At 71.7% G+C, this 57,671-nt stretch carries 45 protein-coding genes, 1 pseudogene and 1 riboswitch (1 of these 47 running past the window's edge); of the genes and pseudogenes, 25 read left to right on the top strand and 21 right to left on the bottom strand.

What is annotated here, in order from left to right:
* Together TU30_RS09560 and TU30_RS09565 are read right to left on the bottom strand one after the other, a co-directional pair.
* Positions 1–473 (bottom strand): transposase family protein (locus tag TU30_RS09560; protein ID WP_042167233.1); only part of this gene is annotated, 473 nt, incomplete at its 3' end.
* Positions 474–623: 150 nt separating this feature from the next.
* Positions 624–929: an IS1182 family transposase gene (locus TU30_RS09565; protein WP_042167234.1), complete on the bottom strand. Its 306-nt coding sequence runs from the start codon at positions 927–929 to the stop codon at positions 624–626.
* Positions 930–1,190: 261 nt separating this feature from the next.
* Here TU30_RS09565 and TU30_RS38260 point away from each other — a divergent pair, with 261 nt between their 5' ends.
* The gene (locus TU30_RS38260) at positions 1,191–1,376 is read left to right on the top strand and encodes a hypothetical protein (protein ID WP_042167238.1); all 186 of its coding nucleotides are present in this window, start codon (positions 1,191–1,193) and stop codon (positions 1,374–1,376) included.
* 987 nt (positions 1,377–2,363) lie between these two features.
* Positions 2,364–3,227, top strand: a complete 864-nt coding sequence (locus TU30_RS09575) for a LysR family transcriptional regulator (protein WP_030339860.1) — start codon at positions 2,364–2,366, stop codon at positions 3,225–3,227.
* Between the two features lie 71 nt (positions 3,228–3,298).
* Here the strand turns inward: TU30_RS09575 and TU30_RS09580 are convergent, their stop codons facing one another.
* Positions 3,299–4,852, bottom strand: coding sequence for an MFS transporter (locus TU30_RS09580; RefSeq protein ID WP_042167243.1), 1,554 nt, complete (start codon positions 4,850–4,852; stop codon positions 3,299–3,301).
* Positions 4,853–4,952: 100 nt separating this feature from the next.
* On the opposite strand from TU30_RS09580, the gene TU30_RS09585 reads away from it, so the two are divergent.
* The 9 genes from TU30_RS09585 to TU30_RS09625 all read left to right on the top strand — a co-directional run bounded on the left by TU30_RS09585 (position 4,953) and on the right by TU30_RS09625 (position 22,777).
* On the top strand, positions 4,953–7,787 hold the full coding sequence (locus TU30_RS09585) for a BTAD domain-containing putative transcriptional regulator (protein WP_042167246.1): 2,835 nt from the start codon (positions 4,953–4,955) through the stop codon (positions 7,785–7,787).
* A gap of 264 nt (positions 7,788–8,051) precedes the next feature.
* On the top strand, positions 8,052–15,305 hold the full coding sequence (locus TU30_RS09590) for a non-ribosomal peptide synthetase (protein ID WP_234307823.1): 7,254 nt from the start codon (positions 8,052–8,054) through the stop codon (positions 15,303–15,305).
* A gap of 1 nt (position 15,306) precedes the next feature.
* Complete coding sequence (locus TU30_RS09595; protein WP_030114788.1) at positions 15,307–16,503, top strand: FAD-dependent monooxygenase; 1,197 nt, start codon at positions 15,307–15,309, stop codon at positions 16,501–16,503.
* Positions 16,500–17,423: an SDR family oxidoreductase gene (locus TU30_RS09600; protein ID WP_042167253.1), complete on the top strand. Its 924-nt coding sequence runs from the start codon at positions 16,500–16,502 to the stop codon at positions 17,421–17,423. Before TU30_RS09595 ends, TU30_RS09600 begins: the two co-directional genes overlap by 4 nt.
* A gap of 378 nt (positions 17,424–17,801) precedes the next feature.
* Positions 17,802–18,296 carry a flavin reductase family protein gene (locus tag TU30_RS09605; protein WP_078878201.1) on the top strand — a complete coding sequence of 165 codons (495 nt, stop codon included), beginning with the start codon at positions 17,802–17,804 and terminating at the stop codon, positions 18,294–18,296.
* A 13-nt stretch (positions 18,297–18,309) separates the two neighbouring features.
* A complete protein-coding gene (locus TU30_RS09610) occupies positions 18,310–19,518 on the top strand; it encodes an acyl-CoA dehydrogenase family protein (RefSeq protein WP_042167258.1) in 1,209 nt (402 codons plus the stop codon).
* A 44-nt stretch (positions 19,519–19,562) separates the two neighbouring features.
* Entirely contained in the window at positions 19,563–19,958 is a 396-nt protein-coding gene (locus TU30_RS09615) for a hypothetical protein (RefSeq protein ID WP_030114792.1), read from the top strand.
* Positions 19,959–19,970: 12 nt separating this feature from the next.
* The gene (locus TU30_RS09620) at positions 19,971–21,317 is read left to right on the top strand and encodes a hypothetical protein (protein WP_042167260.1); all 1,347 of its coding nucleotides are present in this window, start codon (positions 19,971–19,973) and stop codon (positions 21,315–21,317) included.
* Between the two features lie 32 nt (positions 21,318–21,349).
* A complete protein-coding gene (locus TU30_RS09625; RefSeq protein ID WP_042167262.1) occupies positions 21,350–22,777 on the top strand; it encodes an amidase in 1,428 nt (475 codons plus the stop codon).
* On the opposite strand, the gene TU30_RS09630 is transcribed toward TU30_RS09625, so the two are convergent.
* From TU30_RS09630 to TU30_RS09655, 6 genes are all read right to left on the bottom strand, one after another.
* The gene (locus TU30_RS09630) at positions 22,712–23,983 is read right to left on the bottom strand and encodes a LuxR family transcriptional regulator (RefSeq protein ID WP_042167265.1); all 1,272 of its coding nucleotides are present in this window, start codon (positions 23,981–23,983) and stop codon (positions 22,712–22,714) included. The two genes, TU30_RS09625 and TU30_RS09630, sit on opposite strands and share 66 nt — an antisense overlap.
* Positions 23,980–25,335 (bottom strand): cation:proton antiporter, encoded by a 1,356-nt coding sequence (locus tag TU30_RS09635; RefSeq protein ID WP_042167269.1) that lies wholly within the window; start codon positions 25,333–25,335, stop codon positions 23,980–23,982. Before TU30_RS09635 ends, TU30_RS09630 begins: the two co-directional genes overlap by 4 nt.
* 69 nt (positions 25,336–25,404) lie before the next feature.
* Positions 25,405–26,955, bottom strand: coding sequence for an amino acid adenylation domain-containing protein (locus TU30_RS09640; protein WP_052479768.1), 1,551 nt, complete (start codon positions 26,953–26,955; stop codon positions 25,405–25,407).
* Positions 26,956–26,974: 19 nt separating this feature from the next.
* Positions 26,975–27,700, bottom strand: coding sequence for a thioesterase II family protein (locus TU30_RS32840; protein WP_052479769.1), 726 nt, complete (start codon positions 27,698–27,700; stop codon positions 26,975–26,977).
* Positions 27,701–28,001: 301 nt separating this feature from the next.
* Complete coding sequence (locus TU30_RS09650) at positions 28,002–28,973, bottom strand: chlorinating enzyme (RefSeq protein ID WP_042167272.1); 972 nt, start codon at positions 28,971–28,973, stop codon at positions 28,002–28,004.
* A gap of 39 nt (positions 28,974–29,012) precedes the next feature.
* Positions 29,013–29,276 carry an acyl carrier protein gene (locus TU30_RS09655; protein ID WP_042167274.1) on the bottom strand — a complete coding sequence of 88 codons (264 nt, stop codon included), beginning with the start codon at positions 29,274–29,276 and terminating at the stop codon, positions 29,013–29,015.
* 554 nt (positions 29,277–29,830) lie between these two features.
* Here TU30_RS09655 and TU30_RS09665 point away from each other — a divergent pair.
* The 12 genes from TU30_RS09665 (at position 29,831) to TU30_RS09720 (ending at position 42,361) form a co-directional block, all read left to right on the top strand.
* Positions 29,831–30,304 carry a hypothetical protein gene (locus TU30_RS09665; protein ID WP_234307824.1) on the top strand — a complete coding sequence of 158 codons (474 nt, stop codon included), beginning with the start codon at positions 29,831–29,833 and terminating at the stop codon, positions 30,302–30,304.
* Between the two features lie 146 nt (positions 30,305–30,450).
* The gene (locus TU30_RS09670) at positions 30,451–31,617 is read left to right on the top strand and encodes a site-specific integrase (protein ID WP_042167279.1); all 1,167 of its coding nucleotides are present in this window, start codon (positions 30,451–30,453) and stop codon (positions 31,615–31,617) included.
* Positions 31,618–31,652: 35 nt separating this feature from the next.
* Complete coding sequence (locus tag TU30_RS09675; RefSeq protein WP_042167281.1) at positions 31,653–32,468, top strand: SOS response-associated peptidase; 816 nt, start codon at positions 31,653–31,655, stop codon at positions 32,466–32,468.
* Between the two features lie 10 nt (positions 32,469–32,478).
* Positions 32,479–33,186: an alpha/beta family hydrolase gene (locus TU30_RS09680; protein WP_042167284.1), complete on the top strand. Its 708-nt coding sequence runs from the start codon at positions 32,479–32,481 to the stop codon at positions 33,184–33,186.
* A gap of 263 nt (positions 33,187–33,449) precedes the next feature.
* Positions 33,450–34,136, top strand: coding sequence for a sigma-70 family RNA polymerase sigma factor (locus TU30_RS09685; protein WP_042167288.1), 687 nt, complete (start codon positions 33,450–33,452; stop codon positions 34,134–34,136).
* Positions 34,133–34,471: a mycothiol system anti-sigma-R factor gene (rsrA, locus tag TU30_RS09690; RefSeq protein ID WP_042167290.1), complete on the top strand. Its 339-nt coding sequence runs from the start codon at positions 34,133–34,135 to the stop codon at positions 34,469–34,471. The genes TU30_RS09685 and rsrA overlap by 4 nt, the downstream gene beginning before the upstream one ends.
* A gap of 210 nt (positions 34,472–34,681) precedes the next feature.
* Positions 34,682–36,103, top strand: coding sequence for an HD-GYP domain-containing protein (locus TU30_RS09695; protein WP_042167293.1), 1,422 nt, complete (start codon positions 34,682–34,684; stop codon positions 36,101–36,103).
* The gene (locus TU30_RS09700) at positions 36,100–37,434 is read left to right on the top strand and encodes an HD-GYP domain-containing protein (RefSeq protein ID WP_107068415.1); all 1,335 of its coding nucleotides are present in this window, start codon (positions 36,100–36,102) and stop codon (positions 37,432–37,434) included. The genes TU30_RS09695 and TU30_RS09700 overlap by 4 nt, the downstream gene beginning before the upstream one ends.
* 280 nt (positions 37,435–37,714) lie before the next feature.
* Positions 37,715–38,695 (top strand): tetratricopeptide repeat domain-containing protein, encoded by a 981-nt coding sequence (locus TU30_RS09705; RefSeq protein ID WP_042167296.1) that lies wholly within the window; start codon positions 37,715–37,717, stop codon positions 38,693–38,695.
* Positions 38,696–38,841: 146 nt separating this feature from the next.
* Positions 38,842–39,492, top strand: coding sequence for a peptide deformylase (gene def / locus TU30_RS09710; protein WP_042167299.1), 651 nt, complete (start codon positions 38,842–38,844; stop codon positions 39,490–39,492).
* Positions 39,493–39,848: 356 nt separating this feature from the next.
* Positions 39,849–40,934 (top strand): epi-isozizaene synthase, encoded by a 1,086-nt coding sequence (cyc1, locus tag TU30_RS09715; RefSeq protein ID WP_042167719.1) that lies wholly within the window; start codon positions 39,849–39,851, stop codon positions 40,932–40,934.
* On the top strand, positions 40,931–42,361 hold the full coding sequence (locus tag TU30_RS09720) for a cytochrome P450 (protein WP_078878203.1): 1,431 nt from the start codon (positions 40,931–40,933) through the stop codon (positions 42,359–42,361). The genes cyc1 and TU30_RS09720 overlap by 4 nt, the downstream gene beginning before the upstream one ends.
* 387 nt (positions 42,362–42,748) lie before the next feature.
* Here the strand turns inward: TU30_RS09720 and TU30_RS09725 are convergent, their stop codons facing one another.
* The 7 genes and pseudogenes from TU30_RS09725 to nagB all read right to left on the bottom strand — a co-directional run bounded on the left by TU30_RS09725 (position 42,749) and on the right by nagB (position 50,961).
* Positions 42,749–43,777: a ribonucleotide-diphosphate reductase subunit beta gene (locus TU30_RS09725; protein WP_042167303.1), complete on the bottom strand. Its 1,029-nt coding sequence runs from the start codon at positions 43,775–43,777 to the stop codon at positions 42,749–42,751.
* Entirely contained in the window at positions 43,777–46,182 is a 2,406-nt protein-coding gene (locus TU30_RS09730) for a ribonucleoside-diphosphate reductase subunit alpha (protein ID WP_042167306.1), read from the bottom strand. Before TU30_RS09730 ends, TU30_RS09725 begins: the two co-directional genes overlap by 1 nt.
* A gap of 124 nt (positions 46,183–46,306) precedes the next feature.
* A riboswitch (cobalamin riboswitch) is annotated at positions 46,307–46,477 on the bottom strand.
* Positions 46,478–46,527: 50 nt separating this feature from the next.
* Positions 46,528–47,077, bottom strand: a pseudogene (locus TU30_RS37070) (GNAT family N-acetyltransferase); the annotation flags it as partial.
* Positions 47,078–47,171: 94 nt separating this feature from the next.
* Positions 47,172–48,809: a monocarboxylate uptake permease MctP gene (mctP, locus tag TU30_RS09735; protein ID WP_042167308.1), complete on the bottom strand. Its 1,638-nt coding sequence runs from the start codon at positions 48,807–48,809 to the stop codon at positions 47,172–47,174.
* Complete coding sequence (locus tag TU30_RS09740; RefSeq protein ID WP_078878204.1) at positions 48,806–49,072, bottom strand: DUF3311 domain-containing protein; 267 nt, start codon at positions 49,070–49,072, stop codon at positions 48,806–48,808. Before TU30_RS09740 ends, mctP begins: the two co-directional genes overlap by 4 nt.
* Positions 49,073–49,203: 131 nt before the next feature.
* Complete coding sequence (locus TU30_RS09745) at positions 49,204–49,968, bottom strand: GntR family transcriptional regulator (RefSeq protein WP_042167313.1); 765 nt, start codon at positions 49,966–49,968, stop codon at positions 49,204–49,206.
* A gap of 207 nt (positions 49,969–50,175) precedes the next feature.
* Positions 50,176–50,961 (bottom strand): glucosamine-6-phosphate deaminase, encoded by a 786-nt coding sequence (gene nagB, locus TU30_RS09750; protein WP_042167317.1) that lies wholly within the window; start codon positions 50,959–50,961, stop codon positions 50,176–50,178.
* Positions 50,962–51,612: 651 nt separating this feature from the next.
* Between nagB and TU30_RS09755 the strand changes: the two genes are divergently transcribed.
* Positions 51,613–53,088: a PAS domain-containing sensor histidine kinase gene (locus tag TU30_RS09755; protein ID WP_042167724.1), complete on the top strand. Its 1,476-nt coding sequence runs from the start codon at positions 51,613–51,615 to the stop codon at positions 53,086–53,088.
* Between the two features lie 222 nt (positions 53,089–53,310).
* Here the strand turns inward: TU30_RS09755 and TU30_RS09760 are convergent, their stop codons facing one another.
* Both TU30_RS09760 and TU30_RS09765 read right to left on the bottom strand, forming a co-directional pair.
* Entirely contained in the window at positions 53,311–53,568 is a 258-nt protein-coding gene (locus tag TU30_RS09760; protein WP_030219886.1) for a WhiB family transcriptional regulator, read from the bottom strand.
* Between the two features lie 319 nt (positions 53,569–53,887).
* Positions 53,888–54,856 (bottom strand): diacylglycerol kinase family protein, encoded by a 969-nt coding sequence (locus TU30_RS09765; RefSeq protein WP_042167323.1) that lies wholly within the window; start codon positions 54,854–54,856, stop codon positions 53,888–53,890.
* 196 nt (positions 54,857–55,052) lie between these two features.
* Here TU30_RS09765 and TU30_RS09770 point away from each other — a divergent pair, with 196 nt between their 5' ends.
* The gene (locus tag TU30_RS09770) at positions 55,053–55,496 is read left to right on the top strand and encodes a hypothetical protein (RefSeq protein ID WP_042167326.1); all 444 of its coding nucleotides are present in this window, start codon (positions 55,053–55,055) and stop codon (positions 55,494–55,496) included.
* Positions 55,497–55,572: 76 nt separating this feature from the next.
* Here TU30_RS09770 and TU30_RS09775 read toward each other — a convergent pair whose 3' ends face one another.
* From TU30_RS09775 to TU30_RS09785, 3 genes are all read right to left on the bottom strand, one after another.
* Positions 55,573–56,724, bottom strand: a complete 1,152-nt coding sequence (locus TU30_RS09775) for an RNA polymerase sigma factor SigF (protein WP_078878205.1) — start codon at positions 56,722–56,724, stop codon at positions 55,573–55,575.
* 17 nt (positions 56,725–56,741) lie between these two features.
* Complete coding sequence (locus tag TU30_RS09780; protein ID WP_006136266.1) at positions 56,742–57,155, bottom strand: anti-sigma factor; 414 nt, start codon at positions 57,153–57,155, stop codon at positions 56,742–56,744.
* A 299-nt stretch (positions 57,156–57,454) separates the two neighbouring features.
* A protein-coding gene (locus TU30_RS09785; protein WP_042167730.1) for a 1-aminocyclopropane-1-carboxylate deaminase/D-cysteine desulfhydrase crosses the window boundary here: on the bottom strand, positions 57,455–57,671 show its 3' end. It continues 689 nt past the right edge of the window; the window shows 217 of its 906 coding nt (coding positions 690–906); the start codon falls outside the window, past its right edge; the stop codon is at positions 57,455–57,457.

A 57,671-nucleotide genomic window follows, 5' to 3' on the forward strand; every position in this document is an offset into this window, starting at 1 on the left:
CGGACCGGGGACACCCAGAGCGGCCAGCCGTCCGGGGCGGAGATGACCTGCACATTCCCGCCATGATGCTTGTGCTTCCCGGACCACCAGAGATCTGCCCCGTTGGGACCGGGGGCGGCGACGCGGTCGGTGCGGATGACAGTGCCGTCCAGGTTGAGGTGGGTGTACCCGGCGGCCGCCGCCCGCTCCAGTGCGGTGGCCAGGTCCGGGGCGTGGTCGGCGAGCACGGTCAGCCCCTCGTGGAGATAGCGGTAGGCGGTCGGCACCGAGATCCGGCTGTCCCGGGAGAGTTGGGCCAGCCGGGTTCCGTCGACGAACCACCGCAGGACGAGGATCCCCTGCTTGAAGACGCCCAGGGCGCGGGTGTTCTTGCGGGTGCCGAGCCGGTCGCGGTGCTCGCGCAGGAGCCGGGCCAGGGTCTCGGCGGTCTCCCTGCCGACATCGAGCACGGCGGTGTAGGTGATACTGGTCAACGTGTGAAGCCTCTGGCCGTACGGAACTTGATTTTCGCAGACCTGTTCTTACCAGGGGCTTCACCCATATCTGACGGCGGGGCACTCGACGCGGTCCGGCTCACCCCGCACGCGGTCACGCACCGCAACCGTCACGTTGCCGAGAAGACCTCAGTGCTCGACGAGCCTGTCGAAGAGCGTCCGTTCCAGGCCGTGCCCGACCAGCCGGGCACGGAACTTCGACAACGCGGAGAAGTCGAAGCCGGCATCGGACAGCTCCGTGCCCAGCGCGTACTTCCACGAAAGACGGTCCCGTGACGCGTCCGCGGCCTGCCGGTCGGTGAGGTTCTCGGTGAACTGCAGCACCGTCACCAGGGCAAGCAGCGCCGGGGACTGGGCGGGAGCCCCACGGCTGGGAAACGCATCGGTGAACAACGCGTCGTCGAAGACCTCGGCAAGGTGGTCACGCAGGCGCATGGGCAGGCTGCCACCGGGGAAGGCGGCGCGAGCCGTCCTGGCGGTCTGCTCAGGAACGGGCGGCAATCCCCCCGGCCGCATGGACACCGCACCGACCCCCTACGGCCGGGGCATACAGAACGACCGCACCAACGATCATGCCGGGCCGCCCCGCACCCCTGCAGGCAATTCAGCAACAGAGTCGGCACAGGCGCCAAAGCCAAGCTCACCTCAGCCGACCGAGTCCTGGTCACTGTCCTCCACCTGCGAAAACTCGCAACCATGGACCTTCTGGGCCGACTCTTCGACACCACCGCCATGACCATCAGCCGCGCAGCGAAGGACGTCCGCCCACTCCTGGAAGCCCAGGGCGTTCGCCTCCCTGCTTCGACCGCCCGCTTCCGCACGCCGACTGACATCGCGAGATTCCTCGACCTCGACAAAAGCAAGATCAAATCGACGTGTTGATTCCCGGCAGGCCCTTACTCGGATGGATGGGTGGACCACATATGGGGGGTCGCACCTTTGCCGCCGCTATACCTTCACCGGTCGGAACTCCCTCCGGTCGTCGGGTTTCGCGGCGCTGTCCGTCGGCTCCCGGTCGGGGTGGCGGTCGAGGAGTGTGAACGGTGTCCGGAAAATGATGCGCAGGCTTTCCGCCATTCGGGACGAGACGCATTCTGTTTCCGCCAGCCGTTGTGGTCCGTACCGGCCGGTCGGTCCTCGCTCCAGCGGCGGCACTCCGTGCCTCACCTGCGCCGAAACGTTTCGGCCCCATGTTTGGCGCAACTCGAACGCGATACACGTGACAGGTGCATATCGGTCCTTTGCCGAGGCGCTGTTGAACCCGTAAACGCCACCGGTCACACTGAGGATCGAAGCCGCCGCGGGCATGGCCGGTGCCTGATTCGTCGGCTTCAGGGTCCGCTGCGTGCTGATATTCGTCCTTCCACCTCATAGCCGTGCGGGGTGTTACCTGTTTGCCGTCCCTTGGAAAGCGATGACGTGACCCGAAAGTCATGGACGGACCCTGCCGGGAGCCGGTGTCGGCGATATCTCCCCGACCCGTAAGCGCATCCGCCACGGGCGGGGCCGCCTGCGGGGCGGATGGCGTGAAAGCCGGTGCTGCGGCGGAGAGAGGGCGACATGTCCGTAAAGGTCTCGTGGTGTGGGGTGCGATGTCGGCGGCGTGGGGGCCGGCGATGACACGTGCGCCGGCGGCGGACCGGTGGACGACGGGTGCCCGGAGACGCTTCTTCCGATGTCCGGGAACACGCGCGCCCTTCTGACCCGGTGCTCCTCACCGCCGTGTCGCCCGCCCCGATCTCCGGGGCGGGCGACACGGCCGACGACGGCACCGGCGCCTTCCAGCCGCTGGACCCTCGTTCTCGTCGAACGCGCACCGGCGCGTCTCCGCGCACTCCCCGTACCCCTCCCCGAAAGGAAAGCAGCGTCATGGCTGTGGGAATCCACCACTTGAGGACGTTCCTCACGGCGGTCGACGAAGGCAGCATCTCGAAGGCGGCGACCCGTCTGCACGAAGCGCAGTCCGCGGTCTCCCGCAGACTCGCGGAGTTGGAACGCCACGTGAAACAGACCCTGTTGGAACGCTCGGCGGAGGGGGTGCAGCCCACCGTGGCGGGAAAGACGTTCTGCGCCAAGGCGGATGCCGCCGTCACGGCCTTCGACGACGCCATGCACTCCGACCTGCACCGGGTGCGGGCCCTGCGCGTGGGGCACGCCTGGTCCGCGATCGGTGTGTACACCAGCGAGATCCTGCGTCAGTGGAAGGAGGCGAACCCGGAGGTGCTGGTACGTCTCAAGCGGGTCGACGACCCCGCCGGCGGGCTCACGACCGGCCAGTCGGACGTGGCGATCATGCGCACCCACACCGGACGGCGCAGTCTGCGCGAGGAACTGCTCGTCATGGAGCCCCGGGTCGTCGCCGTTCCCTCGGACAGCCCTCTGATCGGACTGGACGAGGTGCTGCTGCGCGACCTGGCCGACTACCCCCTGGTGATCAACTCCTTCTCGGGGACAACCAACCTCGACCTGTGGGAGGAGGGCGGGCAGCCCGCGGTGGCGGTGGAGGTGGACACGATCGACGACTGGCAGAGCTACATCGCCGCCGGTGTCGGCATCGGCGTGACCCCGGCCTCCACCGCCTGGATGCATCCGCACGCCGAGATCTGCTACCTCCCGCTGAGGGACGCGCCGGCGGTGCCGGTCTACCTGGTCTGGGCATCCAACAACCGTCATCCGGCGCTGAACTCCTTCATCCGGCTGGCACGGGACGTGGTGGCGGAAGGGGCCGAGTAGGCAGTCGGCTCAGCCGGCCGACCCCGGTACTGGCCCCCTTCGCCGACCTGGTGAGCGCGGTGACCGGCCGGTCAGACCCGGGACGTGACCGGCTCCGCCGGCGCGGCCTCCGGCTCGTCGCCGATGGCTCCGACGTGCCGCAGGACGACGGCGGACAGGACCGACAGAACCACCGTGCAGGCCGCGGCCACGATCATCGCGGTGTTCATGCCGGAGGTGGCGGCCTCCTTGGCGAGGTCGAGCCAGCCGTCCGGCATCCGCTCGGCCGAGGCGACGGCGCCGGCGAGGCTGTCGCCCGCGGAGTCCGCCACGTCCGACGGAGTGCCGGCCGGGATCCTGCCGTCGATCTCGCTGCGGTAGACCGCGGTCGCCAGGCTGCCCAGGATCGCCACACCGAGCGCGAGACCCAGTTCCTGCACGGTCTCCGACATCGCCGAGGCCGAACCCGCCTTCTCCGCCGGAGCCGCCCCGACCACCAGATCCGTGCCCAGCGCGGCGATCGCCCCGAGCCCGAGATAGACGAGGCCGAATCCGACGACCATCAGCGCGATGCCGCCCGAGGGCCCGACCAGGGCGAGCAGGACGTACCCGACCGTGGACAGCGCCAGCGTGGCCGCCACCACGAGACCCGGCGGCACCCGCCGCGCGACCAGGGGCGAGCCGATGGCGGCGAGGAACATCAGCAGAGCGGGCGGGCCCATCCACAGTCCCGCCTCGACCGGCGGCAGCCCCTCCACGAACTGGAGCTGCTGCGTGATCAGCAGCATCGAGCCGCCGACCCCGACCAGGCCGACGAGCAGCACGCTCAGCGCGGAGCTGAACGTACGGTCGGCGAAGAGGCGCACGTCCAGCAGCGGGCTCTCCAGCTTGCCCTGCCTGCGGACGAACACCACCGCGAAGACCACGCCGACGAGGGCCGCGGCGATCATCGGCAGATCGGGTCCGTCCTTGGCGAAGCGCTTCACCGCGTAGACCACCGGCAGGATCGCCGCCAGCGACAGCGTCACACTGATCAGGTCGAACCGGCCGCGCTGCGGCGCCGCGTACTCCGGGATCAGCAGGGGAGCGGCCACCAGCAGCACGAGCGCGACCGGTACCGCCAGGAGGAACACCGAACCCCACCAGAAGTGGTTCAGCATGGCCCCGCCGACCACCGGGCCGAGTGCCATGCCGAGCGCGAAGCTCGTGGCCCACACGCCGATCGCCAGGGAACGCTGCCGCTGGTCGGCGAACATGTTGCTGATCAGGGCCAGCGTGGACGGCATCAGCGTGGCGCCGGCGACGCCGAGCGCCGCCCGCGCGGCGATCAGCATGTCGGCGCTGGTGGCGTAGGCGGCCAGCACCGAGACGATCCCGAAGGCCGCGGCCCCGATCATCAGCAGCCGACGGCGGCCGATCCGGTCACCCAGCGTCCCCATGGTGAGCAGGAACCCGGCGATCAGGAACCCGTAGGCGTCCATGATCCACAGCTCCTGGGTACCGGACGGGCGCAGGTCCTCGGCCAGTGAGGGGAGGGTCAGGTACAGCACGGTGACGTCGAGGCCCAACAGCACGGTGGGCAACGAGAGGACGGCCAGCCCTCCCCACTCCCGGGCTCCCGCCCTGCCTACGGTCGTTGTGCTCATGGCACTCCCTGCCTTTTTCTCGGATCGTCGGCATACGACCGTCACTGTGCCGCCCCCCACGCACGGTTTCCTGAGGGTCGTTCGGCGATAGACTGCGGGCATGCGTTACGGGGTGCTCGGCCCGCTGGCCGTCTGGGACGCCGAGGGGCGGCCCGTACGGGTCCCCGAAGCGAAGGTGCGCGCCCTTCTGGCGAACCTGCTCGTCCACGGTGGCGGGCCGGTGCCGGCCGACCGCCTGATCGAGGACCTGTGGGCGAGCAACCCGCCGGGCGGGTCCACCAACACCCTGCAGACCAAGGTCTCCCAGTTGCGCCGGGTGCTGGGCAGGGAACAGGTGGTCCGGGAGCCCGCCGGCTACCGGCTGCTGCTCGCGGACGACGTGGTCGACGCCACGAGGTTCCAGGAGCTCGCCGTCCGGGCCCGCGCCCACCGGGAGCCGGCGGTGAAGGCGGACCTGTTCGCCGACGCGCTCGCCCTCTGGCGCGGCCCCGCCTACGCGGACGTGGCCGAGTCCCTCTTCGCCCGCGGTGAGATCGCCCGGCTGGAGGAGCTGCGCCTGGCCGTCGTCGAGGACCACGCCGAGGTCCGGCTGACGCTGGGCGAGCACACCGCGCTGGCGGCGGAACTGGGGACGCTGGTGGCACGGCACCCGTTGCGCGAGCGGCTGCGCATGGCCCACATGCGCGCCCTCTACCGCTCCGGGCGGCAGGGCGACGCGCTGCAGAGCTTCGAGGAGCTGCGCCGGGAACTGGCCGAGGAGCTGGGGGCCTCGCCCGGTCCGGAGGCCGCCGCGCTGCACCGGGCGATCCTCCGGCAGGAACCGCAGCTCGCCACACCCGCGATCGGGTCGCGGTCGTGCCGTACGAACCTCCCCGCCCCGCTGACCCCGCTGATCGGCCGGCGCGAGGCCGCCGCGCAGGTGCTGGCCCGGCTGGACCCCCGCGCGCCGGCCCGTCTCGTCACCCTCACCGGCCTCGGCGGGGTGGGCAAGACACGGCTGGCGATCGCCGCGGCGGGCGACGCCGCCGAGCGGTACACCGACGGGGTGTGGCTGGTCGAGCTGGCGGGCCTGGGCGCCCCTTCGGACCCGGACGACATCGCCGAACGCGTCATCACGACGCTCGGTCTGTGCGACACGGCCGCGACCGAACCCGACCTGGACGACCTGGTGGGCTGGCTGTGCCGGGCGGTCGCCGACAAACAGCTGCTGATCCTGCTGGACAACTGCGAGCACCTGATCGAGTCGGTCGCCCTGTTCACCAAGTCCCTGCTGTCGGCCGTGCCGGCGGCCCACCTCCTGCTCACCAGTCAGGAAGCCCTCGACATCCCCGGCGAGGTGGTGCACCCGGTGTCGCCGCTGGCGCTGCCGGAGCTCACCGATCCGCAGACGGTCGCCCGGTCCAGCGCCGTCGAGCTGTTCGTGCAGCGGGCGACGGCGGCCGTGCCCGGCTTCGCCCTGGACGCGGACAACGCGGCGGCGGTCTCCACCGTCTGCCGCCGCCTCGACGGCATCCCGCTCGCCCTGGAACTGGTCGCGTCCCGGCTGCGGACGCTGAGCCCGCAGGAGCTCGCCGCCCGGCTGGACGACCGCTTCGCCCGGCCCGACGTAAGCGTACGGGGGCTCCCGGACCGCCAGCAGACGCTCCGGGGCATGCTCGACTGGAGCTGGCAGCTGCTGACGCCGGACGAGCGCACCGTGCTGCGCCGCCTGGTCGTGCACGCCGACGGCTGCGTCATGGCCTCGGCCCAGGCGGTCTGCGCCGACGGGGAGCTGCCCGCCGAGCGCGTACCCGACCTGCTCTCCCGCCTGGTGGACCGCTCTCTCGTGGTCCGCGAGGGCGACCGGTTCCGCCTGCTCGAATCGGTGGCTGCCTACTGCGCCGAGCGGCTCGCGGAGGCGGGCGATGAGAACGCCGTACGGGCTCGCTTCGTGCGGTACTGCACCGAGTCGGCCGAGCGGGAGAGCGAGCGGTTGCGCGGCCCGGAACAGCGGTGCGCCCTGGACCGCCTCAACGCGGAGACCGTCAACCTGCGCCGCGCCCTGGACCTCGCGGTCGCGCAGGGCCCTGCCGGCTACGCGGTGCGGCTGGTGAACGCGCTGGGCTGGTACTGGTTCCTGCGCGGACGGTTCCCTGAGGCCCGCAGGTCGCTGCGGTCCGCGCTGACGGCCGACGCCGACGCCGCGCCCGGCGCGCGCCGGGCCGCGGGCGCCTGGCTGGCGGGGGTCGAACTGCGCGCCTCGCCGGGGGACGCCGCGCCCCTCCCGGTGGACGAAGACCCCACCGCCGGCGTCGACGACCCGGTGCTCAGGGGCCGGCTCCAGTGGTTCGTCGGCACCGGACTGACCGGCCGGGGCCACCTCGACGAGGGGCGGGCGCTCGTGGAGGCCGCCCTGGCGGGTGCCCGCGCCGTCCGGGACCGCTGGGGCGAGGCCGCCGCACTGGTGGAGCTGGCCGGCCACGGCCCGGCCCCCGAGGGGGCCGCGGAGTTGGGAGCCGCGCTGTTCCGCGAGGTCGACGACCGCTGGGGCCAGCTCCGGGCCAACCGGTCCCTGGCGCTCGCGGCCGCGCACCGCGGCGACCCCGTGCGGACCGAACGGCTGCACCGCGAGGGCCTCCTGATGGCCGAGGAACTCGGCCTGTGGACCGAGGTCGTCGAGACGCTGACCCTCCTCGGCGGGGCCGCGCTGGCGGACGGCCTCGTCGAACGGGCCACCGAGCTGTACGAGCGCGCGCTGTCCGTATCGGCGGAACGCGCCTACCACCGGGGCGAGATCCGGGCCGAGATCGGCCTCGGGCACGCCGCACGGCTTCGCGGGGACCGGGACGCCGCCGCGTCCCACCTGCACCGCGCCCTCGCCAAGAGCCGGTCCTCGGGCCACGCCACCCACGCCGCCGCCGCGCTGGAGGAGTTGGGCCTGCTCACCCGAGCGTGAGGGGCCGGACCACCCGCGCCGGACCCGCGCGGGTGGTCCGGCCCGCTCCGGTGGTCCGGCCCGCTCCGGAGGCGTACGCCGGAGCGGGCGTCTCACCGTTCGCGCCCCCGGGCCCACGCCCCTCGTGAATACGCGCCGCGCGAATACGCCCTACGCGAATGCGTCCTACTCGATTACGCAGTAGCCGCACCGGCCCCTCCACCCTAGCCTGAACCGAGCCGTTATTTATTAGCGTACGAATGGCAGGCGAAGGAGTGGCTTTCCGTGGGGATATCAGTTGAATCCGGGGCCCTCGGATCAACCGGCTACCAGCGTGACATCTGGGCGGCTGAGGCAAGGACACCGGGGACCTGCCAATTCAACGTGCTGGTCCACGAGCGGCTGGTGGGGGACGTGGACCGGGAGGTGCTCGGCGCCTGCCTCGACCGGGCGGTCCGGGAGCACGACGCCTTCCGGCTGCGCTTCGCCGAGGACGCCGAGGGCGTCCCCCGGGTGCGGCGGGTCGAGCAGGCGGGCGGCGGGGCCCCGCTCTTCGGGCGCGTCGACCTCTCCGGCGAGCCGGACCCCGCCGAGGCCGTGCGGATCTGGTGCGAGCGGGAGCTGACCCGGCCGCTGGACCTCGGGGGCGGGCCGCTGTTCCGGGCCACCGTGGTCACCGAGGGACCCGGGGCCGTCCACCTGGTGCTGACCTCGCACCACATCGTCACCGACGCCTGGGCGCTGAACACGCTGACCTTGCGCATTCTCACCGAATACCGGGCGCTGATTTCCGGAAAGAACCCACCGGCCGCGAAAGCGCGACCCGCGGAGTCGGCGAATTCGGTGGAGCAATCCGATTCCCCCTCCTACTGGAATTCCATACAGGAATACGACTCCCTCCTCCCCGCCGCCGAACGCGAAGACGACCGCGCGTTCTACCGGGAATACCTGACGGGTCTGGAGCCTGCTCTCTTCACGCGTTCCGGCGCCGCCCGGCCGGGCCGCGCGCGGCACTCCTTCCCCGTCGGCGAGGAACTGGTGCGGCGCATCCTCGACGCGGGCGCGTCCCCCTTCCCCTACCTGCTCGCGGCGTTCGCGGTGTGCCTCGGGCGCGTCCACCAGGCCGACGAGGTCGTCTTCGGGGTGCCCTTCCTCAACCGGCGCACCGAGGACGAGCGCTCTGTCGTGGGCCAGTTCGCCAACAACCTGCCGGTGCGCGTCCCGGTGGCAGAGGAGCTGCCCCTGGTCGAGCTCGCCGAGCGGGTCCGCCGGCAGATCGACCGGCTCAGGGAACACGAGCGGCTGCCGTACGGCGAGATCCTGCGCGAGGCCCCCGTACAGGACGCCGACAGCCGGAGGCTGTTCGACGTCACCGCTTCCTACCTGCGCTTCCCCAGGCCGCCGGCGACCCCGGGGGTGGACCGGACCACCACGATCATGGCTCCGGTCCACGCCGCCGACGCGCTCTCCGTCATGGTGCAGGCGTTCGACGACGAGCCGGGTCTGCGCGTCGACCTCGACTACGCCGACGACGTGTTCGACGGTCACCTGACGGCCGAGGCCCTCGCTGGACACGTCGGGGAACTCCTGCGCGGCGGCCTGGATTTCCCCGGGACGCCGCTCGGGGAGCTGGGCATGCTGACCGACGACGAGTACGAGGACGTCGTCCGCCGCCACCAGGGCGCCCCCGCCCCCTACCCGCGCGAGAAGACGCTGCACGAGCTGTTCGCCGAGCAGGCGGCGCGCACCCCCGGACAGACGGCGGTGGTCGACGGCGCGTCCGGCGCCACGCTGACCTTCGCCGAACTCGACCGGCGGGCCGACCAGGTGGCGCGGGCGCTGAGCGAGCGGGGCGCCGGACCGGGCGACCGGGTGGCGATCCTCGCGGAGCGCGGCCCCGAACTGCTGCCCGGTCTGCTCGGCATCCTCAAAGCGGGCGCCGCCTACGTACCCGTCGATCCCGGATATCCGCCCTCCCGCGTCCGGCTGCTCCTGGAGGACTGCGGGGCGAAGCTGGTCCTGCGTGGCGCGCGGGAGGTGGAGGCCCCGCCCACCGGCGCCCCGGTGCTCCGGATCTCCGAGCTGTACCGGGGCGACGGCCGGCCGCTCGGACGCACCGCGGGCCCGCGGGACGTCGCGTACACCATCTACACCTCCGGCTCCACCGGGCGCCCCAAGGGGGTGATGGTCGAGCACCACGCGGTGGTGAACCGGCTGACGTGGATGCAGCGCCGCTATCCCGTCGGTCCGGGCGACACGCTGCTGCAGAAGACGCCCATCTCCTTCGACGTATCCGTCTGGGAGCTGCTCTGGTGGGCCGTCCAGGGGGCCGGAGTCGTGCTCCTCCCGCCCGGCGCGGAGAAGGACCCGGAGCGGATCGCGCGCACGGTGCGCGACCACCGGATCAGCGTGATCCACTTCGTGCCCTCGATGCTCGGCCCGTTCCTCGACCTGCTGGAGGACCATCCGGAGCGGGCGGCCGGGGCGGGCTCACTGCGCTACGTCTTCTGCAGCGGGGAGGCCCTGCCCCCGGAGCGCGCCACGCAGTTCAACCGGATCTTCGACGGCGACGACCCGCCCCGCCTGGTTAACCTCTACGGCCCCACCGAAGCCGCGGTCGACGTGACGTACTTCGACTGCCCGCCCGCGTCCGAAGGCCCCGTCACCCGGGTGCCCATCGGGCGGCCCGTGGAGAACACCACGCTCTACGTGCTCGACCGGCAGGGCCGCCCGCAGCCGGTCGGCGTCCCCGGCGAACTGCACATCGGCGGGGTCCAGGTCGCCCGCGGCTACCTCGGGCGGCCCGAGCTCACCGCCGAGCGGTTCATCGAGGACCCCTTCGTCCCCGGCGGCCGCCTCTACCGCACCGGGGATCTGGCCCGACTGCTGAACGACGGCAACCTGGAGTACCTCGGCCGCAACGATGACCAGGTCAAGATCCGTGGCAACCGGGTCGAGCTGGGCGAGGTGCAGAACGCGCTGGTCGCGCTGGACGCGATCCGCGACGCCGTGGTCGTCGACCACCGGCCCGGCGGCGGCCGGGGCCCGGTCCTCGTCGCCTACTGCACGGCCGACCGGGACCTCGACCCGGACGGCCTGCGAGCGGCGCTCGGGACCGTGCTGCCCGCCTACATGATCCCGTCGTCCTTCGAACGCCTCGAAAGCCTCCCCCTCACGCCCAACGGCAAGGTGGACCGCAGGGCCCTGCCCGCCCCGTCCACCGATGCGGGCGAGGCGGCGGACAGCGCGCCCCGCACCCCCGCGGAGAAGGTGCTCGCGGGCATCTGGGCACAGGTGCTCGGCGTCGACCGGGTCGGCGTCCACACGGACTACTTCGTGACCGGCGGCGACTCGATCAGCATGCTCCGGGTCCGGGCGCTCGCCGAGAAGGCCGGCATCCGGTTCACCACCGACGACTTCGTACGCAACCCCACCGTGGCGGGGCTGGCCGCCCTCGCCGAGGAGGCCGGGCCCACCGCCCCGGCCGACACCGCGATCCCCGCCCCGTTCGCCCTGGTCTCCCCGGTGGACCGGGCCCGCCTGGAGGCGTACGAGGACGCCTACCCGGTCACCCGCCTCCAGCTCGGCCTGCTGTTCCACAGCCGAGAGAAGCAGGACTCCGCGACGTACAAGGACGTCTTCCGCTACAGCCTGGCCATGCCGTGGCGGGAGCGGGAGTTCCGGGCGGCCTTCGACCTCCTCGTCGCACGCCATCCGGTGCTGCGGTCGTCGTTCGCGCTCGCCGGCCACGCCGAGCCGCTCCAGATCGTGCGGCCCACCGTCGAGGGCGGGCTGAGCGTGGCCGACCTGCGGGCGGCCCCGTCCGCCGAGGCGGAGGCGGCCGTCGACGAGCACATCGCCGCGCGGCGCCGGTACGACTACCGGTTCGACAGCGCGCCGCTGTACCACTTCCGGGCGTTCGCCCTGGCCGACACGGTGGAGCTGGTCTTCAGCTTCCACCACGCCATCCTCGACGGCGGCAGCGTCGCCAACCTCGTCTCCGAACTCCTCCAGGACTACGGGCACCTGCTGGGACTGGACCTCGGGCCGGTGCCGGACACCGCGCCGCCCTCGGCCGCGCTGCACGTCGCCCAGGAACGTGCGGCCACCGAGGCGAAGGCGGGCCGCGCCTACTGGCGGAACCTGCTGACCGACGCCGCACAGTTCCAGCTGGAGAGCTTCCGTCCGCACGAGGCGCCGGGGACGGACGAGCGGGTGGAGTGCGACCTGAGGCTGCCCGCCGACCTCGTCGACGCCCTGCGCGCCACCACCGGGGACCGCCGGGTCCCGGTGAAGTCCGTCCTGTTCGCCGCACACGTCCTGATGCTGCGCGCCTTCTCCGGCGAACGGGACGTCACGACCGGGCTGGTGACGCACAGCCGGCCGGACATCGAGGGCACGGAGCGCACCTGCGGGCTGTTCCTCAACACCCTGCCCCTCCGCGTGGACGCGGAGCAGGCCACCTGGTTCGACGTCGTGGACCGCGTCCTGGAGCGGGAACGGGAGAGCCACCCGCACCGGCGGGTGCCGCTGGCGGTCATCCAGGAGGACCTCGGCCGGACGTCGCTGGTCGACACCCTGTTCAACTTCATCCACTTCCGGCAGCTCGGAGAGGTCTTCCGCACCCCCGGGATCGCCAGCCGGGGCTTCGCGGTCCGGGAGGAGACGAACTTCTCCCTGGTCGTCAACGCCATGGTCGACCCGGTGGACGAGGGCATCCGGCTCCGCACCGACTTCTCGGGGCAGTCGTTCACCCCCGCCCAGGCGCGGCTGTACACCGACACGTACGTACGCATCCTGCGCAGGCTCGCCGAAGAGCCGGACGGCGCCGTGGACTTCGGCTTCCTCGCCTCGGACCCGGAACCCCTGCGGACCGGACGGCCGCCGGTGAACGTGGTCCGCGCCTTCGAGGAACGGGCACGCCGCGCGCCCGGGGCGCAGGCCGTGGTCTCCGAGGACGTGACCTGGACGTATGGGGAGCTGGACGCGGTCGCCACGCGCTTCGCCGCCGGCCTGCTCGCGTCGGGAGCGCGCCCGGGCGACCGCGTCGGCCTCGCCATGGGGCGTACGGCCGGCACGGTCGCCGCGCTCCTGGGCACCGCGAAGGCGGGGTGCTCGGCGATGCCGCTGGACACCGCCTATCCGGTGGACCGGCTGCGCGCCATGATCGCCCAGGGCCGGCCGGCCCGCGTGGTCGTGGACGCGGAGCACCGGTCTCTCCTGGACACCCTGGAGACCTCCGTGCCCTCCCTCGCGTACGAGGCGCTGGCCACCACTGGGCACGAGGCCGAGCTGCCGGAGATCTCCGAGGACGACGAGGTGTACCTGCTCTTCACCTCCGGCTCGACGGGCCGCCCGAAGGGGGTCTCGGCGCCGCACCGTTCCCTGTCCAACCTGGTGGCCTGGCAGAACGGGATCGCCAGCACGGCCGAGGGCGCCCGCACCGCGCAGTACGCGCCGCTCAGCTTCGACGTCTCCTTCCAGGAGCTGTACGCCACGCTGGCCGGCGGCGGCACCCTGGTCGTCGTCACCGAGGAACTGCGACGCGACATGCCGGGTCTGCTGCGGCTGATGGACCGCGAGCGCGTCGAGCGCGTGCACCTGCCGTACGTGGCCCTCCAGCAGTTGGCGGAGGCGTCGGCCACGCTCGGCCTGGTGCCGCGGAGCCTGCGGGTCCTGTGCTCGTCCGGCGAGCAGTTCCGGACGACGGACGAGATCCGGCGCTTCTGCGCCGCTCTCGGCGACGTGGTGCTCGACAACCACTACGGCCCCACCGAGACACACGCCGCCGCCTTCCACGCGATGACCGGCGACCCCGCCGCCTTCCCCGCGCTGCCCCCGGTGGGCCGGCCCATCCACGGGGCACGGCTGCTGGTCCTCGACGAGAAGAGGCGCCCGGTGCCGGTCGGCAGCCGGGGCGAGATCTACGTCGGCGGCGCCGGTCTGGCCGACGGGTACGCGGGCCGCCCCGACCTCACCGAGGAGCGGTTCCTGCCCGCCCCGGACGGTGGCGGGCGCCTCTACCGCACCGGGGACGTCGGCATGGTCCTGCCCGACGGCGGCCTGGTCTGCCTGGGCCGCGCCGACCGGCAGGTCAAGATCCGCGGCTACCGGGTCGAGCCCGGGGAGATCGAACTGGTCGCCGCGGACGCGGCGGCGGGCGGCCCCGACGCGATCACCGACATCGCCGTGATCGCCCGGCGCGACGAAGCGGGCGACACCTCCCTGGTCGCCTTCCTGGTCGGCGACGAGGAACGCGCGGACCTGGACGGGCTGCGGCGCCACCTGCGCGCCAAGCTGCCGGACTACATGGTGCCCGTGCACTTCGTGTGGCTGCCCGCCATCCCGCTTACCCCGAACGGCAAACGCGACGAGGCCGCGCTCCGGCAGGTGCGGCCGGTCCGCACCGGAGCGGCCGGGCAGGTGGCCCCCCGGGACGACCACGAGCGCACGCTGGTCCACATGCTGGCCGACCTGCTGCACCTGCCGGACCTGGGGGTGCACGACAACCTGTTCGACCTCGGCGCCACGTCCATCACGGCGATGCGCCTGGTCGTCCTCATGGAGGAGCGGTTCGGCACCGCGATCCCGCTGTCGGACTTCATCGTCGCGCCGACCGTGGCCGAACTGGCCGAGCGCCTCCGCTCGGCGGGCGGCACGAGCGCCGGCTTCGACCCGCTGGTGGCGATCCGGCCCGAGGGGACGCGGCCACCGCTGTTCTTCGCGCACCCCATGGGCGGCAACGTGCTCTGCTACGTACCGTTCGCCAAGCACCTGCCGCCGGACCAGCCCTTCTACGCCTTCCAGGCGGCCGGGGCCGACGTCGGCACGGAGCCGGTGCGCGGTCTGGAACAGCTCGCGTCCGACTACATCGCGGCGATGCGCCGGGTCCAGCCGGCCGGCCCGTACCACCTCGGCGGATGGTCCTTCGGCGGGTTCGTCGCCTTCGAGATGGCCCGCCAACTGCACGCCGCAGGGGAGAGCGTGGCGTCCGTGGTCCTGCTGGACACGACGGCGCTCAACCCGGGGCGGCGGCCCTGGACCGACGACGAGGCCCTGCTCGGCTGGTTCTTCTGGGAGCTGCTCTGGCTCCAGCACGGCAGCGCCACCGCCGGCGACCTCCTGCCGCCCGGTCTGGACACGCTGGACGAGAAGTTCGCGTTCATGACCCGGCTGGCCATCGACGAGGGCGTCCTGCCCGCGGGCAGCGGCGACGCCGTGGTGCGGAGGCTGTTCCGGGTGTACGAGGCGAACTGGCGCTCCGCCTTCGACTACCGGCCCGGGGTCGTGGACCACGACGTCGTCCTCCTCCGGGCCCGCGATCCGCTGCCGGGCGTGCTGCTGGACATGCACACCGCCATCGACAGCATGCACGCGGACGAGACCAACGGATGGCGGGAGCGCACCTCCGGCCACCTCACGGTGATCGACACCGAGGGCGACCACCTCACGATCATGGAGGAACCGCTCGTGGCCGGCGTCGTCGGCCCGGTGCTCAGGGCAATGGGACTCCGAACCGACGAGAGCGGGGAGAACTGACATGGGCGGTACACGGACAGCCATCGTCGTCGGCGCGGGGATCGGCGGACTGACCACCGCCATCGCGCTGCGGAGCGTCGGCTTCGAGGTGGAGGTGTTCGAGCGGGCGCCGGAGATCCGGGCGGCCGGATTCGGCCTCTCCGTGATGAGCAACGCCACGGCCGCGCTCGCCACCCTCGACATCGACCTCGGCCTGGAGAAGCGCGGGCGGGTGATGGAGACCTACCACGTCAAGGACTGGAAGGGCAGGCTGATACGGGAGTTCCCGTTCCCCGAGATCACCCGCCGCATCGGCGTCCCGTGCGTCTGCATCAGCCGCTCCGACCTGCTCGCCGCCCTCCTGGACCGGGCCGCGGACGTCCCGATCCGGTTGAACGCGGCCGCCGACCGGTTCGAGGTGGAGGGCGACCGCGCCCGGGTCCACTTCACCGACGGCCGGGTGGCGGAGGCCGACGTCCTGGTGGGCGCCGACGGGTTCAACTCCGTCGTACGGCGGCAGCTGACCGGACCGGACGAGCCCGTGCACGACAGCGGCTACATCGCGTGGCTCGGCATCACCGAGTACAGCCACCCCCGGTTCGCCCCCGGATCCGTGGTCCACCTGTGGGGCGACGGCATGCGGTTCGGCCTGGTCGACATCGGCAAGGGCCGGCTCTACTGGTGGGGCACGAAGAACATGCCGTACGAGGAGTCCAGCACCTGGGACGGCGGCAGGGCGGGGGTCCTCGACGCCTACTCCGGCTGGCCGGACGAGGTCCGGGAGGCGATCCGGGTGACCCCGCCCGAGAACCTGCTGACGCTGAACACCCGCGACCGGGCCTTCCTCCAGCCCTGGGGCACCGGGCCGGTGACCCTGCTCGGGGACGCCGCCCACCCCATGCTCACCAGCCTCGGCCAGGGCTCGGCCATGGCGATGGAGGACGCCGCGGTCCTGGCCCAGCACCTGCGGCACGCACCGGACGTGCCCGGGGGACTGCGCGGCTACGAGGCGGCCCGGTACGAACGCACCCGGACCATGGTGGAGGCCACCCGCGCCATCAGCGAGTTCGAGCAGTCGGAAGGCCCGGTGCGCCGCCGGGTCCGGGACGGCTACTTCCGGTGGATGCCCCACCGGAAGCTGGTGGGCAAGCTGGAACCGGCGCTCACCTTCCCGGGCGCCGGCCTTCCCGCCCGCACCGGTGAGGAGGCCGGCCGATGAGCCGCGGCAGGCCGCGCGGACCGCGCGCCGGGAGCGTACCGCCGCACGGCGCGGTCCTCGTCACGGGCGCCTCATCGGGGCTGGGCCGCGAGTGCGCCCTGGAGCTGGAACACCGGGGCTTCCACGTGCTCGCGGGGGTCCGCCGGGAGGAGGACGGGGAGAAGCTGCTCGCCGAGTCGCACCACGAGCGGCTCCGCTACGCCGTCGTCGACATCACCGACGACGCGTCGGTACGGGCCTCGGCCGAACTCGTCGCCCACCGCTACGGCGGGCTGCGGGGCCTGGTGAACAACGCCGGGATCTGCCTGCCGGGCCCACTGGAGTGCATCGACGGCGAGCAGTTCCGCCGACAGCTCGACGTCAACGTGGTCGGGCACCTCTCGATGATCCGGGCCCATCTGCCGCTGCTGCGCCGGTCGCACGGCCGGATCGTCAACGTCACCTCGGGCCTCGGCAGCGCCGCGGTCCCGTTCCTCGGGGCCTACTCCGCGGCCCAGTTCGCCAAGGAGGCGCTCAGCGACGCCCTGCGGCGCGAACTGGCGCCCACCGGCGTACGGGTCTCGGTGGTGGCGCCGGGCGCCATCCTCACGCCGATCTGGACCAAGGTGTCGCAGGCGGGCGAACGGGCCCTCGCGGACGCCCCTCCCGCCGTCGCCGATCTCTACCGGTCCGCCCTCCAGGGGTTCCTGGAGGGCAACGCCCAGCAGGCGATGGCGAGCAGGACCACCCCCGAGGACTTCGCCCGCACGGTTCTGCGCGCCCTGACCGACGCGCGCCCCCGGGCCCGCTACTGGGCCGGGGCGGACGCCCGCCGGATGGCCCGGACGGCCCGGCTGCTCCCCGACTCGCTGCTGGACCGCACCTTCCGGGCGATCACCGCCCAGGTCGGCGCGCCCGCCGGCACGGACGCACGGCCGTAAGGGCCGTCCCGCACTTCCCGGCGGGCGCTGGACGACAGCTACGGCACCTCGCCGCGTTGTCGGAACGCCCGAGCACAGCCAGTATGCGGGCGCATCTCCGCCGTGCTATGCACCGCGTCCGACGCCGTGCGCTGATCCACCGGGAAGTGCGGGAGCGCCCTCAGCCGCGGCGACTGCGTATTCGCGTAGTACCGGGGGACATGCCTGTACGCGCCCCGCACCCCTGACTAGCGTACGCAGCGTCCCCGTCACGGAAAGAAAGTCCTGACGAATTCCTCGCACGGCCGACGAGGCTGTTCCGGCGGCCCCGTGAAAACGACCGGCCCATGAGCGCGCTGGGGAGAAGAAATGGTTACGGAGCGGGATTTCAAGGATTTCATGGCCGACGTCTGCACCCCGGTGGCGGTGGTCACCGCGACGGAGGACGGCCTGCCGCACGGCACGACCGTCGGCTCGCTCACCTCCCTGTCGCTGCGACCGCCCATGGTGGCGCTGGCACTGGAGCGACGCTCCCGGCTGCTGCCGAAGATCCTGCGTTCCCAGCGGTTCGGCGTGAACCTGCTCGGAGCCGAACAGGCCGACGCAGCCAGGGCTTTCGCCTCCTCCGCCGGTGACCGCTTCGAGCGGGCCGCCTGGCACCCGGACGACGGCCTCCCGCGCCTGCGGGAGGCCCCGGGGTGGCTCGTGTGCGAGCTGGACCGCCAGGTCCCCGGCGGCGACCACGTGCTGCTGCTCGGCCGGGTGGCCCGGATCTCCGGCACCCGGGGCGCCGCCCCGCTCGTCTACGGACGCCGCACGTTCGGCACGCATTCCGCGGCGGCGCCGACGCATACCCGTTCCCTCGCCGACCGCATTACCGCATTCGCCCACTGAGACGGAGGATTCCATGACCGAAAACCGGAACGAGAACACACCCCCTTCCTCGGAACCGTCCGAGCTGCTGCGCACCGCGCGCGAACTCGTACCGCTTCTCGCCCGCAATGCCGAGCAGGGGGAACGCGAACGCAGACTGACCGACGAATCCGTCAAGACTCTCACCGAGAGCGGCATGTTCCGGCTGGCCGTGCCGAAGCGGTACGGCGGCCACGAGGCGTCCCTGCGTACGCTGGTCGACGTGTCCGCGACCCTCGCCGAGGGGGACGGCAGCGCCTCCTGGGTGGTCGCGGTCGGCAACTCGCTGACGTGGGTCACCAGCCTCTTCCCCGAGCAGGCCCAGGACGAGCTCTTCGGGGCCGGCCCCGACACCCGGCTGTCCGGCGTGCTGACCCCCAGCGCCACCGCCGAGCGGGTCGACGGCGGCTACCGCGTCTCCGGCCGCTGGCACTACGCCTCCGGCTCCTGGCACGCCGACTGGTCCTTGATCGGCTTCCCGGTCCCGGACTCCTCCGGGCAGATCGTGGACCAGGGCATCGCCCTCATCCCCGCCGCCGACTACACGGTGGAGGACACCTGGTTCGTCGCCGGGATGCGCGCCACCGGCAGCAACTGCGTGGTGGCCCAGGACGTCTTCGTACCGGACCACCGGGTGGTGTCGGTGCCGAAGGCGATGGCCGGCGACTACCCGGTGCAGCGGTCCGGCGGGCCCCACCCCCGCTCCGCCTTCGTCCAGTTCCTCACCGCCGCGCCCCTGGTGGCCCCTCAGCTCGGCCTGGCCCGTGCGGCCCTGCGGTTCGTCGGGGAGAAATCGGCCGAGAAGGCCATCACCTTCACCTACTTCGAGAAGCAGCGCGACTCCACGGCCTTCCAACTGCGCGTCGCCGAGGCGGCGCAGAAGATCGACACCGCCCATCTCCACGTCCAGCGCGCCGCTGCCGACATCGACGCGGCGGCGCAGCGCGGCGAGGCCCTGGACACGCCCGGCCGCATCCGGGCGCGGGCCGACCTCAGCGGAGCGATCGGCCACGTCACCGAGGCGATCGACATCCTGCTGACCGCGCACGGCGCGGGCGCGTTCGCCGAGGCCAACCCGCTCCAGCGGATCTGGCGGGACTCGGCCGTGAGCGCCCGGCACGCCATCCTGCAGCCCTCGATGATCAAGGAGCTGTACGGCAAGGCCCTGCTGGGCGTGGAGGAGCAGATCTCTCCGCTGGTCTGACGCGGACAGCCCGTCGAGCCGAACACCTCGTGAAGGAGCCGGACATGGCCGCACGCACGTACGGAACGAAAGAGGCGAACTGGCAGCAGTTCGCCGACACCCGCATCTACATCGGCGACCTCGCCGACGACGGCGTCCCGAAGTCGATGGGCGCGGGCTTCGCCTGCCTGCACCCCGGGGACGTCATGGAATGGGTGCCCAGCTACGACGAGTTCATCGTCGTCCTGACCGGCCGGTTCGCCGTGGACTTCGAGGGCGGGTCCGTGAGCGCCGGCCCGCACGAGATGGTCTGGGTGGAGCAGGGCGAGCCCGTCGCCTTCCGGGCCGACGGCGAGGAGGTCCTGATCGCCTTCGGCACCAACCCGCCCTGGCAGACCACCCCGGAGACCCGGGCGAGCGCGGGCATGTTCCGGCCACTCTCCGCGTCGCCGGTCGACTGAGCGGGAACGCCCGTGTCCACGACCTCCCCGACGGTCCGGCGGGAACTGAGCCCGCTGGAGCGCTGGTACTGGATAGCCGACCAGATCTCACCGCTGAACGTCGTCGGACGGGTCCGCCTGCACGGGCCCGTCTCCCGCGCCGCACTGCGCACCGCCCTGGACGGACTCCAGGCGCGCCACCCGCTGCTGCGGGTGGCGATCGAAGCCGACCTGACGGGGCGGCACCCGCGCTTCGTCGGCGCGGACGACCGCCCCGTCCCGCTCGACCACCGCACCCTCGACTCGCCGGAGGACGTCGAGAGCGGCTGGCGGCGGGTCGTTGACGAGGAACTCGTCAACGGCCGCATCGACCCGCGGACCGGCCCGCTCGCCACGGCCGTCGTACTCAGCGGCAGTGGACCGGACGGCGAGGTGCACGACCTCATCCTCAGCCTGCTGCACGTCGTCGCGGACGGGACCACACTCATCACGCTGCTGCGGCAGTGGGCCCAACTGGCCGTCGGCGCCCCTGTGGAACCGCGTACGGTGCTGCCCCCGGCCGAGGACCTGTTCCCGGCCGAACACCGCGGCGCCGAGGGCCGGGTACGGGCGAAGGAGAAGGCGGACCGGGACGAGGGCGACCTGGAGCGCCTGCGTCCCCGCCGGGTGGACGCGGACCGGCCCGTGCCCTTCGAGGAGCGCCGCACCCGCTTCCTCCACCGGTCGCTCGACGGGCCCGCGCTGGAACGGCTCGCCGCATCCTGCCGAGCCCACGGGGCCACCGTCCACGGCGTGCTCGCCGCCGCGATGGTGCGGGCGCTCGCCGTGGACGCCGGGGCCGACGAGGGCGCCTGGTACTCGATCGGCTCCCCGGTCGACTTCCGGGCCGGCCTCGAACCGGCGGTGGCCGGCGACGACGTGGGCAGCTACGTCGCGACGCTCCCCACCCTCGTCGAGCACCGGACGGGCCTCCCGCTGTGGGAGACGGCCCGCCTGATCAGCGCCGACCTCAAGGCGCGCAAGGCGCGGGGCGAGCAGTTCTCCATGATCAACGGCATCGGGGCGGCCGGGCCGCAGAACCTGGCCGAGAGCCTGCCGTTCGTACGGCACCTGGACGAGAGGGGCCCGATCAACTTCTGCCTCTCCAACATCGGCCGGACCCCGTTCCCGGACACCGTGGGGCCGCTGCGGGCCTCCGGAGCCCAGTTCATCGCCTCGCTCTCGGTGGTGGGCGCGTTCGTCGCCACCGTCAACTCCACCCACCACCAGCTCGCCTGGAACTTCACCTACGCCCAGGGCATCGTCCGGGACGACCGCGCGGAGCGGCTCGCCGACCACTGTGTGGAGCTCGTCCTCGCCCTCGTCCGCACGGCCGGCTGAGACCGCCACGACCCGCTTGGGAGCACCTTCCGATGGCATCACCGCCCCGCACGCCCGCCGGATCCCCGGCCCTCCTGCCCGCCGTCGAACTGCGCGAGCTGATCCGCGCCAAGGAACTGTCCGCCCTGGAGGCCACCGAAGCGGTCCTCAGCCGTCTCGACGAGGTGAACCCCCGGCTGAACGCCGTGATCGCCGTGCGGGCGGAGCGCGCTCTGGCCGAAGCCCGTGCCGCGGACTCCGTACCGCTGGAGGAGCGGGGCCCGCTGCACGGGATCCCGTTCACCGTCAAGGACGCCAACGAGTCGGCCGAGCTGCCGACCGCCTACGGCTCGCGCCCCTTCACCGGCTACCGGCCCGGGTTCGACAGCGAGGTGGTCGCCCGGCTCCGGCGTGCCGGCGGCATCCTCGTCGGCAGCACCAACATGCCGGAGTTCGGGCTGCGGATCACGACGGACAACCGGGCCTTCCCGCCCACCCGCAACCCGTGGAACACCGAGTACAGCCCGGCGGGCTCCAGCGGGGGCGCGGCCGCCGCCGTGGCCGCCGGCCTCGGCCCGCTCGCGCTGGCCGCCGACGGCGCCGGATCCGTCCGGGCTCCCGCGTCCGCCTGTGGCGTCGTGGGACTCAAACCCACCCGCGGCCGTGTTCCGTGGGCGCCCGCCTCCCAGGAGCAGTGGGCGGGCTACGTCAGCAACGGCCCGATCGCCCGCACGGTCGCCGACACGGCCCTGATGCTCGACGTGATGGCGGGCCCGTCCGTCGGGGAACCGTACGGGCTGCCCGCGCGCACCACCCCCTTCCTCGCCCCCGGGGCCCGGCCGCCGAGGCGGCTGCGCGTGGCCCACACCCTCACACCGCCGCACGGCACGGTCGCCCCGGAGGTGCGGGAGGTCTTCGAGCAGGCGGTGTCGGCCTTCGCCGAGCTGGACGTCGAGCTGGTCGAGGACGCTCCCGGGCTCGGCGGGCTCCTGGACCCGCTGCTCACCGTCATCGCCGCGAACGTCGCCACCATGGTCCGGGGCGTGCCCCCGGGAGAGCTGGCCGAACTGGAGTCCGCCAGCCTCGACATCGCCCTGCGCGGCGAGCGGCTCGGCGCGGCCGACTACTGCGCCGCCCTGGCCGCCGCCCAGCGGCGGGCAGCCGAGGTGCTCGGCTTCTGGACCCGGTACGACGTCCTGCTCACGCCCACGCTCACCGTGCTCCCGCCGCCGCTCGGGGCGGCCGTCGAGGGCACGGGGTTCGAGGAGCGGTGGCGGGAGTACGCCGACTGGCTGGCCTTCACCTACCCCTTCAACATCACCGGTCAGCCCGCGCTCTCGGCGCCCGCCGGGATGGCCGGCGACCTGCCGGTCGGCGTCCAGCTCGTCGGTGCGCCCGGGGCCGAGGACCAGCTGCTACACCTGGCCGCCGCCTTCGAGCGCGCCCGGCCGTGGGCGCACGCGCGGCCCCGGCTCGGGTGACTCCTGGGACGGGTCGTTCCAGCCGGTCTCCCGCAGCAGGGCGATGCGGGACTTGACGCCGGTCTTCTGGAACAGCTTCTTGAGGTGGTAGTTGACGGTGTGGGGCGAGATCCCCAGCCGCCGGGCCATCTGCTTGTTGGTCAGCCCCTCGGCGACGAGCTGCACGATCCGGTTCTCCTGGCCGTTGAGGTCCGGTGGCCCGGCCGGGGGCGCCGGCCGGGCCACCGGACGAGGGGCCTCCCGCCCGTCCGCCGCCTGGCGGCGGAGCGCCTGCCGCAGGGGGACCGGCACCGAGTCGACGACGAGCCGCCACAGCAGCTCGTTCGGGAAGCGGACCCGGGTGCTGCCGACCGCCAGCATGCCGGTGCTGACCATCCGGTCCAGGACGAGCAGCAGGGCGGACGGCGGCACCTGGAGGATCGTGAGCAGATCGTCGACCGTGCTCTCCCGGCCGAGGACGGCCGCCACCCGCAGCAGGTGGCGGTACTGGTCCGGCAGGTCCAGCAGCATCGACTGCAGGAGCACCCGCAGCCGGTGCGGGATGCGGTCCTCGACCAGCTGCGCCTCATGGGCCCCCACCCGCAGAAGCTGCTCCTCACGCAGCCCCTCCACCAGCTCCACCAGCAGCTTCGGGTGCCCGCCCGCGCCCCGCAGGAGGCGGACGAGCGGCGCGGCGGGCGGGGCCCCCAGCAGGTCCGCGGCGACCTGGAGGGCGGCCGGGGGGTGGAGCGTACCGAGGCGGATCCGCTCGGTGCGCCCGGTGGGGCAGACCACCAGCGGCTCGGCGCCCCCGGGGCCCGCGCCCGGGCGGCGTGCCACCAACTGGACCAGCGCCCGGTCGCCGTACGGGGCGTACCGCCGGAGAAGCGGGACCTCGCCCGGCTCGTGCGCGAAGAGGTGCGGGTCGTCCAGGACGAGCAGCCGGGGGCGGTCGGCCGGGCCGAACCCGTCGCGGGAGCCCGTGACGTAGCCGAGCCGCCGCGCCAGGGACGCGCACTCGTCGAGGAACCGGGTCCGGCCGCAGCCGGGCGGCCCCTCGACCGTCACGAGGACGCAGCCGCCCTCGGCGCCGAACTCCAGGGCCCGCCGCGCGCGGGCCAGTTCCTCCTCACGTCCGCGCAACGGCAGGTGCGGCGGGTCCGGGGCGAGCAGCGCGATCTGCTCGGCGGGCGGGGAGGCGAGCCGCCCCGCGGTGGCTCCGGTCATCGGGCAGCGTCCTTTCGGGCGTGCTTCGCGGGCCGCGGCGCGGGCGCCGGGGCCGGCTCGGCGGAGAGCGGGGGCGCGGGGGCCGGCTCGACGGGCAACGGGAAGCGGCTCAGCAGCGGGCCGGTCATCAGGGTGGTGAGCAGGGCCATGACGACCATCGCGGTGAACAACCGGCTGTCCAGCGCTCCCAGGCTCAACCCGACGTTGAGCACGACGAGTTCGGTGAGTCCGCGCGCGTTGAGCAGAATGCCCAGCACGGTGGACTCACGGCCTCCCGAGCCGGAGAGCCGGGCGGCACCCAGGGCGCCGAGGAACTTGCCGGCGCACGCCACCGCGACCGTCGCGAGGACCATGACGAGCCCCTGCGCGCCGAGGCCCGCGAGGTCCACGGAGAGCCCGGTGACGGTGAAGAACACCGGGAGGAGCAGCAGGCTCGTCTGATCGATGCGCTCCGGAACCTCCGGGGCGGTCGCGTCGATGTGGCGGCGGGGCGCGACGGCTCCGAACAGGAAGGCGCCGAACACCGCGTGCAGACCGATCTCGTCGGTGACCCACGCGCTGGCCAGGAGCCCGGAGCAGAGCACGACGTGCACGGTCGGAGCGTTGCCGGCCCAGGGCCGCGCCGGGGCCAGCACCCAGGCCAGGGCGGGCCGCACCACGAGGACCAGCACGAGGCCGAAGACCACGGCCCCGACGACGGTGCGGCCGAGCGACCACAGTCCGCTGACGCTGACGACGGTGACGACGACGGCCAGCACGGTCCAGGCGATCACGTCCTGGATGGCGGCGCTCACCAGGGCCACCGCGCCCACCCGGTGCTTCTGCAGACCCCGTTCGATGATGATCCTGGCGAGCACGGGGAAGGCCGTGATGGACATCGCGGCGCCGAGGAACAGCGCCGGGCCGAGCATTCCGTCCGTCTTCAGCTGGGACTTGTCGAGCCACGGGTAGAGCAGGACGGCGAGCGCCGCGCCCATGACGAACGGCAGCGCCACCGAACTGAACGAGACCAGGGCGATATGCCGCCCGACGCCCTTCACGTGCGACAGGCTCAGCTGGTAGCCGACCCCGAACATGAAGAGCACCAGGCCCAGTTGGGCGAGCACCTCCAGATACGGCCGGGCGGCCGGGGGAAACAGCAGACCGGGCAGGTCACCGGGCAGCAGACCGAGCAGGCTCGGCCCCAGAGCTATCCCGGCGACGATCTCACCCATCACCGCGGGCTGCCGGACCCGTTGCGCCGCGGCGGAGAACAGGAAAGCGGCGAGCAGCACCAGGGCGACGCCCATCAGGACGATTCCGGTGACACCGGCGCTCTCCCCGGCGCTGAGGGCCGGACCGTGCGTCGACATGCTTGTGTCCTCTTCCTTCTCGAATTCCTTCTCGAATTCCTTCTCGAACAGAGGGGGAACGGATGACGGTCAGAGGCCCCGCGCCAGCGTCCTGCGATCGACCTTTCCGCTGGAGGTGAGCGGCAGCGCGGGCAGTGAGCGGACCGAGGAGGGGACCATGTGGCCGGGCAGCCGTACGGACAGGATCCGCCGGACCCCGGAGGCCACCACCTCGGCGCCGCGTGCCGGGACGCAGAACGCCACCAGCTGCTTGTCGCCGCCGGGCCCCTCCCGTACGACGACCGCCGCGTCGGCGATCTCCGGCAGGGCCCGCAGGTGCGCCTCGACCTCCCCGGTCTCCACCCGGTGGCCCCGGATCTTCACCTGGTCGTCCAGCCGCCCGAGGAACTGCAGCGTGCCGTCGGGCCGGAGTTCGACCAGGTCGCCCGTGCGGTAGATCCTCCCGCCGCCTCCCAGCCCGGGTACGGTCCGGAACCGGGCGGCGGTCGCCTCGGGCATCCCCAGGTAGCCCCGGGCGAGCACCGGGCCGCCGACGCACAGTTCCCCCGGGGTGCCGGGCCGCAGCGGGCGCAGCCGCTCGTCGACGACGTACGCCTCGGCGCCGGTGATGGGCCGGCCGATGCTGGGCTGGTCGGGCCACGCGTCGGGGTCGCCCCGGAGTTCGAGCGAGGTGACCACGTGCGTCTCGGAGGGGCCGTACTGGTTGACCAGCACAGCCCCGTCCAGACGCCGGAACAGGGCGCGTACCGCGGGGGTCACCTGGAGCTGTTCGCCGGCGGTCACGACCTCGCGGAGGGCCAGCGGCCAGACGCCGACCGAGCGGGCGTGTGCGGCGATCGCCTGGAGCGCGACGAACGGCAGGAACATGCGTCGCACCGAGGCGGTGTTCAGCAGGTCGATGAGGGCCTGCCAGCTCCGGCGGGTCGTGTCGTCGGCCACCACCAGGGTCCCGCCGGACGCCCAGGTGCTGAACATCTCCTGGAAGGACACGTCGAAGCTGAGCGCGGAGAACTGCAGGGTCCGGTCGCTGACCCCGCAGGCCGAGTGCGCGCACTGCCAGTCGATCAGATTGGCCAGCGGACCGTGGGGCATGGCCACGCCCTTGGGCACCCCGCTGGACCCGGACGTGTAGATGACGTACGCGAGGGTGTCGGGGCCGATCCGCGGCGCCGGCGGCGGCGGTGGCGCGGCCTCGACGGAGGACAGGGCGTCGTCCAGGAGGAGGGCGCGCGTGCCGTCCGGCAGCGGTACGCGGTCCAGCAGCGCCTTCTCGGTCAGCAGGAGCCGCGTGCCGCTGTCGCCCACCATGGCGGCGAGACGTTCGTCGGGGTAGGCGGGATCGAGCGGCACGTAGGCGCAGCCGGCCTTGAGTACGCCGAGGACCGCGACGGCGACGGAGAGGCCCCGTGCGAAGAGGACCCCCACGGGCTCCCCGGCGACGCCCGCGAGCCGCAGCGCGTGGGCGAGCCGGTCGGCGTCACGCCCCAACTCCTCGTAGTCGAGCGATCGTTCGCCCCACAGCACGGCGAGCCGGTCGGGGTGGGACCTGCGCTGCGCCTCGAACAGCTCGTGGGCGAGGGGGAGGGGGGTGGTGCGGTCGGAACTCACTGCCTCGTTCATCGGGGGCTCCCAGGTCGGATCAGGTTCGGGACTGCGCCGGTTCGCTCATGACCGAAGCGATCGCCGTCGCGAGCGGTTCGGCCCCGGCCTCCTCCAGGTAGAGGTGGCCGCCGGGGAAGGTCAGGGTGGTGAGCGGCTGGACGCTCCGCCACTGCCACGGGTCCGTGTGCTCGTCGCCGAAGGCGTCCTGCTCCCCGCGGCAGACGACGATGCGGCTCTCGGTCACGGTGCGGGACATGGTGCGGACGAAGGAGTCGCAGACGTCGAAGTCGCTCCGCAGCAGGGCCACGGCGCGGGCGGCGATGTGCGGGTGGCCGAGCAGCCGTTCGTCCAGCGCGTCGAACTGGGCGGCGCGGGCCAGCACCTCCTCGTCGGAGACGGCGGAGGTGCCGTCGGCGAACAGCGGAGAGCCGAGCTGCGGGGCGAGGTTGGCGGAGGCGAAGAGCGTCTGGCAGCGCGGTCCGCCGCGCCGTTCCAGGGCCGCGGCCACACCGAGCCCGAGGTAGGCGCCCATGCTGTGGCCGAGGATGGACAGCTCCTCGTCGGGGTCCACCTCCGCGGTGAGGAGGTCCGCCAGATCCCGGACCGCCTCCTCCGCGGTGTGCGGGGCGGGTTCCCGCCACCGCCGGCCCCGGCCGGGCAACTCGACCGGTACGGGCCGGATGTGGTCGGGCAGCAGCCGGACCAGCCGGCGGAACATGGCCGCCGAGCCTCCGGCGTGGTGGAACAGGGCGAGCACGGTCATCGGGTGCGCCTTCCTGAACGGTGGGGGGTGGAACAGGGCGAGCGGAAGGGGCGGGAGGGCGGGGCCGGGCCGGTCGCGCGTGCGCGGCGCCGGGGGGAGTGCGTGCCGGGGAGCGCGCGGGCGGGGGAGTGCGTGCCCGGGGAGTGCGTGCCGGGGCGGGGGCGGCGGACCGCCCTCGCCCCGTCCGGACACCGCCGGTCACGTGCTGCGGGACCGGCCCGCGGACCGCCTTCTCCCGGACGGCCGCCGCGGGCTCTCCCGGCCCGTGCGGCCGGCCGCCGGCGGCGGCGCGGCCCGGCCGTCAGCCGCTGTACGCCTCGCGGAAGTCCCACGGGCTGAACCTGCGTCCCCGGCGGTTCTGATCGGTGAGCGTGTTGTGGCCGTACTCATCCTTACCGGCCACGAGCACCGAGGCGAAGTCGTCCAGCGGGATGGTGCCGCCGTACTCGGAGACGTCGCCGAGGTCCGGGTAGACCTCGACCTGGGTCGGCACGTACCGGGTCGCGAACCCCATGCGGTAGTCCTTCTTGCTGCCGGTGTGCGGCAGCGAGCCGTGCATCAGGGTCGACCAGAAGATCACGCACTCACCGGGCTGCATGACGAGGGAGAACGCCTTGGACTCGTCGGGCCGCCAGTCGGGGTCCTTCTGGAGCTCGCGGTAGTCGTAGCCGAAGAAGCCCCGCCGGACGTTGTCCTTCTCCCGCTTGTTGATCGTGTCCGGGTTGTAGGACATGCCGAGGGACTCGTCGTAGTTCATCACCCGGTGCGTCCCCGGCATGAGCTGGAGGCAGCCGTTCTCGCGGGTGGAGTGGGTGAACGCCGTCCACGCGGTGATCGTGCCGCCGAACGCGGGCGCGTTGTTCTGCGCGGGCCACCGGATCTGGGGGCGCCCGCTGGAGTGGGCGAACGTCGACGCCTGGTGCCAGTCGGTGCCCTCGTCGCCCTGGTACTTCGGGAAGAACTCGGTGCGCCAGCACAACAGGTCCGGGCCGAGGATGGAGGACACCCGCTCGACGATCGCCTGCTGCATGATGTGCTCGCTGAGCAGATCGATGTCGAGGTGCCGGTCGTAGTTGGAGAGGTTGGTCACCGCGCCCAGCGCGTCTTCCGGGTAGATCGCCCGCGAGCGGTCCGGAATGGCGCGGCGTATCTGATTCCAGCGCTTTTCCATCTCCTCGGGTTCATACACCTTGATGGGGCCGATGAAGCCCTGTTCCTCGAATGTGGCGAGTTCTTCGGCGCTCAGTCGGAAATCAGCGGTGCGGTCATTCACGGCTACTCCAGTCTCTGGTCCGAATGCTGGATGAACGAATTACCTGGCAGGCTGTCGGACCACGCGGTCCTGCAGCTCCGCGATCGCGCTCCCGAGCGACTCCTCGAACAGGACCCTCACGTCCAGTTCGTGTCCGAAGCGCTGCTGGACGAGCGTGTTCAGGTTCATGGCGAGGAGCGAGTGGCCGCCGAGATCCAGGAAGTTGTCCTCGGGGGACACCTCGGGGTTCTCGACGAATTCGCCCACCCAGTCGATGATGATCTTCTGAATCTCGTGCACGCCCTCAGGAATGGAAACGGGCATTGCCGCCGTGCTCCTCTCGTAGCGGTCCGTACGGGGGCCCGGCCCGGGCAGGATGAATCCGCGAGCCGGAGGATCCCCGAACAACTCGCACAGGCCACACAAATGCGCATGGCCTGCCGCGCGCCACACTCTATGGCCGCCGGAGCGAGCACGGTAATGCCGGATACTTGGGGGGTATGCCGCGCGAACATACGCCAGGGAAATAGGCCGGAAACACGGTGCGGGTTTCCGGAACATGAATTTTCCGCCATCCGGGTTTGCCGAGCCACAACGACTGAAACGCACCGTGCGGGGGAGGCGCACCGCCCGCAGCGGGTCCGGCGGTGGCGCCACCGCCGCCCGGTTCCGCCCCGCCCGGTTCCTCGCCGCCGTCGGCCTGGGCACCGCCGTGCACAGCGGTGACGACCAGCCGCGCGTCGGCGAACTCGACCCACCGATGCCGGCGGCGATGGATACGCTTCCCATCGGTGTGGCCGTGTCGCCACATCCTTCGAACCGACTGGAGCCGGCCGGCTCAGGGGTGGGCGGCGGCGCGACGTGAACGGGGGGTAGCCATGTCCTTGGCCATCTGTCCACTGTGCAGTGACGACGAGGACATCGAGGTGCGCGCGACGCTCGACGGCGGACGCAGGGTGCTCAGCCACCGATGCGGCTTCGAGTGGGAGCACGGCGAGCCCGTCCCGGCGCAGCGGCGAGCGGCCCGCTCTTTCGAGTCCCTCAGGGCGAGCTTCCCGAAGCCCGAGGACGTCGATCCGGAGCGGTTGGAGCGCGTGGCCCGGCTCAAGGCGCGGTATCTCGCCGTCAAGCCGGACTTCGACCCGCGCGTGGCCGCCTACTGGTCGAAGTACCAAGGGGTCTTCACGCCTGAGGGGCTGCGCGCCTGTGACCCGCAGGTGCTCAAGGACTTCGCCAACTCCGAGATCGGCGCGCGACCGGGGAACCAGGCCACGTTCAATTCCGCCTGGAACGACATGGGCGATGCCGCGGCGGCCGAGTCGACCCGCTCGACGATCGACTACCTCCTGTAGGGGCCCGACGAGGTACCGCTGGAGGACCGGTTCCAGCAACTGCTCGATGGAGCGAAGCCGTTCGCCATGACGGGCTTCAAGTAGTCGGGTCGCCCGGGGGTGAGATTCCCCCGGGCGACCCGACTACAAGAGTGAAAGGAAGCCACTTGGCCACCGTCTTTCAGAAGTGCAAGGCCGATGGCAAGAATAAGAACTATTCGTGTGAGAAGACCAGATGCGGCCACCCCTGGACGGTCAGATACCGTGAGCCGGGAGGTCGGTCCGGGCGGCAGCGCGAGAGGGCGTTCCCGACCAAGCGCGAGGCCGACGACCACGGCTTGGAGATGGAGAGCGCCAAGCGGGAAGGCACGTACCTCGATCCCAAGCGGGGCGCCGTACCGCTTCGGACGTACGCAGAGGCGTGGTTCGAGCGTCAGCATCTCGCACCCAACACGGAGAACACGTACGAGCGGGCCTTCCGACTGCACGTCTTCCCCTTCATGGGTGAACGGCTGCTGACCTCGATACGCCCCGATGACATTGAGCGGTTGGGCGCCCACATGACGGCTGGAGGACTCTCCGCGCACTCCGTTCAGGCGTACACCACACCCCTGAAGGCAGTCTTCACGGCCGCCGTGAACAACGGGGATGTCGGCCGGCACCCCTTCCGCGGTGCCAAGCTGCCCGCGCTGCCGAGCCGGGCCGTGGATGAGACGCTCCTTCCGTCCGGGCAGCAGGTGCAGGACATCGCTGACGAGTTCCGCCGGGAGTGGGCGTTGTCCGTCTGGCCCATAGCGGGCCTTGGGCTCCGGATGGGCGAGATGCTCGGTCTCCGGGTCGGGGACGTCCTCGACGACCGCGTACGGCTCCGCCGCCAGGTAACCCGCGTCAAGGGCGTCAGGGGGGCCGTACTGGGCCCGCTGAAGCATCGCAGGAAGGGAGACTGGCGGGACGTTCCGTTGGCGACGAACCTGTCCGAGGCCGTGGGCGAGCACGTGGCCCGCTATGGCACCGGTCCGGACGGTGCCCTGCTCCAGGCGATCACCGGAACCCTGGTCACGACCTCGGACTACTCGTCCGCGTTCCGTAAGGTCGTGAAGACTCTGGGTTACGACTGGTCGCCTCACGACCTGCGGCACTGGTTCGCCACGACCGCGCTCAGCAATGGTCTGCCACTCTTGGATGTGTCCAGGTGGCTCGGACACAAGAGCATCGAGGAGACGGCGGACACGTACGGGCACCTCACTCCCGACTCCACGGGCCGGGCTGTCAAGGTGATGGATGTGGCGCTGACTCAGCACCGTGCTGACGTGGTGCTGACTGACGCGGCATGATTCAGCGTTTTCGCTGGTCGGAGGGGCGGATTGGAATGTGCGGACGGTATGCAGCAAGTCGCAGGCCCGAGGATCTCGCAGGAGTCTTTGAGATCGACAGGTGGGAGCCGGAAGAGGCCCTGGAGCCCGACTACAACGTGGCACCCACCAAAGAGGTCTTCGCCGTGCTCGACCGCGCAGTGAAGGACGCGGACGACCCGCGGCCGGTTCGGCAGCTGCGGAAGCTGAAGTGGGGCCTCGTGCCGTCCTGGGCCAAGACGCCCGAGGGCGGGGCCCGGATGATCAACGCCCGTGCGGAGACCGTCCACGAGAAGCCGTCCTACCGTCGCGCCTTCGCCGCCCGGCGATGCATCCTGCCCGCCGACGGCTACTACGAGTGGGTCACCGGCACGCAGGAGCGGGACCTGGAGGTCGAGGGCAAACGCAAGCGCCCGCGCAAGCAGCCGTACTTCGTGACACCGGCCGACGGCTCGGTGTTCGCGATGGCGGGTCTGTACGAGTTCTGGCGGGACCGGACCCTGCCGGACGACCATCCACGGGCCTGGTGGGCGACGTGCACCGTCGTCACCACCGAGGCGGAGACCACGCCGCTCGCGGTGGCGCCGGCGGACGGCCTGAGGGCTCTGGCCGACATCCACCCGCGGATGCCGCTGATGCTCACACCGGACCGCTGGGACGCCTGGCTCGACCCCGCCCGCACGGACACCGAGGAGCTGCGCGGGCTTCTCGCGCCGCCGCCCTCCGGCCTGATGCGTGCCTTCCCGGTCTCCACCGCGGTCAGCAACGTGCGCAACAACGGCCCGGAGCTGCTGAGGGAGCTGGAGGCACCGGAAGAGAGCACACTCTTCTGACGTGACGCCTGTGAGGAACACGAAGAACGCTCCTACCGCGGCCGGCCCGGCGGAGCCGCCGTCGGCCGAGACCGTCGAGACCGACGCCGGTCCTGCCCGCATCACCTGGCACCCCGCCCGGCACACCGCGCGCTTCGTCCTCGCGCTGAGTCACGGCGCCGGCGGCGGCATCGAAGCCCGGGACCTGCGGGCCCTGGCCGCCGTGCTGCCCGCGCACGGCACGACCGTGGCGCTGGTGGAGCAGCCCTGGCGGGTGGCCGGCAAGAAGGTGGCCCCCGCGCCGAAGACCCTGGACACCGGCTGGCGCGGCCTCTGGCCCGCGCTGACGAAGCCGGGCCTGCCGGTGATCTCGGGCGGGCGCAGCGCCGGAGCCCGCGTCGCCTGCCGGACCGCCGGTGAACTGGGCGCCCACGCGGTGCTCGCTCTCGGTTTTCCCCTGCACCCGCCGGGCAGGCCCGAGAAGTCCCGCGCCGACGAGCTGCTCGGGGCCGGGGTGCCCACCCTCGTCGTACAGGGCGGCAACGACCCCTTCGGCAGGCCCGGAGAGTTCCCCGAGGGGACGTACGAACTGGTCGAGGTGGCGCACGGCGATCACGGTCTCGCCGTTCCCAAGCGGGCGGACATCACGCAGGAGGAGGCCCTGACGGTCGTCACGGACGCTGTCGTGCGGTGGGTCGGCTCCCTCGTGGAGCAGTGGGCGCCCGGCCCGCCCGGGTAAAGCTTCGGGAATGTCCGGACGGCCTCCGCTGTTGACCCCGACGTGTCCGCCGGTCCGCCGGCGCAGCCGTCGTAGTCGTAGGAGAGGAAGTCCGCCGCATGGGTTCGACCTTCTGCCCGAGCCGCAAGGGCCGCACCGAGCTGGACTGGACGGTGCTGCACGCGGCCAGGACCGTTCCCCTTCGGGCGGCGGACGGACCGGATCGTCGTCTATCCTCCGATTCGAGTGAGACCGTTTCCGGTCCCACGACAACTCTGGAGGAGGTGGGTCCGGTTCCCGGTACCGACGCAGGGACCGAACACGGCCAGGCGGAGCAGCCCGAGGGGCAGGGCGACAAGCGAGTGGAATCGACCGCCGAACGCAGCGCGCGCTTCGAGCGGGACGCGCTCGAGTTCCTCGACCAGATGTACTCGGCCGCCCTGCGCATGACGCGCAACCCGGCGGACGCCGAGGACCTGGTCCAGGAGACGTACGCCAAGGCGTACGCGTCCTTCCACCAGTTCCGTGAGGGCACCAACCTCAAGGCGTGGCTGTACCGGATCCTCACCAACACCTTCATCAACTCGTACCGCAAGAAGCAGCGGGAACCGCTGCGCAGCGGTTCCGAGGAGATCGAGGACTGGCAGATCGCGCGGGCCGCGTCGCACATGTCGACCGGTCTGCGTTCCGCGGAGGCACAGGCGCTGGACCACCTTCCCGACTCGGACGTCAAGGAAGCGCTCCAGGCGATCCCCGAGGAGTTCCGCATCGCCGTGTATCTCGCCGATGTCGAGGGCTTTGCCTACAAGGAGATCGCCGACATCATGGGCACACCCATCGGTACCGTGATGTCCCGGCTGCACCGTGGCCGCCGCCAGCTGCGCGGCATGCTCGAGGACTACGCGCGCGAGCGCGGACTGGTCCCGGCGGGCGCCGGAGAGTCGAACGAAGCGAAAGGCTCGAGGTCATGAGCTGCGGAGAGCCGCACGAGACGGATTGCAGCGAGATCCTCGATCATCTCTACGAGTTCCTCGACCGTGAGATGCCGGACTCCGACTGCGTGAAATTCGAGCACCACTTCGAGGAGTGCTCGCCCTGCCTCGAGAAGTACGGGCTCGAGCAGGCGGTGAAGAAGCTGGTCAAGCGGTGCTGCGGACAGGACGACGTGCCCGGCGACCTGCGCGCCAAGGTCATGGGCCGGATCGACGTGATCCGCTCGGGCCAGGCCGTTCCCGATCAGGACGTCACCGTTTCCGAGGCGGCCGCACAACGGCCCCAGGCCGCTCCGGCGCCACAGGATTCCTGAGCCTTCCAGGGGAGTCCCGGCCTCTCCGGGCCCGCTGCTCGAACACCCTCCGAACGGTCGCCCCGGCAGGCACCCCCGAAAGGGGAGCGCCCTCACCCGTACGTGCTAATCCACGGGGCGGGGGCCCGCGGAGGCGCCGTCCGTCCCCCTAGGCTCCGGACCCTGACAGGCGCCAGGCCGAGCGAGGCCGGCACGGTCGGGGGAGGTCCGATGGAGGCGTTACCGGCACGGGCCCGTGTGTACGTGGCCGGTGTCGCCGTGGCGGGCCTGCTCTGTCTGCTGCCGGCGGTGCCGCTGTCGCCGCTGCCGGTGCGGGCCGCCCCCGCCGCGGACGTCTCCTGGCGGGCCGTCGCCTCGCTCGCCGTGCTGTACGCCTGCTGCGAACGCCTCGCCCGGTCCCGGCAGCTCGGCGCCCCGCACTCCGGCGGCACCTTCCACCCCGTACTGCTCGCCGCGGCCTTTCTGCTGCCGCCGTCCGCCGCAGCGCTGGTCGCGCTGCCCGGCGCGCTGCTCGCCCCCGTGGAGCAGCGGCCGTTCCTCGCGCGGCGAGTCGGGCGGGCCGGACAACTGACCCTCGCCGTGTGGGCCGCGAGTCGGGCACACCGTGCGGCCGGCGGCGGGGAAGCGGTCGCGGCCGGTGACGTTCCCGCGGCGCTGGGCGCGGCCGGCGCCGCGGTGCTGGTGTTCTGCCTGGTGCTGACGCTGCTGGACCGCGGCATCGTGGTGCTGGTGGGGGGCCTGCCGCTTCGGCCCGGGAGCCGGACGGCCTGGCGGACGACGCGACAAAGGACCCGGCGGACGGCCTGGTGGCGGCTCTTCCTGCGGTCGCTCGCACCGGTCACCGTGCACGGTCTCGCCGGACTGATGATGGCACTGCTGTGGCGCAGCCCTCACGGGCCCGTGGCCGCGCTGCTCGTGCTGCCGCCGATGTACGTCTCGTGGTGGGCGTTCGCCCAGTACCACCGGGAGCGGGCCGCCCACCAGGCCACGATCCGCGCGCTCGTGCAGGCCGTCGACATCAAGGACGGGTACACACGCGGACACAGCGAGCGGGTCGGCCAGGCCTCCACGATGATCGCGCGCGAGCTCGGCATGGACGACGAGCGGACCGAGGTGCTGCGCTTCGCCGGCATCCTGCACGACGTCGGCAAGCTCGGGGTGCCCACCCGGCTGCTCACCAAGGACGGGCCACTGACCCCCGAGGAGCGGCGGGTCATCGAACTGCACCCCGAGTACGGGCACGAGATGGTCCGGGGGATCTCCTTCCTGGGCGAGGCCCGCGCGGCCGTGCTGCACCATCACGAGCGGCTGGACGGCAGCGGTTACCCCTATGGGCTGGCGGGCGGTCAGATCCCGGAGTCCGCGCGCGTGGTGGCGGTCGCCGACGCCTTCGACGCGATGACCTCCAACCGCTCCTACAGCAGGGCACGGCCGGTTCCCGTGGCGCTGGACGAGCTCCAGCGGTGCGCGGGGGGCCACTTCGACCCGCGGATGGTGGAGGCGCTGGTGCGGGCGATCGGCCGGACCGGCTGGCACCCCGCGGTGACGGCCGAGGACGCCCGCCGGCCCGCCGGCCCGCCCGCCCCGCCGGTTGCCGAGCCTGCCGCCGATTCGCCCGGGGCACGCCGATGACGCCGCGGCCGCACACCCTCGTGCACGTCTGCGCCGCCGTGCTCGCCGCCGGCTGTCTCGGTGCCGCCCTGTGGCACGGGGTCGCGGAACGAGGCGTCGCCCTCGCCTTCGGCGTACTCGTCGCGGTCGGGGAACTCACGCGGCACCACGGCCCGCGGCGGCCCCGCGACGGACGGCAGCCCGGTGAAGGAGCGCCGCCGGGCGCCGGAACGCAGCCCCGCGACGGACCGCGGGTCCGTCAGGCCGCGCCGCTCGCCGCCGCCGGGTCACTGGCGTACGCGTTGCTCGGCGAGGCCGGGGGGCGGCCCAGCCACCACGGCGTGGCCCAGGTCGTCGTCGTGGTCCTTGCCGCCTCCCTGTGCGGCAGCGTGCCGCACGTCGGTCGCGGGCACGGGCCCACCCGCGACCGGCTGGCCCGCCGGACCCTCACCGTCGGGTTCGTCGCCGTGTGTTTCCAGCCCTTGTACGGCAGCGGGACGTTCGACGACTGGGGCGGCCCCGCCTACGCGCTGCTGCTGCTCGCCCTGCTGTCGCTGTCCGCCCTGTGCGACGCCGTGCTCGCCGCCGCGCTGGCCCACTCCCGCACCGGCCGGCCCTTCCCGCCGGCGCTGCGCGACGAACTGAGGGCGCTGCCCGGCATCGGGGCCGCCGTCGTCGCGACGGGCGCGGTGATGGCGCTCGGCGTCGCGGCCGTGGGGCTGTGGGCGCTGCCCCTGCTCTCCGTGCCCCTGCTGCTCGCGCAGTTGTCCTACCGGCGGTACGCGGCTGTCCGGGCCACCTACCGGCAGACCATCGCCTCCCTCGCCCGGGCCACCGAGATCGCCGGCTGCACCCCGGCCGGGCATGCCCGCAGGGTCGCCGACCTCAGCCGGTCGGTGGGCCGGGACCTGGGGCTGACCGAGCCGGATCTGGTGGTGCTGGAGTACGCGGCCCTGATGCACGACATCGGCCAGCTCAGCCTTGTCGACCCGGTGCCGGCGGGCGCCACCGCCGTCCTTCCGGCCCCGGAACAGCGGCGGATCGCCCTGCTCGGCGGCGCCGTGGTCCGCCAGACCGGGGTGGACCCGAGGGTGGCCGGGATCGTGGAGCGGCAGGCCGAACCGCATCAGGAGCAGCCGCTGGCCGCGCGGATCGTCCGGGTGGTGAACGCGTACGACGAGAAGTCCCGGGCAGGAGGCCCCGACGGGCCGCTGACGGCACTGGAGGAACTACGCCTCGGTACCGCCGGCGAGTACGCGCCCCAGGTCGTCGAGTCCCTGGCCCGGGTGCTGTCCAGGGCCGGGGCGAGGGAGCACGCGGACGGGTACGACGACGGGGGCGGCCGGTGGTGAGGCGGCGGGAGGCCGCCGGGGAACCACGGAGGCCGGGATGTGAGGATCGGGAGGTGAGGATGAGGACGAGGTGGGGGAGTGACGGCGGAAGAGGCGCGGGAACTGCCGTGAGGACAGGCGCCCGACCGCGGTGGGAGCCGCGAACCGGACGGTCTGACCCGGACCGGTCCGGGGTAACCCATGGGTAATGAGCGCCCTTCCGGCCGTACGTGGTTGGATGCGAAGGAGACGGTGTCCGGGGGCTAGGCCGCCCACCGCACGGAACTGGCAGGCGGGAATCGTGAGGATCTTCGGCAAGGGACGGAACAGGCCCTCCGCCTCCTGGCGGCAGGCCACGGACCGGGCGTTCACACTCATCGGCGACGGCCGCTACGAGGACGCGGGCGCGCTGCTCACCCGGGCCGCCGATCTGGAGCCCTGGCTGTCGGAGTCCTGGTTCAACCTCGCGCTGCTGCACAAGTTCCGGCACGACTGGGAGCAGGCGCGGACAGCGGGCCTCAGGGCCGTGGCGCTGCTCGACCGGGACACCGGCGCGCCGGACTGGTGGAACGTCGGCATCGCCGCCACCGCCCTGCAGGACTGGCCGCTGGCCCGCCGGGCCTGGCAGGCCTACGGGCTGAAGGTGCCGGGAAGCCCCACCGACTCCGGTGAGCCGCTCGGCATGGACCTGGGCAGCGCGGCCGTGCGGCTGTCCCCGGAGGGGGAGGCCGAGGTCGTCTGGGGGCGGCGGCTCGACCCCGCCCGGATCGAGGTGCTGTCCATTCCGCTGCCGTCCTCCGGCCGTCGCTGGGGCGAGGTCGTCCTGCACGACGGGGTGCCGCACGGCGAGCGAAGCACGGCCGCCGGGCACACCTACCCGGTGTTCGACGAGATCGAGTTGTGGGCGCCCTCGCCGGTGCCCACGTGGGTGGTCCTGCTGGAGGCCGCGAGTGAGGCCGACCGGGACGCCCTGGAGCAGCTGGCCGCGGACGCCGGGTTCGCCGCGGAGGACTGGTCGTCCTCGGTGCGGCTGCTGTGCCGGTTGTGCTCGGAGTCCCGGATGCCGTCCGACGAGGGAGAGGGCGAGCATCTCGACCCGCACGACCACAGCGAGCCCGGACATCCCGGACCGCTCGGCCACCGCACCGACGGGCAGTTGTGGGTGCCGGAGCGCGAGTGCGGGCTGGCCGCGCCGGCCTCGCTGGTCCGCGGTCTGCTGGACGGATGGGTCGCGGACAGCCCGGACTCGCGGGACTGGCGGGACCTCGAAGAAGTCTGCTAGGGCGTTTTCAGCACCCGTTCACGAGGCGGACCGCCGGGGCCGGTCCTCGGTCCGGCCGCGGGCGAGGGCCGGTCGGCGGGCCGTCCGCTCGCCGTACCCTGTATCAGCACCACACCCCATGTTTTCCAGGAAGGCGTACGTCGGTCATGGTTCAGCAGGACACCGATCAGCAGCACGCGGGCGTGCTCCCCGTCGACGAGGAGGGGTACGTCATCGACACGGAGGGCTGCGCGGAGCGCGAGGCCTCCTGGGTCGAGCGCGGCACCTCGCGGCCGATCACCGTGGTCGGCAACCCGGTGCTGCACAAGGAGTGCCGGGACGTCACCGACTTCGGCCCGGAACTCCAGCAGCTGGTCGCGGACATGTTCGCCAGCCAGCGCACCGCCGAGGGCGTGGGCCTGGCCGCCAACCAGATCGGTGTCGACCTGAAGGTCTTCGTCTACGACTGCCCGGACGACGACGGCGCGCGCCACGTCGGCGTGATCTGCAACCCCGAGCCGGTCGAACTGCCCGCCGAGAAGCGCCGGCTGGACGATTCCAACGAGGGCTGTCTGTCCGTTCCCACGGCGTACGCTCCGCTGGCCCGGCCCGACTACGCCGAGGTGACCGGTCGGGACGAGCTGGGCAACCCGGTCAAGGTGCGCGGCACCGGCTACTTCGCACGGTGTTTGCAGCACGAGACGGATCACCTCTACGGCTACCTGTACATCGACCGGCTCTCCAAGCGGGAACGTAAGGACGCGCTGCGGCAGATGGCCGAGAACGAGCCCCGCTATCCCGTGGTCGCCAACGACTGATTGCCCGTCACGTCCGTCACGTCCGTCACGTCCGTCACGTCCGTCACGTCCGGGCCCCTCGGCCCTCTCGGCCCCTGGCCCCGCAGAACTCCCTCGCGCACGGCGCGTGATCCGGCATCCCACCGGACCACGCGTTGTTCGTCTTTCCGGCAGGTGTTCGATCCCTCGGCCGACCGGTGGCCCCAAACCAGACACGCAAGGAGAGCTTCTCGGCACCCTCGGGTAGTGAAGGAGGCAAATGCGTTCCCAGAAGGGTCAGTTGTGGTGCTGAATGGAGGGGCGGGGATACGCAACGGCGCGTGCCCGGCACGGGGGAACGGGGCACACGCTGACCGGCGGCCGAGAGGGGAATGTTCGTGCATGCTTTGTCACACGGCACCACATCGAAACCGACCACCGTCGCAGTTCCACCGGCACTGTCCCTCCCGGTGATCGAGACGGCCTTTCCCCGGCAGCTCCATCCGTATTGGCCGAGGCTCCAGGAGGAAACCCGTGCGTGGCTGCTCGAAAAGCGGCTCATGCCGGCCGACAAGGTGGAGGAATATGCCGACGGACTGTGCTACACGGACCTCATGGCGGGCTACTACACCGGCGCCGCCGACGAGGTCCTCCAGGCGATAGCGGACTACAGCGCGTGGTTCTTCGTCTGGGACGACCGGCACGACCGCGACATCGTGCACGGCCGCCCCGACGCCTGGCGGCGGCTGAAGGACCAGCTGCACACGGCCCTCGACCGTCCCACGGACCACCTGCGTCACGAAGACGCACTGGTGGCCGGGCTCGCGGACGGTGTGCGGCGGTTGTACTCGTTCCTTCCGGACACGTGGAACGCCCGGTTCGCCCGGCACTTCCACGCGGTGATCGAGGCGTACGACCAGGAATTCCGCAATCGCACGGAGGGAATCGTCCCGACCGTCGAGGAATACCTGGAGCTGCGCCGGCTCACCTTCGCCCACTGGATCTGGACCGATCTCCTGGAGCCCAGTGCGGGCTGCGAACTGCCGGACTCCGTGCGGAAGAACCCGTCCTATCGGAAGGCGGCCCTGTTGAGTCAGGAATTCGCCGCCTGGTACAACGACCTCTGCTCACTCCCGAAGGAATTGGCGGGCCATGAGGTGCACAATCTCGGAATCAGTCTCATCACCCATGAAGGGCTGACTCTCGAAGAGGCGGCCGCCGATGTGAGGCGCCGGGTCGAGGAATGCGTCACGGAATTCATCGACGTCGAACAGGAAGCCTTACGCTTCGCCGACGGTCTCGACGACGGCACGGTGAGAGGAAAGGAACGGGCTGCGGCCGTGCGCGCCTGTCTCGGAAACATGCGGAACTGGTTCAGTTCCGTCTACTGGTTCCACCACGAGTCCGGCCGGTACAGGGTCGACAGCTGGGACGACCGGTCCACGCCCCCGTACGTCAACAACGAAGCGGCAGGTGAGAAATGACCGTCGAGTCGGTGACTCCCGACGCACCGGACGCATCCGGAGCATCCGCAACGACCGCGGCATCCGGTGAGGCGGCCCGGGTGAGGACCGACGCGACCGGGCCGCGCGTGGCGCCGGTGGCCGGCGGAGGCGTCCCCGGCCTCGGTCACGGCCTCACACTGGTCCGCGATCCGCTCGCCTTCATGTCCCGGCTGCGCGACCACGGCGACGTCGTGCGGCTCAAGCTCGGCCCCAAGACCGTGTACGCCGTCACCACGCCCGCCCTCACCGGTGCGCTGGCCCTCAGCGCCGACTACATCATCTCCGGCCCCCTGTGGGAGTCCATGGAGGACCTGCTCGGAAAGGAGGGCGTGGCCACGGCCAACGGCCCGCTGCACCGGCGCCAGCGACGCACCATCCAGCCGGCCTTCCGGCTCGACGCGATCCCCGCCTACGGCCCGGTCATCGAAGAGGAGGCCCACGCGCTGACCGAGCGCTGGGTGCCGGGGGAGCCGGTCGACTGCACCACCGAGGCGTTCCGGGTCGCCGTGCGCATCGCCGCCCGCTGTCTCCTGCGCGGCGGTTACACGGACGAGCGGGCGGACCGGCTGTGCGTCGCGCTCTCCACCGTCTTCCGCGGCATGTACCGGCGGATGGTGCTGCCGCTCGGCCCGCTGCACAAGCTGCCGCTTCCGGCCAATCGCGAATTCAACCGGGCTCTGGCCGATTTGCATCGCGTGGTCGACGAGATCGTCGCCGAGCGCCGCGCGTCCGGTCAAAAGCCGGACGATTTGCTGACGGCATTGCTGGAGGCGAAGGACGACAATGGTGACCCGATCGGGGAGCAGGAGATCCACGACCAGGTGCTCGCGATACTCACCCCCGGCGGTGAAACGATCGGCTCCACGATCATGTGGTTGCTGCAGGCACTTGCCGCGCATCCGGAACACGGCGACAGGATGCGCGACGAGGTTCTCGCCGTTACCGGAGGCCGCCCGGTGGCATTCGAGGACATCCACAAGCTCACGCACACCAACAATGTCGTCGTCGAGGCCATGCGTTTGCGTCCCGCTGTCTGGATATTGACCCGCAGGGCGGTCAGGGACACGGAGCTCGGTGGCTATCGCATTCCGGCCGGAGCGGACATCATCTACAGCCCATTCGCGATCCAGCGCGATCCGAAGTCGTACGAGCGCAACCTGGAGTTCGACCCGGACCGCTGGCTTCCGGAGCGTGCGAAGCACGTTCCGAAATACGCCATGAGTCCGTTCGGCGTGGGCAACCGCAAGTGCCCGAGCGATCACTTCTCGATGGCCCAGCTCAGCCTGATCGCGGCGGCGCTGGCGACGAAGTTCCGCTTCGAGCACGTGCCCGGCTCGGACGACACCACCCGCGTGGGCATCACCCTGCGCCCGAACCGGCTGATGCTGAGGCCGGTCACGCGCTGAACCGCCACAGCCGGCAGAACGGTCACCTCCGGCGGGCGTTCACGCGGCCCCGAGGCCGCGTGAACGCCCGCGCCGCCGCCGTGTGGCGCCACGCCCCCGCACGGAGAGCCACCCCGCACCGCACGCGCGGCATGAGACGGGGCGGTAACCGGGCCCGACGGGCCGGGGCCTGTGGCGGAGGGGGATGCCTGCCGCGCGGCGCCCGGCACGTGCTCCCCTCCTCCCGCCGCACCGCCCGAAAGCCCGGGTGCGCCCGGTACGAGGGCTTCCGGGCGGCACGCCCGGAACAGGCTCCCCGAGCTCCCGGCTTCGCTCGAGCAGGGGGCCCGACCTCCGTGACGCCGCGCGGCCGCCCTCCGGGCGACGACGCCACTTCCGCGGCAGACCCTAGAAGTCCTCGTCCAGGTCGACCGTGCCCTCCACGGCGACCTGGTACGCGGACGGACGCCGCTCGAAGAAGTTCGTCAGTTCCTGGACCCCCTGAAGCTCCATGAACGCGAACGGATTGTCCGAGCCGTACACCGGTGCGAAGCCCAGGCGGGTCAGCCGCTGATCGGCCACGCACTCCAGGTACTGCCGCATCGACCCGGTGTTCATGCCCGGCAGTCCGTCACCGCACAGGTCCTGCCCGAACTGCAGCTCCGCCTCGACCGCTTCGCGCAGCATGTCCGTCACCTGCTGCCGGAGCTCGTCGTCGAACAGGTCCGGCTCCTCCTTGCGGACGGTGTCGACCACGTCGAAGGCGAAGGACATGTGCATCGTCTCGTCCCGGAACACCCAGTTGGTGCCGGTCGCCAGACCGTGCAGCAGGCCCCGGCCGCGGAACCAGTACACGTAGGCGAACGCCCCGTAGAAGAACAGGCCCTCGATGCACGCGGCGAAGCAGATCAGGTTGAGCAGGAAGCGGCGGCGGTCGGCCCGCGTCTCCAGCCGGTCCAGCTTCTCCACGGAGTCCATCCACCGGAAGCAGAACTCGGCCTTCTCCCGGATGGACGGAATGTTCTCCACCGCCGCGAACGCGGCCGTCCGGTCCTGAGGGTCGGGCAGGTAGGTGTCCAGCAGCGTCAGGTAGAACTGGACGTGCACCGCCTCCTCGAAGAGCTGCCGCGACAGGTACAGCCGCGCCTCCGGGGAGTTGATGTGCCTGTAGAGGGTGAGCACGAGGTTGTTGGCCACGATCGAGTCGCCGGTGGCGAAGAACGCCACCAGGCGGCCGATCAGATGCTGTTCCGCGGGGCTCAGTCTCGCGAGGTCGGCGACGTCCGAGTGGAGGTCGACCTCCTCCACGGTCCAGGTGTTCTTGATCGCGTCCCGGTAGCGCTCGTAGAAGTCGGGGTAGCGCATGGGCCGCAGGGTGAGCTCGAAACCCGGGTCGAGGAGGTTCTGGGTCCGGGGGGTGTCCGTGGTGCTGGTCATTACTGGCAGGCCTCGCAGGACTCGGGGTTCTCAAGGGAGCAGGCGACGGTCTCGGGGCCGGCGGCCGGCTGCCGGGCGGGGACGGGTGCAGGGGTGGGAACGGGTGCGGTGGCGGCGGTGGTCTGCGCCTGGGCCGCGCGGGCGATGCGGGTCGCCGGGCGCGAGCGCAGGTAGTACGTGGTCTTCAGGCCCCGCTTCCAGGCGTAGGCGTACATCGAGGAGAGCTTGCCGATGGTCGGCGTCTCCATGAACAGGTTCAGTGACTGCGACTGGTCCAGGAACGGAGTGCGGTCGGCGGCCATGTCGATCAGACCGCGCTGCGGGATCTCCCACGCGGTCCGGTACAGCTCGCGCACCTCCTCGGGGATCCGGGCGACCCCCTGGACCGAGCCGCCGGCCTCGCGCAGCGCCTCGCGGGTCCGCGCGTCCCACACGCCCAGCCGCTTCAGATCGTTCACCAGATACGAGTTGACCTGGAGGAACTCGCCGGACAGCGTCTCGCGCTTGAACAGATTGGACACCTGCGGCTCGATGCACTCGTACACCCCGGCGATGGACGCGATGGTGGCCGTCGGCGCGATCGCCAGCAGCAGGGCGTTGCGCAGGCCGACCGACGCGATGCGCCCGCGCAGCGCCGACCACCGCTCGGGCCAGGCGAGTGCGGTGTCGTAGTGGTCGGGGTGCAGCACGCCCCGGGCGGTCCGTGTGTGCTCCCAGGCAGGCAGCACACCGTCGCGTTCGGCCAGGTCGGCGGAGGTCTCGTACGCGGCGAGCATGATCCGCTCCGCGATCCGGGCGGAGAGCCGCCGGGCCCGGGGCGAGCCGAAGGGCAGGCGCAGGGCGAAGAAGACGTCCTGGAGGCCCATCACGCCCAGCCCCACCGGGCGCCAGCGCGCGTTGGAGCGGCCCGCCTGCTCGGTCGGGTAGAAGTTGATGTCCACGACCCGGTCGAGGAAGGTGACGGCCGTACGCACGGTCTCGTCCAGCCGCACCCAGTCCAGGTCACCGGCATCCCGGTCGACGAGCGCGCCGAGGTTGACCGAGCCCAGGTTGCAGACCGCGGTCTCCCCGTCGCCGGTGACCTCCAGGATCTCCGTGCACAGGTTGGACGAGTGGACGACGTGGCCGGGCTCGGCGGTCTGGTTGGCGGTGCGGTTGGCGGCGTCCTTGAACGTCATCCAGCCGTTGCCGGTCTGGGCGAGGGTCCGCATCATGCGTCCGTACAGCTCCCGCGCGGGGATCGTCCTGCGTGCCAGGGCCGCGTCCTCGGCGGCCCGGTAGGCCGCGTCGAACTCCTCGCCCCACAGGTCGACCAGGTCCGGGACGTCGGACGGGGAGAACAGCGACCAGGGCGCGTCGGCGTTCACCCGGCGCATGAACTCGTCCGGCACCCAGTGTGCGAGGTTCAGGTTGTGCGTACGGCGGGCGTCCTCACCGGTGTTGTCGCGCAGTTCCAGGAACTCCTCGACGTCCGAGTGCCAGGTCTCCAGGTAGACCGCCGCCGCGCCCTTGCGCCGGCCGCCCTGGTTCACGGCGGCGACCGAGGCGTCCAGGGTCTTCAGGAACGGGACGATGCCGTTGGAGTGCCCGTTGGTGCCGCGGATCAGCGAACCCCGGGAGCGGACGCGGGAGTAGGACAGGCCGATGCCGCCGGCGTGCTTGGAGAGGCGGGCCACCTGGTGGTAGCGGTCGTAGAGGGAGTCCAGCTCGTCCTTCGGGGAGTCGAGGAGGTAGCAGGACGACATCTGGGGGTGCCGGGTACCGGAGTTGAACAGGGTGGGGGAGGAGGGAAGGTACTCCAGGCGGCTCATCAGGCGGTACAGCGCGGCGACTTCGTCCACCGGCCGGACGTCCGCGTTGCCGGCGTCCTTCGCGAGGCCCGCGGCGACCCGCAGCAGGAAGTACTGCGGTGTCTCGACGACCTTGCGGGTCACCGGATGCCGCAGCAGATAGCGGCTGTGCAGGGTGCGCAGCCCGAAGTAGCCGAAGCGGTCGTCGGCCCGCGGGTCGATCAGCGCGTCGAGCCGGTCCGCGTGCCCCTGGACGAACGCGGCGGTCCGGTCCGCGACGAGACCCTCGCGGTGCCCGGCCGCGATCGAGGACGTGAACGACGTGACTCCCTGCGAGGCGGCCTCGGCGCGGATGCCGAGGGTCAGCAGCCGGGCGGCGAGCCGGGAGTAGACGGGATCCTCGGAGATGAGCCCGGCCGCCGCCTCGGTGGCCAGCTCGCGCAGCTCGGCCTCGTCCGCGTGCGCGGACCGGCCGCGCAGCGCGGCGGCGGCGACCCGGCCGGGGTCGGCGTCCTGGAGGTCTGCGGTCAGCCCGGTCAGGGTTTGCAGCAGCGCGGCACCGGGGCCGTCGCTCGTATCGGCCGCTGAAGCAGGATCGGCTGGCGCGATGGTCACGTGGGGCTCTCCCTCGCTCGGCACGGGGCCTCGGCAAGGGCAGGGGGCAGCACACGGGCACGCGCACGCGCCGCGCGTCCACCGGCCCATTCCGCGAGGCCCGGACGTCTGGCACCCGGACCGGACGGCCGGGTGCACTGTCGGCAGGTCCTCGGACTCAAGCCCGTGCGGGCACGCGGGAAACGTGAAAACGCACAAGTACACCGTTGCGGGACAGTTCCGGATTCGCACCGGATTCCCCTGCGGCGACAGCGAGCATGAGCATACATCTTGTGCCGAGTGCTGTCGGCAGCCCCATATCTTGTGTCGTAGGGGGTGCGGCGATGCCGGGGCGAGGTGGTGTCGGAGCGTCAGTCCACAGGCGGGCGGCGTGATGTCGGCCAGGTGCGGAACCGGGTTCCAGTCCCGTCCGGGAGAGCGGACGAAGCCGAGACGCCCGCAGCCGCGGTGGGCCGCACGCATCGACCGCCGGGTCGACAGCACGATGCGTACGCATCCCTCGGTGGCCCGCGCCCGGTCGGCACAGGCGCGAACGAGGGCCTCCCCGGCGCCCCGGCACCCCGGCGCCGGGCTGTGCGGGCGACCGCGAGCATCCGGATCTCCGCCTCGCCGGGCCCGGCCACGTCGGCCATCGGCCTGTCGCCCGGTACGAACGCCACCTCGCCCGGCACGCTCCCGGCGCCGCGCGCCTCCGCCGCCCCGGGACGCGCCCCGGGGTCCGCCACGGCGACCAGCACCTCGGCGGCCGCGGCCCGCTGGGCGACGTCCCTGAGCTCGCCGGGGTACGCGTCGCTCCCCCGGAGTCGAGCAGCCCGTCGCGCGGACAGGCCTGCGCGGTGATCTCACCGAGCTCCTCGAACCCGTACGGCTCCACCGGCCGGGTGACGAGGTCCAAGGGCCGCGTGTGCCCCGCGGACACGGCAACGGGCCGCCGGATTTCTCCGGCGGCCCGTTGCCGTGGTCGTGCCCGCGCAGCGTGCCGGTCCCTGTCAGCGCTTCCCGTCGGCTGCTTCGGCCGTGTCCAGCGGCAGCTCGGTGCTGACCCCCGGGTCGCCCGCGTCCGCCGTGTAGTCCTGCGGCCGGGTCTCGTCGATGCCCTCGGGAGCCTTGACCGCCCTCAGGGCGAAGGTCAGGGCGACCGTGACCAGAGCGTTGATCACGAAGGCGGTGAGGCCGATGTAGCCGATCTCGCCGATGCCCGGGATCTCCTGCGACGAACCGCCGAAGTGCTTCTGCGTCGGCGAGGCCACCCCGTACGCCGCGACCGTGCCGTAGACCATGCCGACCGCCCAGCCCGCGAGCAGCGCCCAGCGGTGGAACCAGCGGGTGAACAGGCCGCCCACCAGCGCGGGGAAGGTCTGCAGGATCCAGATGCCGCCAAGGAGCTGGAAGTTGATGGCGACCGTCTTGTCCATGGTGAGGACGAAGGCCAGTGCCCCCACCTTCACCAGGAGCGAGACCACCTTGGAGACCTTGGTCTCCTGCGCCGGCGTAGCGTCCGGTTTGATGAAGTCCTTGTAGATGTTGCGGGTGAACAGGTTCGCGGCCGCGATCGACATGATCGCCGCCGGCACCAGGGCCCCGATGCCGATGGCCGCGAAGGCCACGCCGGCGAACCAGGCCGGGAACATGTTCTCGAACAACTGCGGGATCGCCAGCTGCCCGTTGCTGACGTCGACCCCGGCCGCGATCGCCATGAAGCCGAGCAGCGCCAGCAGGCCCAGCATCAGCGAGTACAGCGGCAGGATCGTGGTGTTGCGGCGGATCACCTCACGGCTGCGCGAGGACAGCGTCGCGGTGATCGAGTGCGGGTACATGAACAGCGCGAGCGCCGAGCCCAACGCCAGCGTGGCGTAGGTCCACTGGCCCGCCTCGGCCGGCACCAGCGAACCGCGCGGCGCGCCGGTGGCCGGGTTGGTCTCGCCGTACGCATCGCTCGCCCTGGCGAAGATGTCGGCGAAGCCGCCCAGCTTGATCGGGATGTAGATGATCGCCACCGCGATCACGAGGTAGATCAGCGTGTCCTTCACGAACGCGATCAGGGCCGGGGCCCGCAGGCCCGACGAGTACGTGTACGCCGCCAGCACACCGAAGGCGATCAGCAGCGGCAGGTCCTTGACGAACCAGTTGGTGTCCTCGCCGCCGCCGACGCCCATCACGTCCAGTACGGCCTGGATGCCGACCAGCTGGAGCGCGATGTACGGCATGGTCGCCAGGATGCCGGTGAGCGCCACCGCCAGCGACAGCCCCTTCGAACCGAACCGGCCGCGCACGAAGTCGGAGGTCGTCACATAGCCGTGCTTGTGCGACACCGACCACAGCCGGGGCAGGAAGGTGAAGATCAGCGGGTAGACGAGGATGGTGTACGGCACGGCGAAGAAGCCCGCCGCGCCCGCCGCGTAGATCGCCGCCGGTACGGCCACGAAGGTGTACGCGGTGTACAGGTCGCCGCCCAGCAGGAACCAGGTGACCCAGGTGCCGAACGACCGTCCGCCCAGGCCCCATTCGTCGAGGCTGTGCTCGTTGGCGGCCCTGCGCCAGCGGGCGGCCAGGAACCCCATCGCCGTGACGAGGACGAAGAAGAAGATGAAGACGGCGAGTGCCACGCCGTTCACGCCGTCGTTCATCGCCGCGCACCGCCCTTCGCCGCCGCGCGGGCACGCTGGTCACGCTGCCACAGCTTGTAGGCGATCACCGTCAGCGCGGTGGAGATCAGCACCCACAGCATCTGGTACCAGTAGAAGAACGGGATACCGATGAAGGCGGGGTCGGTTCTCGCGTACGAACCGACCCACAGCATGGCCACGAACGGTGCTGCAAGGCAGACGCCGATGACGACGCGCGCGGGCGTCACCACCGGATCTCTGCCGGAACCTGGGGCTTGCGACATCGAACGACTCCGTCCCTTCGCTGATCGCCTGCGCTGCGTAATGCGCAGGAAATCTAGGTCAGCGCGGGACCGGGGCGGAACCCCCCGTGGGGATTGCGTACTCAAACTCCACGGAAGGCCGACTCGACGGCTCAGTCCTGCGGGCGCTTCAGCCGGGCCACGAACTTGTACCGGTCCCCCCGGTACACCGAACGCACCCACTCCACCGGCTGTCCGCCCCGGCCCAGCGAGTGCCGGGAGAGCATCAGCATCGGCAGCCCCACATCGGTGCCGAGCAGGCCGGCCTCGCGCGGGGTGGCCAGGGAGGTCTCGATGGTCTCCTCGGCCTCCGCCAGACGGACGTCGTACACCTCGGCGAGGGCGGTGTACAGGGACGTGTACTTGACCAGGCTGCGGCGCAGGGCCGGGAAGCGCTTCGCGCTGAGATGGGTGGTCTCGATGGCCATCGGCTCGCCGTTCGCCATGCGCAGCCGCTCGATGCGCAGCACCCGCCCGCCGGGGGCGATGTCGAGCAGCGAGGCGAGCCCGTCGTCGGCGGTGATGTAGCCGACGTCCAGCAGCTGTGAGGTGGGCTCCAGGCCTTGCGCGCGCATGTCCTCGGTGTACGAGGTGAGTTGCAGCGCCTGCGAGACCTTGGGCTTGGCGACGAAGGTGCCCTTGCCCTGGATGCGCTCCAGGCGCCCCTCGACCACCAGCTCCTGGAGCGCCTGGCGCACGGTGGTGCGCGAGGTGTCGAACTCCGCCGCCAGGGTGCGCTCGGGCGGGACCGGCGTACCGGGAGGGGCCGTTTCCGTCATGTCGAGCAGATGCTTCTTCAACCGGTAGTACTTGGGCACGCGCGCCGTACGGACCGTAGTCCCAGCCTCGTTCTCCGTACTGCTGACGTCGGTGCTCATGCTCTGCCTTCCCGGCTCCGAGTGCCGAACGACCGACATGCCATCGGCCCCGGCTCACATCGTGGCACGGCCGCGGCCGGGAATGTTTCCCGTACGCTCCGTGAACTCCTCTGTATACCGCCGGGCCCGGGGTTGGTCTAGTCCACCGCGGCCGCCCGGGGGCGCGCGGTCCGGGAGCCGCGGCGCGCGGCGTCCAGAGGGCTTCGGTCAGATCCCCTGCCAGTCCGGCTTGTTGGCGTAGGTGTGCCGGAAGTAGTCCGCGAGCTTGAGTCCGGTCGCGGCGGCCTCGTCGACGACGACCGTGACGTGCGGGTGCAGCTGCAGCGCGGACGCCGGGCACACCGCGGCCACCGGGCCCTCGACGGTCGCGGCGACCGCGCCCGCCTTGCCCTCGCCGGTGGCGAGCAGGACCAGGTGGCGGGCCTCCAGGATGGTACCGATGCCCTGGGTGATCACGTGGTGCGGGACCTGGTCGATGTCGTCGTCGAAGAAGCGCGCGTTGTCCACCCGGGTCTGCTCGGTCAGCGTCTTGATCCGGGTGCGCGAGGCGAGCGAGGAGCACGGCTCGTTGAACCCGATGTGCCCGTCCGTCCCGATGCCGAGCAGCTGCAGGTCGACGCCGCCGGCCTCGGCCAGCGCCCTGTCGTACGCCGCGCACGCGGCTTGTACGTCTTCGGCCGTCCCGTCGGGCCCCATGAAGGCGTCCATGCCGATGCCGAGCGGCTCCAGGACCTCGCGCCGGAGCACCGACCGGTAGGACTCGGGGTGATCGGCGGGCAGCCCCACGTACTCGTCGAGCTGGGCGATCCTCGCCCGGGAGGTGTCCACGGCGCCGGAGCACACCTGGGCCGCCAGCGCCTCGTAGACGGGCAGGGGCGTCGATCCGGTGGCCACGCCGAGCAGGGCGTCGGAGGTGCGCCGCAGGAGATCCGCCATGGCCCCGGCGATGAGTGCGCCGCCGGCCTTGGCGTCCGGAACGATGACAACTTCCACGCTGAGCCTGCCGATCTGGGAGGGGACTCGACTGGGTCCGGCCCCGGAGGGGCGCGGGGCGGCCATGTGGTTTAGACCAATCTCAATCTAACAGAGCGGGGGCCCCGCTCCCAGGCGGCCGGGTCAGGGAGCGGAGGGTGGCGGCGCTTTCGGCGGGCATCCGCCGCCGGCCTCCCCTCAGCATCCCAGGGCGGAACGGTCGCGGCCCGCCGGCCGAAATGAGCGTGGAATTCCGTTCCCGGGGCGTACCCCTGCGGGATAGGGTGCCTGGTGGACGCCCGGATGTCCGCTTGACCGTTGTCCCGATCGATCGTTGTCCCGGTGGTCGCGTGAGCACGTGATCGCGTGATCACGGAAAAAGACAACAACGAACAGCCTCCGACACATGGACACGGGTAGTGGTCTAGTCCACACTGCGTAACAGTGCAGCGCACGCAAGCCTGCCTTCCCCGCACAGGAAGGCGGAACGAGGACCCGGAGCTCTCTGCCCTGACTGCCCCGGATCCTCGTCCCTCGGCCGAACGGGGCCGCACACCCCGCGGCCGATGTCGCTCCGGGCTGCGGTGCCGGGAGGGCTGAGGGTCCCTCCCAGGCGCCGCGGCCCGCGGGTGTCTCCCGGGGAGGTGTGACGTGCCGGGTACGCTCGCTGACGTGCCCTCCATGAACGAACTCGTACACCAGCACACCGCTCTCGACGACTCCGATCTCGAGTGGCTTCATCTGCTGGTCTCGGAGTGGCAGCTGCTCTCCGACCTCTCCTTCGCCGACCTGGTCCTGTGGGTCCCCACCCGTGACGGCACCCGCTACGTGTCCGTCGCCCAGATGCGCCCCAACACCGGCCCGACCTCGTACCAGGACGACATGGTCGGTCATCTCGTCCCGCGCGGCCGGCGCCCCATGCTGGACGCGGCCCTGGACGAGGGGCGGATCGTGCGCGAGGGCGACCCGGAGTGGCGCGAGGAGGTCCCGGTCCGCGTCGAGTCCATTCCCGTACGGCGGGAGGGCCGAGTCCTCGGGGTCATCGCGCGCAACACCAACCTGCTCACGGTGCGTACCCCCAGCCGGCTGGAGCTCACCTACCTCCAGAGCGCCTCCGACCTCGCGCAGATGATCGCGGCCGGTTCCTTCCCGTTCGCGAACCAGCAGCTCGACATGGACGCGCTGCCCCGGGTGGGCGACGGGCTGATCCGGCTCGACGCCGAGGGACTCGTCCAGTACGCCTCCCCGAACGCCCTGTCCGCCTACCACCGGATGGGCCTGGCGTCCGACCTGGTCGGCCACCACCTCGGCCGCACCACCGCCGAACTGGCACCTTCCCGCGGGCCGGTGGACGAGGCGCTGGCCAAGGTGGCCAGCGGCTGGGCACCGCGCGAGTTCGAGATCGAGGCGCCCGGCGGGGTGATCCAGTTCCGGGCGATCCCGCTCAAGCCGAAGGGGACCCGCATCGGTTCGCTGGTCCTGCTCCGGGACGTCACCGAACTTCGCCGCCGTGAAAGGGAGTTGATCACCAAGGACGCGACCATCCGGGAGATCCACCACCGGGTGAAGAACAACCTCCAGACGGTGGCGGCACTGCTGCGCCTCCAGGCCCGGCGGATCGGCTCCGAGCGGGGCCGCGCGGCGCTGGAGGAGGCGGTGCGCCGGGTCGGTTCCATCGCGATCGTGCACGAGACGCTCTCCCAGAACCTGGACGAGCGGGTGGAGTTCGACGAGATCGCCGACCGCGTCCTGGCGATGGTCGCCGAGATCTCACCGGGCAAGGTCACCGGCCGGCGCACCGGCCGCTTCGGCATACTCGACGCGGAGGTCGCCACCCCGCTGTCCATGGTGCTGACGGAGGTTCTGCAGAACGCCCTGGAGCACGGCTTCCGCGAGGGCGACACGGGCACGGTCGAGGTGGCGGCGGTCCGCGGCGGCACCACCAAGGAGGCCCGCCTGCTGGTCACCGTCCAGGACGACGGCGTCGGCCTGCCCGAGGACTTCGACCCGCACACCGGCGGCAACCTGGGGCTGCACATCGTACGGACCCTGGTCGAGGGTGAGCTGGGCGGCACCTTCGACATGGTCCCGGCCCCGGGCGGGGGGACACGGGTGATCCTGGACGTGCCGGTGGCCGTGGACAAGTGACGGCGAGCGGCGACGAGCGACGTACCCGATGCAGGCGAGCGGCCAAGAGCCCCGGACGGCCGACCGTCCGGGGCTCTTGCTTGACTGATGGGTTCCCCTCCGGCTCGAAGTGAGCCGAGAACTCGGGGGAGCACCGGGGAACTGCGTGCTGCGGCTCGGGGGCGGGAGATGCGTACGCGCTGTACGCGCCGCCAAGCTCAGGCTGTCAGCAGGGGTGGGTTGTCAGGCGGAGGCCTGACGGGCCCGGTTGCGGGCGGCGCGGCGCTTCATCGCACGGCGCTCGTCCTCGCTGAGACCACCCCAGACGCCGGAGTCCTGACCGGACTCGAGTGCCCACTGAAGGCAGCTCTCGATCACCGGGCAGCGACGGCAGACGGCCTTGGCTTCCTCGATCTGCAGCAGCGCAGGACCGGTGTTGCCGATGGGGAAGAAGAGCTCGGGGTCTTCCTCGCGGCAAACGGCGTTGTGACGCCAGTCCATGGCTGCTACCTCTCCTTGGTATGAACTACATGTGGCTTGTGAATGTGAACGCTTTCACGAATCCCTCAACAAGGGAAGGGCCGAACGCCAGGTCTCCTGGCGTGGTCCTTGGGTGTGAAGAGGGGTTCCGGTGATCTGTGGAGGCCGGTGTTGCGGGCCGTCCCGATCGCCATGTAGAGACTCGCAAACCTCGGCGGCGGATACAACCCCTACCGGAAAGTTTTTTTTGATTCATCGGTGTCGACTAGGTCACAGCCGTACTTCCGTGGGGTGGATCCTGGCCTAAACGTTCGAGTGAAAGGACTTTAGCGTTTTCCGCTCACACAATCACACGCAGTGCACGGCGAACGCCTGTGAACGTCACGCTGGTTCGCAGTCCGAGGTGGTCACCGTCCATCTGGAGGGGCAGTGGCACCTTCGAATGCAAGGTGAACTGGGTCAGATCGTGCCCCGCGACCACATGCCTGCCCAGGGGTCCGCGCTCGGGGGACGAAGTGAGCAACTGGGTGCCATACCGGGCAACGGCGAGGGTGGACAGCCGTTTCAGACCGAAGATGTCGAGCCCGGTATCGAACGAGGCCTTAGGTGACGCGTAGATCGGGCGATTGCCGAGAAACGTCCACGGGGAAGCGTTCGAAACTATGGAGAGCACCAGATCGGTGACCGGTTCCTCACCCGGCTGCTCGAGCGTTATCACGCCGCTGTGGCGATGGGGCTCACCGATCAGCTGACGCACGACCTGACGCATGTACAGCGCGTGAGTGGACTTCCTGCCGCGCTCCCGGTGCTGCTCCACCCGGCCGACCACACCGGCGTCGAAGCCCAGCCCCGCGTTGAAGGTGAACCAACGGGGCGGCACGCCCTCGTCCTCCGTCCCCGGTGTGCCCGACGTCAGGCCCAGGCCGACGGTGCGTTCGCGGCCCTCGCGCAGCGCGTCCAGGAGGGCGCCGGTGGCCTCCACGGGGTGGTTGGGCAGATCCAGGGCGCGGGCGAAGACGTTGGTGGAGCCGCCGGGGACCACGGCGAAGCCGGGCAGGTGCTCCGGGTCGGGGCCGGCGTGCAGCAGGCCGTTGACGACCTCGTTGACCGTGCCGTCGCCGCCGAGGGCCACCACCAGGTCGATGTCGTCGCTCTCCGCCGCCTGCCGGCCCAGGTCGCGCGCGTGGCCGCGGTACTCGGTGGTGACCGCCTCCAGCTTCATCTCGCTGGCGAGGGCGTGGATCAGCACATCGCGCGTGCGCGCACTCGTGGTGGTTGCCGCCGGATTGACCACGAGAAGTGCACGCATGCGATGCAGGGTACCTACTGGGTGGTACCAAGGCCCAGGCCGAGGCGGGGCCGTGAGCGGGGCCAAGGATGGGGCCAAGGGTGGGGCCAGGGGTGTGACCAGGGGCGGAGCCGGGACGGAGTCAGGAGCGGCACGGGCGCGGGAGGGGGCGTGAACCTCCGCACGGGGCGCGCGGGGCGAGGGCTACCCTTCAGGGGTGAGCAGCGAGCAGACCCCCACCACCGCCCCGGACGCCGCCGGGCCCCGCCCGCGCCGCCTGACGTACGCCGCGGGGCTCGCCGCCCTGGAAGGACTGGCCCTGCTGGTCGGCGGGGTCTGGATGCTGGTCCTCGGTCTCACGGGCGAGCCGGACGACCGGCAGCAGGCCGTCACCGGCGGAGTGACGATCGCGGTCCTCGCCCTGTTGCCGTTGCTCGCCGCGCGCGGGCTGCTCGGCCGCCGCGGCTGGAGCCGGGGCCCGGCCGTCATCACCCAGCTCCTGGCCCTGCCGGTGGCCTACAACCTGCTGCAGTCCGACAGTATGGCCATCCCGGCGGGAATCGCGCTCGCGGTGGTCGCCGTCACGGTCCTGGTGCTGCTGCTGAACCCCGAGACGACCCGGGCCCTCGGCATCCGGGGCCCCGGGAACACCGGGAAGTAACGTCGCGTGTTCCCCGGCCCGGGGCCGCGGTTCACCGCCCGGGCGCGTTTCCCCCCTCCGGGCCGCCTCCCGGGCCTCACTCCTCCACGAGCAGCTTCTCCCGCAGCTGGGCCAGCGTGCGGGCTAGCAGCCGGGAGACGTGCATCTGCGAGATGCCGACCTCCTGGGCGATCTGCGACTGGGTCATGTTGCCGAAGAAGCGCAGCAGCAGAATCCGCTTCTCGCGCGGAGGCAGGTCCTCGAGCAGCGGCTTCAGCGACTCGCGGTACTCCACGCCCTCCAGCGCCTCGTCCTCCGCGCCCAGGGTGTCCGCGACCGCCGGGGACTCGTCGTCGGTGTCGGGAACGTCCAGGGACAGCGTGGAGTAGGCGTTGGCGGACTCCAGCCCCTCCAGGACCTCCTCCTCCGAGATCGCCAGCTTCTCGGCGAGCTCGTGGACGGTGGGGGAGCGGCCGTGCTGCTGGGAGAGCTCGGCCGTGGCCGTCGTCAGCGCCAGCCGCAGCTCCTGCAGCCTGCGCGGCACGCGTACCGCCCAGCCCTTGTCCCGGAAGTGCCGCTTGATCTCGCCGACGACCGTCGGGGTCGCGTACGTCGAGAACTCCACGCCACGGTCCGGGTCGAAGCGGTCGACCGACTTGATCAGGCCGATGGTGGCGACCTGTGTCAGGTCGTCCAGCGGTTCCCCGCGGTTGCGGAAACGGCGCGCGAGGTGCTCGACCAGAGGCAGGTGCATGCGGACCAGCCGGTTGCGCAGTTCCGCGTACTCCGGACTGCCGTCCGGCAGCGTGCGCAGCTCGAGGAACAGGGCACGCGCCCCGCTGCGGTCCTGCGGGTGACGCTGTGCGCCGGAGCCGTGCGTCCCGGGGGTGTCCGGTGCCCGCCGGACGCCCTCCGCGCCCGGAGTCCGCGGCACCTCGCTCTCGGCGTGTCGCTCGTGCTCGTTCATCGTCCCGCCCGTCGCCCTTCCCCGAGCGCTCGCCTCGTCCCCCGCCACCGGCTTCGCATGCACACCGTCTCCCTCGCGGCCGGGGGAGACGGCGGGCCGACCGGCCTCGGGCATGCTCCGGGCGGCGGCGTCGTGCTGCCGCCCGCCGTCCGGAGCGCCGGCCACCGCGGAGTCGTCCTCCGGATGCGGCCGTGCCTGTTCCGGGATGGCGTCGATGCCGTCGATGCCGCCCGGCATCCGCTCGGCCGGCAGTTCGCGTGTGCCGCGTTCTTCGTCCCGCACCGGCCCGTCCTCGCTCCTCACGCCGGCCCGGGTCCCGCGCCGCGCTGTTTGTAGAGGCTGATCGAAACGGTTCTGTCCTCGTCCACGGCGGAGGAGACCTTGCCCGCGAGAGCGGACAGCACGGTCCACGCGAAGGTGTCACGCGAAGGCGCGTGACCGTCCGTGGTGGGCGCCGAGACGGTGACCTCGAGCGAGTCGTCGACGAGGCGGAAGACGCAACTGAGCACCGAACCCGGCACGGCCTGCTGAAGCAGGATCGCGCAGGCCTCGTCGACCGCGATGCGCAGGTCCTCGATCTCGTCGAGGGTGAAGTCCAAACGGGCCGCGAGGCCGGCCGTGGCCGTACGCAGCACCGACAGGTAGGCCCCCGCGGCCGGCAGCCGGACTTCCACGAAGTCCTGGGTCGCGGGCTCGCCTGCGATCTGGGACACCCTCACCTCCAAGGTGGTACAAGCGTTCAGGATCGGGGTCGCCCCCGGACAACGCGATATGTGGTTCAGCGGTGACGCTACCGCGCTACGGATGGTCCTGTCCCGGGGACCCCGGCCCCGTGCCGTTACTCATAGTAAACCTGTGGATACGTTCCGTCGCCAGGGGTCTGCGGGTCCGAATGGGAAGAGCGCGCGCCGCATTGACGTACCCAGACGTCAGGCGGTCGAACCGTCCGGTACCGGAGTCCTCTCGGGTCGCGTCGGAAGGCACCGGGACGCCCTTGCCCACGCGCCCCTGCTCACGGGAAGGGGCGCCCGGTGAGCACGGCCGCGACCGTGCTTCCGCGCGGGAACGCGTTCTCCTCCGCCAGGGAAACAAGGGCGTAAAGCAACTTGGCGACATAGACGCGTTCGACGGGTACGCCGTGACGGTGCTCGAAGTCCGCGGCGAACGCGTGGAGTTCCGGCGTCGTACGGGCGTAGCCGCCGAAGTGGAAGCGGTCGTCCAGGCTCCAG

Source organism: Streptomyces sp. NBRC 110035, from assembly GCF_000829695.1.
In the GTDB taxonomy this organism is placed as follows: domain Bacteria; phylum Actinomycetota; class Actinomycetes; order Streptomycetales; family Streptomycetaceae; genus Streptomyces.

What these genes read in the sequence shown, in the direction of transcription:
- TU30_RS09565 (WP_042167234.1), bottom strand. Translation starts at nt 929, where the DNA reads ATGCGCCTGCGTGACCACCTTGCCGAGGTCTTCGACGACGCGTTGTTC.
- TU30_RS38260 (WP_042167238.1), top strand. Translation starts at nt 1,191, where the DNA reads ATGGACCTTCTGGGCCGACTCTTCGACACCACCGCCATGACCATCAGC.
- TU30_RS09575 (WP_030339860.1), top strand. Translation starts at nt 2,364, where the DNA reads ATGGCTGTGGGAATCCACCACTTGAGGACGTTCCTCACGGCGGTCGAC.
- TU30_RS09580 (WP_042167243.1), bottom strand. Translation starts at nt 4,852, where the DNA reads ATGAGCACAACGACCGTAGGCAGGGCGGGAGCCCGGGAGTGGGGAGGG.
- TU30_RS09585 (WP_042167246.1), top strand. Translation starts at nt 4,953, where the DNA reads ATGCGTTACGGGGTGCTCGGCCCGCTGGCCGTCTGGGACGCCGAGGGG.
- TU30_RS09595 (WP_030114788.1), top strand. Translation starts at nt 15,307, where the DNA reads ATGGGCGGTACACGGACAGCCATCGTCGTCGGCGCGGGGATCGGCGGA.
- TU30_RS09600 (WP_042167253.1), top strand. Translation starts at nt 16,500, where the DNA reads ATGAGCCGCGGCAGGCCGCGCGGACCGCGCGCCGGGAGCGTACCGCCG.
- TU30_RS09605 (WP_078878201.1), top strand. Translation starts at nt 17,802, where the DNA reads ATGGCCGACGTCTGCACCCCGGTGGCGGTGGTCACCGCGACGGAGGAC.
- TU30_RS09610 (WP_042167258.1), top strand. Translation starts at nt 18,310, where the DNA reads ATGACCGAAAACCGGAACGAGAACACACCCCCTTCCTCGGAACCGTCC.
- TU30_RS09615 (WP_030114792.1), top strand. Translation starts at nt 19,563, where the DNA reads ATGGCCGCACGCACGTACGGAACGAAAGAGGCGAACTGGCAGCAGTTC.
- TU30_RS09625 (WP_042167262.1), top strand. Translation starts at nt 21,350, where the DNA reads ATGGCATCACCGCCCCGCACGCCCGCCGGATCCCCGGCCCTCCTGCCC.
- TU30_RS09630 (WP_042167265.1), bottom strand. Translation starts at nt 23,983, where the DNA reads ATGACCGGAGCCACCGCGGGGCGGCTCGCCTCCCCGCCCGCCGAGCAG.
- TU30_RS09635 (WP_042167269.1), bottom strand. Translation starts at nt 25,335, where the DNA reads ATGTCGACGCACGGTCCGGCCCTCAGCGCCGGGGAGAGCGCCGGTGTC.
- TU30_RS09640 (WP_052479768.1), bottom strand. Translation starts at nt 26,955, where the DNA reads ATGAACGAGGCAGTGAGTTCCGACCGCACCACCCCCCTCCCCCTCGCC.
- TU30_RS32840 (WP_052479769.1), bottom strand. Translation starts at nt 27,700, where the DNA reads ATGACCGTGCTCGCCCTGTTCCACCACGCCGGAGGCTCGGCGGCCATG.
- TU30_RS09655 (WP_042167274.1), bottom strand. Translation starts at nt 29,276, where the DNA reads ATGCCCGTTTCCATTCCTGAGGGCGTGCACGAGATTCAGAAGATCATC.
- TU30_RS09665 (WP_234307824.1), top strand. Translation starts at nt 29,831, where the DNA reads ATGTCCTTGGCCATCTGTCCACTGTGCAGTGACGACGAGGACATCGAG.
- TU30_RS09675 (WP_042167281.1), top strand. Translation starts at nt 31,653, where the DNA reads ATGTGCGGACGGTATGCAGCAAGTCGCAGGCCCGAGGATCTCGCAGGA.
- rsrA (WP_042167290.1), top strand. Translation starts at nt 34,133, where the DNA reads ATGAGCTGCGGAGAGCCGCACGAGACGGATTGCAGCGAGATCCTCGAT.
- TU30_RS09695 (WP_042167293.1), top strand. Translation starts at nt 34,682, where the DNA reads ATGGAGGCGTTACCGGCACGGGCCCGTGTGTACGTGGCCGGTGTCGCC.
- TU30_RS09700 (WP_107068415.1), top strand. Translation starts at nt 36,100, where the DNA reads ATGACGCCGCGGCCGCACACCCTCGTGCACGTCTGCGCCGCCGTGCTC.
- def (WP_042167299.1), top strand. Translation starts at nt 38,842, where the DNA reads ATGGTTCAGCAGGACACCGATCAGCAGCACGCGGGCGTGCTCCCCGTC.
- TU30_RS09720 (WP_078878203.1), top strand. Translation starts at nt 40,931, where the DNA reads ATGACCGTCGAGTCGGTGACTCCCGACGCACCGGACGCATCCGGAGCA.
- TU30_RS09725 (WP_042167303.1), bottom strand. Translation starts at nt 43,777, where the DNA reads ATGACCAGCACCACGGACACCCCCCGGACCCAGAACCTCCTCGACCCG.
- mctP (WP_042167308.1), bottom strand. Translation starts at nt 48,809, where the DNA reads ATGAACGACGGCGTGAACGGCGTGGCACTCGCCGTCTTCATCTTCTTC.
- TU30_RS09740 (WP_078878204.1), bottom strand. Translation starts at nt 49,072, where the DNA reads ATGTCGCAAGCCCCAGGTTCCGGCAGAGATCCGGTGGTGACGCCCGCG.
- TU30_RS09745 (WP_042167313.1), bottom strand. Translation starts at nt 49,968, where the DNA reads ATGAGCACCGACGTCAGCAGTACGGAGAACGAGGCTGGGACTACGGTC.
- TU30_RS09760 (WP_030219886.1), bottom strand. Translation starts at nt 53,568, where the DNA reads ATGGACTGGCGTCACAACGCCGTTTGCCGCGAGGAAGACCCCGAGCTC.
- TU30_RS09765 (WP_042167323.1), bottom strand. Translation starts at nt 54,856, where the DNA reads ATGCGTGCACTTCTCGTGGTCAATCCGGCGGCAACCACCACGAGTGCG.